We start from the raw sequence: 54,994 nt of genomic DNA on the forward strand, positions 1-54,994 counted from the left end.
AAAGCCCCGGTTCAGGGGCTTTTCTTTAATAAATAGCAGTAATCACTTAGTCGGCAGTTTAATATCTTTAAACATCGCTTCGATATCTTCATTTGAGCGCAAGGCAACTGCTTTATCTACTACATCGCGCGTCAAGTGAGGCGCAAAACGTAAAATAAAGTCATACATATAACTGCGCAGGAAGGTACTACGGCGGAAACCAATTTTAGTGGTGCTGTAAGTAAAGATATCACGCGCATCCACGGTCACCAGATCAGGATCTTGAATCGGATCAACCGCCATGCTGGCGATAACGCCGACACCCAGCCCTAATCTCACATACGTTTTAATCACATCCGCATCGGTGGCGGTAAAGACAATACGCGGAGTCAAACCCGCACGGTTAAACGCGGTATCCAGTTCAGAGCGGCCGGTAAAACCAAAGGTGTAGGTCACAATAGGATAAGCGGCTAATTCTTCAATGCTGACATGGGCTTTCCCCGCCAATGGGTGATCGGGCTTCACTACCACCGCGCGATTCCAGTGGTAGCACGGCAACATAATCAGATCGTCATACAAATGTAGCGCTTCTGTCGCAATAGCAAAGTCAGCACTGCCCTTGGAAACCGCTTCTGCTATTTGTGTCGGCGAACCTTGGTGCATATGCAGTGACACGCGAGGATAGCGCTCAATAAAGCCCTTAATCACATTCGGCAATGCATAACGCGCTTGAGTATGGGTCGTCGCCACATACAAAGACCCTTTATCGGGATAAGTATGTTCACCAGCAACCGCTTTAATGGCATCAACTTTTGATAATACTTCACGGGCAATACGGATGATTTCCAGCCCTGCGGGGGTCACCTGCGTGAGATGTTTACCACTGCGAGCAAAAATCTGGATACCCAGCTCATCTTCCAACATGCGGACCTGTTTACTGATCCCAGGTTGCGAGGTGTACAGGCCTTCAGCGGTGGACGATACGTTAAGGTTATGATTAACCACCTCAACAATATAACGGAGCTGCTGCAATTTCATATCTATACCATCCTAGGTTAAACACTGTGGGAGACCCACAGTTTGGTATATCGGAATCACCCGGTATGCCGAGAAGTTATTAACTGAAACCCATAACTGCATGATGCCAAAGTGGTCAATATCGATCTTATAATAACATTAGGTGATAAAAAAACATTTTATATAACTATCATATCATTTCATTGGCAGCTATATGTAGCATAAAAATAAACGTAATTTTGGTGAATGCAGACAGTCGCTAAAGATTGATAACTTCAACTGATTACCTGAGACTATAAAACACTCAGATAAATTAGCCCAATAAAAAACCAGCCATAAAGGCTGGTTTAAGCTGGTTTCTTAACTATCTACCCCAGTGCATCCACTATTTTTTAGCTTCAACCCATTTGCCATCAATATAAAAAGCAGACCAACCGGTCGCTTTGCCCTCTTTCTCTGAGGAAACATATTGTTGCTTGGTTTTGCGGCTAAAGCGAACCAGAGTCTTATTACCTTCATTATCCGTCACTGGCGCATCAGCCAGGTAACGTAATTTTTCCGGTAAACGATCCTTGAAACGCACCAACTCTTCGACCAAAGGCGCACGTGTTTCACGCGATTTCGGGAATGTATTGGCCGCCAGGAAAACACCAGCAGCGCCATCGCGTAACACGAAATAGGCGTCTGACTTTTCACAAGGCAATTCTGGCAACGGTACCGGATCCTCTTTCGGCGGTGCAACTTCACCACTACGCAAGATTTTACGCGTATTTTTGCACTCATCATTGGTACAGCCCATGTACTTACCAAAACGCCCCATTTTCAGATGCATTTCAGAACCACATTTCTCGCACTCAACAATTGGGCCTTCATACCCTTTGATGCGGAACTCGCCTTCTTCAATCTCATAACCATCACATGCCGGGTTATTACCACAAACATGTAACTTACGTTGGTTATCAATTAGATAACTATCCATTGCCGTGCCACACTTCTGACAACGACGTTTGGCGCGTAATGCATTAGTTTCTGCATCATCGCCTTCCAGGATATTAAGGATTTCAGCTTCCGGCACCAGATTGATGGTGGTTTTGCAGCGCTCTTTCGGCGGCAATGCATAGCCAGAACAACCGAGGAATACCCCAGTACTTGCAGTACGAATCCCCATCTGACGACCACAGGTTGGGCAATCGATGCTGGTCATGACCATTTGATTCGGGCGCATACCGCCCTCTTCAGGATCTTTTTCAGCCTTTTCAAGCTGCTCACTGAACTCAGCAAAGAAGCCGTCCAGCACAGCCTTCCACTCAGCCTGATCATTAGCAACCTGGTCCAGGCCACTTTCCATACGCGCGGTAAAGTCGTAATTCATCAACTCGCGGAAGTTTTCCTCCAGACGGTCAGTGACGATCTCACCCATTTTCTCGGCATAGAAACGGCGGTTCTCTACCCGGACATAACCACGATCCTGGATAGTCGAGATAATCGACGCATAGGTAGACGGGCGGCCAATTCCCCGTTTTTCCAGCTCTTTTACCAATGACGCTTCGCTGTAACGCGCCGGCGGTTTGGTGAAGTGCTGGCTTGGGATCAGTTTTTGCAAATCCAACTCACTACCCACTTCGATCACTGGCAAGGTTCTGTCTTCATCGCCTTTGCGCAATGCTGGCATCACCTTGGTCCAACCATCAAAGCGCAAAGTACGACCTTTAGCTCGCAGTTGGAAATCGCCAGCCTGTACCGTCAGCGTGGTAGAGTCATACTTGGCCGGCGTCATCTGGCAAGCCACAAACTGACGCCAAATCAGCTGATAAAGCTTCTGGGCGTCAGCTTCCATATCTTTTAGCTGCTCAGCCAGAACATTCACATCAGACGGACGAATGGCTTCATGCGCTTCTTGTGAATTCTCTTTGCTGCTGTATTGATTCGGTGCAGATGGCAAGTATTTATCGCCAAAATTATCACCAATATAACCGCGCACCATAGTCAGAGCATCCTGACTTAAGTTGGTGGAGTCAGTACGCATATAGGTGATATGCCCAGCTTCATACAAGCGCTGTGCCATCATCATGGTTTTCTTCACACCAAAGCTCAGGCGGGTACTGGCAGCCTGCTGCAAGGTGGAAGTAATAAATGGTGCGCCGGGCTTGCTGCTGGTCGGTTTATCTTCGCGATCCAGCACTTTATAACGGGCGTTTTCCAGCAGTTTAAGCGCGGCGTGGGTCTGCTCACGATTGACGGGTTTAAACGGCTTATTGTGGGCATGGGTGACTTCCATTTGAATAGGAACTTCACCTTTTGCCAGCAAATCGGCATGTAATTCCCAATACTCTTCAGGAACGAATGCTTTAATATCCCGCTCACGTTCAACCACTAAACGTACCGCGACCGATTGTACGCGCCCAGCGGACAGGCCACGTGCAATCTTTTTCCACAATAGTGGAGAAACCATATAACCCACAACCCGGTCCATAAAGCGACGGGCTTGCTGGGCATTCACCCGGTTGATATTCAATTCACCCGGTTGATTAAATGCCTGTTGGATAGCATTTTTCGTGATTTCGTTAAACACCACTCGACTAAAACGCTTATCGTCACCACCAATTACTTCCCGCAAATGCCAGGCAATTGCCTCTCCTTCGCGGTCAAGGTCGGTTGCGAGATAGATGTGATCAGCGTTTTCGGCTAATGCTTTCAGCTCGGCAACCACTTTTTCTTTACCGGGCAAAATTTCATACTGCGCTTTCCAGCCATGATAAGGATCGACGCCCATGCGATTAACTAATGCAACCTTTTCATCTTTCTTTACTTTAGTTTTGGGCTTGTCGGCTTTCTTGGCTTTATCTTCAGTTGAGTTAGCGCTCTTCTTACTGGCTGAGCCACTGGTCGGCAAATCACGAATGTGACCGACGCTGGACTTAACCACGTAGTTATTCCCTAAGTATTTATTAATAGTTTTGGCTTTTGCCGGGGACTCAACTATTACGAGAGCTTTACCCATAATTACCTTTACCTAAATTATTTCTTCTAAAAGAAGGTTTTTATCTTGCCGTACCGCGGCATTCTGAATCTCTTTTTTATATTGCGGTACTTTTTCAGGAGATCAACCTGTTTTTTTGATCGGAGCCATAAAAGCGCTTTTCGAAACTCAGTTGACGATCTGTCAAAATCTTTGTCTGCGCCCAGTGTAACAGCAGCGAATTCTGCCTCATGGCGTCAACAAAACCTTCCACCTAATAGTATAAAATCCCACACTGTACCTGATAAAAAGCGACACGCAACCTAATTAGCTCGGAATCTGAATTTATCCAATTGTGATGACAAACCCATCAGTAGCTCGAATAAACCTTAGTCGGTTTGCGAACAAATGCTAACCCGCAGTAGAATAGGTAAGAGAAATTACCTTGTTCTGAGGAAATATGATTGTTGTGAGGAGATATAATGTTTGGAAACACAGCACCGATTGAACGTAATAAATTATTGGCAGAGGCCAATGAGATTATTCGTCAACATGAAGATTATCTGCACGGAATGGAAGCGACTGAAGTTGAGCAAAAAGGGGCTGTTTTGGTATTTCGCGGGGAATTTTTCCTTGATGAAGAAGGCTTGCCTACAGCAAAAACCACTGCCGTATTTAATATGTTTAAACATCTCGCGCATGTTTTATCGGCTAAATATCATTTAATCGATTAATTGCAGATGACGCCTTTTGCTGCTTCCTCCTTAGCCGCTGAACCAAAATAACAGGGGGCCAAGCCCCCTGCTTTTATCTCACCGAATCCACTTCACGTCAGGTTATAACAGTGGTTTTTCACCACGTTGCCACCAACGTAATAATAGACGATCTACACTTTCCGCTGCACTGCCTGTAAAGCGATCCATCAGACGTTTACGACGGGAATAACGCACACCAATAACTTCATGATTATCCATCTCAGCTATCAGTAAGTCATCGCTAGTACCAATGGCATCCACCAGCCCTTTCTCTTTAGCTTGAGTGCCAAACCAATGTTCGCCAGTGGCAACAGCATCGATATCCAAAGACGGCCGCTGTTGATGGACGAACTGTTTGAACAGCAGGTGCGTTTCATTGAGGTCTTCGCGGAATTTTTCGCGACCTTGCTCGGTATTTTCGCCAAACAAGGTAAGGGTTCGCTTAAATTCACCTGCGGTATGCAGTTCTACGTCAATATCGTTCTTTTTAAGTAAACGATGGAAGTTGGGTATTTGGGCCACAACACCAATAGAACCAATAATAGCAAAAGGTGCACTAATGATACGGTCTGCCACACAAGCCATCATGTACCCGCCACTGGCTGCGACTTTATCCACAGCAACAGTCAGACGTATACCTTTATGACGCAAACGTTCCAATTGCGACGCCGCCAAACCATAACCGTGAACAACGCCACCTGGACTTTCCAGGCGAAGTAGCACTTCATCTTGTGCAGTTGCCACTGCCAGCACCGCAGAAATCTCTTCGCGTAATGAAGCCACTTCATGGGCATCAATACTGCCTTTGAAGTCAATGACATATAAACAGGGTTTTACTGCCGCCACCGCACCAGATTTGGCGCGCTGTTTCTTCAGTTTTTCGTCAGCCTTTTGCTGCTTTTTGAATTCTTTACTCCAGGCTTTTTGCTCCGCATGACTCATGCGCGCCAGGCGCATTTCACGCTGCATTTCCTTATATTGCTCACCGAGGGGGACCAAATTGAGTTCTCCCCGTAACCCTTGTTTCCTCATTCCTTGGCTGACAACCAATAATACAACCGCGCCAATGGCGACCACGATGGTCACTACTTTAGCGAGAAACAGTCCGTACAGAGAAAATAACTCCACAAATACCGCCTTTATTCATCTGCTATTAAAGAGATACCTGCATTCTAGCGAACCCGTAGGCCGACGTCTTGCGCAAATGAAAAATTGCATTGGTTTCGCTTAAATATAAGAATGTAAGAGATATCGCGGCGCGCAAAAAACAAATTTACGCCGCTTGCAAGAGGAATAATTATGCATTACCAACCTAAACACGACCTACTCGATAATCGCACTATTTTAGTGACGGGTGCAGGTGATGGCATTGGCCGCGAAGCGGCTTTGACTTATGCTCATTTTGGTGCGCGCTTGATTCTCGTCGGCCGAACCCTACACAAACTTGTTGCGGTGCAGCAACAGATTGCCAAGGCCACGGGTCAGAAGGCTATTGTTTGGGAACTGGATTTGCTACATGCAACAGCGCAAGATTGCCAACAACTGGCGGATGCGCTCAGTCAGCAAATTTCGCATCTGGATGGTGTATTGCATAATGCCGGTTTATTGGGTGAGATTGTGCCGATGGCAGAGCAAGATATCACCGTCTGGCAGGATGTGATGCAAGTGAATGTCAATGCAACTTTTATGCTAACTCAAGCATTATTGCCATTGCTGCTGAAGTCACCGAGTGCCTCTTTGGTATTCACCAGTTCCAGCGTTGGCCGTCAGGGGCGCTCAGGATGGGGGGCTTATGCCGTGTCAAAATTTGCCACCGAAGGCATGATGCAGGTACTTGCTGAAGAATATAAGCAGAGTAATCTGAGGGTTAATTGTATCAACCCTGGGGGCACGCGGACTCAGATGCGCGCCAGTGCTTTCCCGGATGAAGATGCCAACAAGTTAAAAACACCGGCCGATATTATGCCGCTTTATCTCTACCTGATGGGCGACGATAGCCGCAGAAAGACCGGTATCAGCTTCGATGCACAACCTGGCCGTAAACCCGGCCCCGCAGAATAAAGGAATGTTTCATGTCTGAAGAACGCCACCAGCAGCGCCAACAAAAAATAAAAGAAAAGGTTGAATCACGGGTTGCAGCAGCGCAAGAAACTCGCGGTATCTTGATTGTTTTTACCGGCAATGGCAAAGGCAAAACTACCGCTGCATTTGGTACTGTAACCCGCGCTGTTGGCCACGGACTGAAAGCGGGGGTGATACAGTTCATTAAAGGTGAATGGCCGAACGGCGAGAAAAATCTGTTGCAACAACATGGTGTTGAGTTTCAGGTTATGGCAACTGGCTTCACCTGGAATACACAAAATAGAGAAACAGATACCGCTGCCTGTCAGGGTGTTTGGCAACATGCGCGGCGTATGTTAGCTGACCCGACCTTAGATTTAGTGGTGTTAGATGAACTGACTTATATGGTCGCTTATGACTACTTATCACTGGATGAGGTTGTTGACGCGCTAAGACAGCGCCCTGCCCATCAAACGGTGATAATTACTGGCCGTGGTTGCCATCGGGATCTATTGGAGATGGCAGATACTGTCAGTGAATTACGCCCGGTTAAACATGCTTTTGATGCCGGTATTAAGGCACAACAAGGTATCGACTGGTAATTTTCAGCCCTATCTTTGACCAATAACATGCCGCAGAGGTAAAGTCTGCGGCATTAGCGCCTTCTATATAAAGCAATCAACGCCAAACATAATTCGCCAATATCGGCTAATTCGATTTTTTAAACTACTTTTCAAGCGGGATCATCGGAATGTTTGACGGAGTCAATGTCCCAATGGCGGGGGTTAGAGTCCCCATCCCCGGTATGACTTGAACCACTGATTGAGAGTGAGTACCGCCACAAGCATAAGTCACAGTGGAAAACCCGGTTCCGACAACAAATAAAACAGCCATGCTGGTAGCTAACAGAGATCTTTTCATGTTAATGCTCCTTAGATTTCAAATCCGATGGGGAGTATCCCCAAGAGCACTTTAGCCACTTAAAATAGCTTGAGACCAGAGGTAACTCACTGTGGTTGACAGTTTGTATATGCTAAAAAATCAATTCTTATAGAATATTTATACTATAAAAAGAAATTACGGCAGTTTTTTATACTTTGAAGTAAAATACGAAATATCTGAAGAAGAGGAAATGGGATTGGGATTGGGAATTCTTAGAGTGAATAATGGGAAGAAAATGATTTCTTCCCATAAATAACCTGGCTTATCCGCGCTTATTAGATCCACGACGCCCAGTAGCAGCTGCCGGAGCTGCGTTACCTACGTTTTGGCGGGTAGAACCTTTACGGGCTGAGCCTTGACGTCCAGCAACCTGTCGGCCAGCAACTTCAGTATGGCGCTTAACCGCACGACGAATCTGATTAGCTTTGACCCGACGTCGGTCTTTCTCAACGGGCAATTTACTGACAGTTTCAGAATCCAACTCCACGAGTTCACGTAAGTAGTTGGTCGCTTTCAGATCTAATTCAGTCCAACCGCCACGAGGCAAGCCTTTTGGCAGATTGATGTCACCATAGCGAACACGAATCAGGCGGCTAACTTGCACACCAACAGCTTCCCACAAGCGGCGAACTTCGCGGTTACGCCCTTCGGTCAACGTGACGTTATACCACTGGTTAATCCCTTCCCCGCCCTGGAAACTAATGGTGCGGAATGCCGCTGGGCCATCTTCCAGTTGAACACCGCGGCTCAGTTGTTTGATTTTTTCGTCATCAATTTGACCAAACACACGCACCGCATATTCGCGTTCAACTTCACGGCTAGGGTGCATCAGGCGGTTAGCCAATTCACCATCAGTGGTGAACAACAATAAACCTGAGGTATTAACGTCCAGGCGGCCGACCGCAACCCAACGTGAACCGCGCAGTTTTGGCAGACGGTCAAATACCGTTGGGCGGCCTTCAGGGTCATTACGGGTACAGAGCTCACCTTCCGGCTTGTAATACGCCAAAACACGACACACCGCTTCTTCAGATTCTTTAATCGAAAGAAGATGGCCGTCCAGACGAATTTTAGTCGCCTGAGTCACCTCAACACGATCACCTAGCTTTGATATTTTACCATCAACGCTGACACGGCCCTGCTGAATGATGGCTTCGATTTCCCGACGAGAGCCATGACCCGCTCGTGCCAAGATTTTCTGTAATTTCTCACCCACAACTTTATCGCCCTGTGGTTTAGGGCTTTGTGGCTTTGAGTTTGGTAAATTTTGGTCTTCTGACTTCTCGCTCATTGAGCAACCTCTAATGTCGCCTTCACAGGCGTCGCGTTATATATTGTAATCAATAAGTTAAGCTCACAATCAAGCGGAACTCACTGATTGTAATACATTTTAGAACACAGCGTGGCGCGTAAAAAGTGACGCAAACGCCTCAACACGCTGGTTCGTGACCGGACATATTACACTATTTTCACAGTCAGGGATTCAAAAAGACTCGGATGTCACTAACAATGACTTATCGCCAATCCATTTAACGGAATGGCGTTGCATCCCCTGCACCTTCACGGATAACTTCCGGGGAGGAATCAGTCAGGTCAATAACCGTAGTCGGCTGTTGGCCCAGTGAGCCGCCGTGAATAATTAAATCCACTTGTTTGCCCAAGTGCTCTTTGATCTCTTCTGGATCCGACTCAGCAAAATCATTGCCCGGCAACATCAATGTGGTCGACATCAGCGGCTCGCCTAATACATCCAACAGCGCCAGCGCAATAGGATTAGACGGTACACGCAAACCAATCGTTTTACGTTTGTCATTCATCAAACGCCGCGGCACTTCTTTGGTCGCTTTCAATATAAAGGTGTAGTTGCCGGGAGTGTTGTTCTTGATAAGTCGAAACGCCGGATTATCAACATAGGCGTAAGTTGATAGTTCTGATAGATCACGGCAGACCAATGTGAAGTTATGATTACCATCCAACTGGCGAATACGACAAATACGTTCCATTGCCGTTTTATCTTCTAAGCGGCAACCAAGGGCATAACCCGAATCTGTCGGATAGACAACCACCCCTCCCTTACGTAAAACATCCACACTTTGGTTGATTAACCGTGGCTGAGGGTTTTCTGGGTGAATATAGAAAAATTGACTCATGACTCTACCTAATCATTAAATGTATGAATTAGCTGGACTGACTCTCTATCGGCCAATCGCGCCATACCGGTTCCACCCCAGCGGGCAACCACAATTTGCGGCCCAACTCAATCCAGGAGCAAGGTTGATGGAAATCAGACCCTTGGGATGCAAGTAAATTATAGTCGCGCGCATACTGGGCAAGTTGTGCCCGTTCATGGGGGGCTTGCTGGCACTGGGCAACTTCCATGGCATCACCACCATGCTCAGCGAAATGTGCTAATAACCGCTTTAACCATTTCGCCGTTAAATCATAACGCCCAGGGTGCGCCAGCACGGCTTGCCCACCTGATTGCTTAATAGCATCAATAGCTTGTTCTATTGTACACCATTGAGCGGGAACATAACCGGTCTTGCCTTTGGCCAAATACTTTTTGAAAACCTGGCCGACGTTACTGGCTAGCCCTAACTCCACCAGATAACGGGCAAAATGGCCTCGCGTCACCTGGCCACCTTCTGCCAACCGATTAGCCCCTTCCCAGGCATCAGGAATACGTGCTTTCGCCAGTCGGGCACTGATTTCTTGCGCCCGGCTATAACGATGCTCGGACTGTTGGCTTAATAACTGGCAGATGCTGGGATGTTGGATATCCATGCCCAATCCGACAATATGGATTTCATGGTTTTCCCATAATGTGGAAATCTCGACACCGGGAATAAGCCGGATTGGCAGCTGCTGCTGCTCAATAGTCGCAGCGGCTTCAGCTAACCCTGCGGTGGTATCGTGATCAGTAATCGCTAACACACCTACGCGCATTTGCGCCGCCCTGATCACCAACGCCGCGGGGCTCAGCGAACCATCCGACGCGGTGGTATGACTATGTAGGTCATAGAGAGTAAAGGCCGTTGATGTCACAACATCAGTTAAATCAGCCGAGTTAGGTGATGTGGTGTTATCAGACAACACGGATTTATTAGACAAAACTGATTTATTAGACAAAATAAAAGTCCGGAAAAAGCGTGGCTAACTATCATACTCGCTAATGTGACATTAACGTTAATCAATCTTGTTTGGCGTCCAACTCATTCAGGAAAATGTTACGGCTAAAAGAGTTGGTTAAAAACAATCATTCAGGGGTTGACATTCACCCCACGAACCAGTTAACTAGTACACAAGTTCACGAGATACCAAGATGCTGCTCAGGAACGTCGGGCAACACCGTTTGTGAAGTAACACCATGAAAGCAATCATAGAGAGTGACTGATAATGAAAACTTCCCTAATTTCCTTACTGCGTTGGTGGCACATCTCCCTCTCTCGGGCGGTGTAATCGCGCATATCAGTCATCAGACAGTGCAGATTGCTTCAGCCCGCTTATAGCGGGCTTTTTTATGGATAGATTTCGGCATATACCTTTTTTCAGGAACCACAAACGATGCAAACCTCGCGCCCCACTTTACAGTTACTGACCACCACGGCGTGTTACCGTGATGACCCAACCGCGCTGTTCCATCAGCTTTGCGGCGCGCGACCAGCAACATTACTGCTTGAGTCAGCGGAAGTGACCAGCAAGCAGAACCTGAAAAGTCTGCTCATTATCGACAGTGCGCTGCGTATCACCGCTCTGGGGCAGAAGGTGACAATTGAAGCACTGACACGCAATGGTGCGGCGTTATTACCCTTGCTGGACGCAGCATTGCCAGCGCAAGTTGAGATCCAAGTCCGTCCTAATGGCCGCGAGCTAGCATTTCCCATAATTACTGATGTGCAGGATGAAGACTCCCGCTTACAAGCGCTATCCGTTTTCGATGCTTTGCGTCTGTTGCTGAAACTGGTCGATACCCCGCAGGCAGAGCGAGAAGCGATGTTTTTGGGTGGCTTGTTTGCCTACGATTTAGTCGCCGGTTTTGAAAACTTGCCGCAGTTGCGCCAAGACCAACGTTGCCCTGACTTCTGCTTCTATTTAGCTGAAACCTTGTTGGTGTTAGATCATCAACATCGCTCAACAACATTACAAGCCAGCCTGTTCACCCCGGATAATAGCGAGCACCAGCGCTTGACGGCGCGTTTAGAACAGCTAGCCCACCAATTGCAACAAGCGCCGCAGGCCATTCCTGCCAAGTCAGTACCAGAGATGGCGTTACAGTGTAACCAATCAGATGAAGAATACGGTGCCGTTGTCAGCGAGTTACAGCAGGCAATCCGCGAAGGTGAGATTTTCCAGGTCGTCCCTTCTCGCCGTTTCTCACTGCCTTGCCCGTCGCCACTGGCGGCGTATCAAACACTGAAAGACAGCAATCCAAGCCCGTATATGTTTTTCATGCAGGATAACGAATTCTCTTTGTTCGGTGCCTCACCTGAAAGCGCACTGAAATATGATGCGACCAATCGTCAAATTGAAATTTACCCGATTGCCGGGACTCGCCCACGCGGCCGCCGCGCTAGTGGAGAACTGGACCGCGATTTGGACAGTCGCATTGAACTGGAAATGCGTACCGACCATAAAGAATTGGCGGAACACTTGATGCTGGTGGATTTGGCCCGTAATGACCTGGCGCGTATCTGTGAACCGGGTAGCCGTTATGTGGCTGATTTAACCAAAGTCGACCGTTATTCCTTTGTTATGCATCTGGTTTCTCGCGTAGTGGGCACGTTGCGCCACGATTTGGATGTGCTGCATGCCTATCAGGCCTGCATGAACATGGGGACATTAAGCGGTGCGCCAAAAGTTCGGGCGATGCAATTAATCGCCGCCAGTGAGGGGGCGCGTCGCGGCAGTTACGGCGGTGCTGTCGGCTATTTTACCGCTCATGGTGATTTGGATACCTGCATTGTTATTCGCTCGGCTTATGTCGAGGACGGCATCGCCACAGTACAAGCCGGTGCCGGTGTGGTGCTGGATTCAGTCCCACAGGCGGAAGCCGATGAAACCCGCAATAAAGCCCGCGCGGTGTTACGCGCCATCGCCACCGCACACCACGCCAGGGAGGTGTTTTAATGGAAAATAATCTAATGGCCGATATCTTGCTGCTCGATAATATCGACTCCTTTACCTACAACCTGGTTGATCAACTGCGCTCCAGTGGCCATCGCGTAGTGATATACCGCAACCAAATTGCGGCTGACACCATTATTGAGCGTTTGCAACAATTCGAACAACCGGTGTTGATGCTATCACCTGGCCCCGGCACCCCAGCGCAGGCTGGCTGTATGCCTGAGTTGTTACAGCGTTTACGCGGCCAGCTACCGATTATCGGCATTTGCCTTGGCCATCAAGCCATTGTCGAAACCTATGGCGGCCATGTTGGTCAGGCTGGCGAAATATTACATGGTAAAGCTTCTGCCATTGAACACGACGGACACGGCATGTTTGCAGGAATGCCTAATCCTTTACCGGTTGCCCGCTACCACTCATTGGTCGGCAGTAATATCCCAACAGAACTCACTGTTAACGCCCGTTTTGGCGAGATGGTCATGGCGGTTCGTCATGATGTCCATCGGGTTTGTGGCTACCAATTCCACCCAGAATCGATTTTAACCACCCAGGGTGCTCGTTTGCTTGAGCAAACCTTAGCCTGGGCGCTATCCCCTTCGCGCGTATAACCGCAACAGTTTTAGCTGTGACTCCAGGCTATTTGGGGATGAAAATTTAAGGAATTGATGATGCACAATCTATTACCAAAAGAATTGTTATTAGAAAAACTGTTTCGGGCCGAGTCGATGACTCAGGCAGAAAGCCAACTGCTATTTGCCGCGATTGTCCGGGGTGAACTGGAAGCCAGCCAATTGGCTGCGGCATTGATCAGCATGAAAGTACGCGGCGAAACACCCGCCGAGATTGCCGGCGCAGCACAAGCCTTATTAGCTGATGCTCAACCCTTCCCGCGCCCCGATTACCTGTTTGCCGATATTGTCGGCACCGGTGGCGACGGCACCAACAGCATTAACATCTCCACGGCCAGCGCGTTTGTTGCCGCCAGTTGTGGCGTGAAAGTGGCCAAACACGGTAATCGCAGTGTGTCCAGCCGTTCCGGCTCGTCAGACTTGCTAGCCGCCTTTGGCATTCGTCTGGACATGAGCGCCGAGCAGTCACGTCTGGCATTGGATGAGTTAGGTGTTTGTTTCTTGTTTGCGCCGCAGTATCACACCGGTTTTCGCCATGCGATGCCTGTTCGCCAACAACTCAAAACCCGTACTTTGTTTAATGTGTTAGGGCCATTGATTAACCCTGCCCGCCCACCCTTAGCGCTGATTGGTGTTTATAGCCCTGAATTGGTGTTGCCGATTGCTAAAACTCTTAAAGTACTGGGTTATCAACGCGCGGCGGTGGTGCATGGCGGCGGAATGGACGAAGTGGCGATCCATGCGCCAACTCAGGTCGCAGAACTGAATAACGGCAGTATCGAAAGCTACGAATTAGCACCGGAAGATTTTGGCTTAAACCGCTTTGAGCTTGGCTCGTTACAGGGCGGCGCACCTGAAGAAAACCGTGACATTTTAGCACGGTTGTTACAAGGTAAGGGTGAGGCAGCGCATGCCGCAGCAGTCGCGGCTAATGTCGCATTATTGCTGAAATTACATGGGCAGGAAAACCTGCGCCATAACGCACAACAAGCATTGGAAATGATTCACAGCGGTCAGCCTTTTGAACGTGTTACCGCTCTGGCAGCAAGAGGATAAATCATGCAGGAAACCGTACTTCACCAAATAGTGCGCGATAAGGAAATCTGGGTTGCCGCGCGGAAATTACAACAGCCTCTGGCCAGTTTCCAAAATGACATTACCTTGAGTCAGCGCGACTTTTATCAGGCGCTACAGGGCAACAAAACGGTGTTTATTCTGGAGTGCAAGAAAGCATCGCCGTCCAAAGGCGTTATTCGCGATAATTTTAATCCAGCAGAGATTGCTGCTGTTTATAAGAATTATGCCTCGGCTATCTCGGTACTGACGGATGAAAAATACTTTCAGGGCAATTTTGACTTTTTGCCACAAGTCAGCGCGGCGGTAACTCAACCCGTATTGTGTAAAGATTTTATTATTGATGCTTACCAAATTCAGCTGGCGCGTTTTTATCAGGCTGACGCTATTTTGCTGATGCTATCTGTGCTTGATGATGAGACTTACCGCCAACTGGCCGCCGTGGCTCATAGCCTGAACATGGGGGTGTTGACCGAGGCAAGCAACGCCGAGGAACTGGATCGCGCTATTGCATTAGAGGCAAAAGTCGTTGGTATCAATAACCGTGACTTACGTGATTTGTCTATCGACCTTAATCGCACTCGCGAACTGGCACCGCGCCTGCCCGAGGGCGTGACGGTTATCAGCGAATCAGGTATCAATAACTACCGGCAGGTACGCGAACTCAGCCACTTTGCCAACGGTTTCCTCATTGGCAGCGCATTGATGTCTGAGGCTGACCTGAATGCTGCGGTGCGCCGCGTGCTATTGGGTGAAAATAAGGTATGCGGTCTGACCCGCGCCCAAGATGCCGCTGCCGCTTACCAGGCCGGGGCAGTCTATGGTGGTTTGATTTTTGTCGGCAACTCGCCACGTTATGTGGATATTGCGCAGGCCCGCACCGTTATCAGTGGTGCACCGCTGAAATATGTTGGCGTATTCCGTGATGCAAAAGTCGAAACCATACAACAAACTGCTGAACGGCTGTCGCTAAGCGCCGTGCAGTTACATGGGCATGAAGATCAAAGCTATATCAACCAACTGCGCGAAGTATTGCCTGCCAGTTGCCAAATTTGGAAGGCATTGAGTGTCACTGACACCGTGCCAGCTCGTCGCCTACAGCATGTTGAACGCTATGTTTTGGATAATGGCAACGGCGGCACCGGCCAGAGTTTTGACTGGTCATTATTAGCCAGTCAGCCATTGGATAATGTCCTGCTGGCAGGTGGGCTTGGGGCTGATAACTGTAGTGCTGCGGCCCAACTGGGTTGCGCGGGTCTGGATCTCAATTCCGGTGTCGAAAGCACCCCCGGAGTGAAAGATCCCCAAAAGATTGCCGCCGTGTTCCAGACATTACGCGCTTATTAAATCAACGACTAACGGATAGAAAAATGACCACATTGAATCCCTATTTTGGCGAATTCGGGGGAATGTATGTCCCCCAGATTCTGATGCCAGCATTGAAACAACTGGAAGAAGCTTTTGTTAGTGCACAACTGGATCCTGAATTTCAGGCGCAATTTCAGGATTTGTTAAAGAACTATGCCGGGCGTCCAACCGCCCTGACCTTGTGTCAAAATCTGACCGAGGGAACTAAAACCAAGTTATATCTGAAACGAGAAGACCTGTTACACGGTGGCGCGCACAAAACTAATCAGGTTTTAGGCCAGGCTTTATTAGCCAAACGCATGGGTAAAACAGAAATCATTGCTGAAACTGGTGCGGGTCAGCATGGTGTAGCTTCAGCATTAGCCTGTGCCTTATTGGGCTTAAAATGTCGCATCTATATGGGTGCCAAAGACATTGAGCGCCAGTCGCCAAACGTTTTCCGTATGCGCCTGATGGGGGCTGAAGTTATCCCAGTTCACAGCGGTTCATCAACGCTGAAAGATGCGTGTAATGAAGCACTGCGTGACTGGTCTGGCAGCTACGAAACCGCCCACTATATGCTGGGAACTGCCGCAGGCCCGCACCCTTACCCCACTATTGTGCGTGAATTCCAGCGTATGATTGGCGAAGAAACCAAAGCGCAACTGTTGGCCCGAGAAGGCCGCCTGCCCGATGCGGTACTGGCATGCATCGGTGGCGGTTCTAACGCCATTGGCATGTTTGCTGATTTTATCGATGAGCCGGGTGTAGGGCTGATTGGCGTGGAACCGGCTGGGTTGGGTATCGAAACCGGTCAACATGGTGCTCCGCTGAAACACGGTAAAGTCGGCATCTACTTCGGTATGAAATCACCGATGATGCAAACCAGTGATGGTCAAATTGAAGAATCTTACTCAATTTCTGCCGGTTTAGACTTCCCATCTGTCGGGCCACAACATGCTTATTTGAATAGCATCGGGCGCGCTGATTATGTGTCAGTGACTGATGACGAAGCTCTAGATGCGTTTAAAGCGCTGTCATGCAAAGAAGGGATTATCCCGGCGTTGGAGTCTTCCCATGCCTTGGCCCATGCCCTGAAAATGATTAAAGCAGAGCCGGAAAAAGAACAGATATTAGTGGTGAATTTGTCCGGGCGGGGTGATAAAGATATTTTCACCGTTCACGATATTCTGAAAGCGCGGGGAGAAATTTAATGGAGCGTTATCAACAGCTTTTCAAACAGTTGGCTACCAAAAAAGAAGGCGCATTTGTTCCTTTCGTGCAACTCGGCGACCCGACACCGGCTCTCTCCTTAGAAATTATCGACACCTTGATTGCCGCAGGTGCAGATGCCTTGGAGTTGGGCATTCCTTTCTCTGATCCATTGGCTGATGGCCCGACGATTCAAAACGCCGCGCTACGTGCTTTCGCCGCCGGGGTTACCCCAGGTATCTGTTTTGAGATGCTGGCAGAAATCCGTAAAAAGCACCCTACCATTCCCATTGGGTTGCTGATGTATGCGAATCTGGTATTCCATAACGGAATAGATACTTTCTACCAGCGCTGCGCTGATGTCGGTGTTGACTCGGTGCTGATTGCTGATGTGCCATTTGAAGAGTCACTGCCGTTCCGCACTGCGGCCTTGCGCCACGGAATTGCGCCGATCTTTATCTGCCCGCCTAATGCCGATGATGATTTATTACGAGAAATAGCCTCTCATGGCCGTGGCTATACCTACCTGCTCTCTCGTGCGGGTGTGACGGGGGCTGAGAATCACGGACAACTGCCATTGAATCATTTGATAGATAAACTGCGTGAATACAATGCGGCTCCAGCTCTACAAGGTTTTGGTATCTCAGAACCTGAGCAGGTAAAAATCAGTCTGGCGGCTGGGGCAGCAGGTGCCATTTCAGGTTCTGCTATTGTAAAAATCATTGAAAACAATGTCTCACAGCCCGCAGAAATGCTCGCGCAATTGGCCAACTTCGTGACCAATATGAAAGCAGCCACCCGCAGCTAGTTTCCCCAGTGCGCCTGATGACACATCAGATTCAGGCGCTATCTTCCTTATTTTCAATACCTTTTTCCCGATCTATCTGCTGAAAATTTGAATTAAAGCCACTATTCAGTAGCAAGTTGAAGATACATTTCAGTAGGTTAAGACCATAGATGATGTGAAAAATCGGAATATCCGTTTTATTTCTAGCCTTATTATTTTATATTATTAAATATAAACTACTGAATCAGTAGTATCAAAATAGTAAGCCTTTTACTTTAAATAACTCGGTAATAGTATTATCTTTACCAATAAAATTCTTATGACTACTAGACATCTGTTTAACTGTCGCATTGAATCTACCTAATAGAGAACTAAGCGAGTTACCCTTAATATTATCCATTGCCATATCACGATCATAAAAATTCACACCATCTTTCCTGGCAACACCATTATGTCTACACATATTAAATTCATCTGTGTTTTTAATAATCGATTTTAATTCATTAACTAATTCTTTCAATTCAAAGTTAGCTATTTCAATATTGTTGATAAAATTATAAAAGTAATACTCTCGCTCATGCGATGGATGCAACCCATAGGTTTTAGTTTTGAATAGAAGTTTACTTACCTCTATATAAACTGAATTTGCATTTTCTGACATGCTACTGCACTCACTTAAAATGCTTTTTAAAGTAAACATTTCTTTTCCAGATACACTTTCTTGTTCAATAACCTTATTAACTATAGTTAATGCCGTATTACATAACGGAACTACCGTTTTTAATCCTTCATGTTTAGGAAAAACATCATTAACCAACTCAATAGCTATCTTGTAACCTTCCTGTGCCGTAAACTGTGCTACGTAGTTTTTAGCCACTAATACTGCAACTACTGTAGCCCCAGCCATTATGATATTACAAAAAGCAGATATCCAATCCGTATAACTACCAGGTTCAAAAGTATTATTGTAGATAGTATAAATGAACTGACCAACTAACACAGCAAACATAACGATAGATAAAGCAATCAATCCTTTCTTTTTCATCTTTTTGTTTTCATAAGATAATTTTGATTTTGCATACTATCCTACCACTACCGAAACGTGCAAGGACATTAGCTTTTAAGCCCCTGTAAGCCCCGTATAGCCACGATTGATTGAAACCTGATAATCACATGGCTACATTATTAACACGCTTAGAATCGTTCCTGCTGTATTTTAGAAGGAAATAGTTATCTTCTGGAATTGGAAAATCGCAGTATCCACTACTATCTATAGTGTAGTTAGCATTAAATCCTTTCTTTTGGATTTTATTCTTAATGTTTGAAGTAGTAGTTACCACTGTCAAAACGCCTATTCTTAGTTGTTCCCTAAATGATTCCATAGTAATATCCTCCGTAATATAAACTCTGGTAAAGTCCTAATAAGAATGAAAAAATTAAAATTTTATCTTTCTCATATACTGTTCTTTTTCTTTGGTGTAATGGTAACAGTAGTTTTGCTATGGGTTCTCTATAAAGATCCAACAAGAATAACTGCACCAGCTTTAGCGGCATTAACTGCTATGTGTACTTTCTTACTTGCTTTATGGTCAGCATTTAAAGTTAATAAATGGTTAAACTCTAAAGTTAATGAAAAAGCATTTAAACGAACAGAAGAATTTTTAGATGAAATGATACATTACAACCTATCTATAGCTAAAATTTACTATATCTGTGACTTATTGAGAAAAGCAAAATTTGAAGAATTCAACGATGATATACATCTCAATAAAGAATTAAATGAATATATAAATGAGTATTTTAATGTAAGCCTTTCAATAAAGGTTTATGAGAATACATTTAAGCATTGGGGTATCAATTTAATCTGTAGGAATCATTTCAATGCAATTGAAAAAAAGATGGATTCAATAGCTCCAAGAATAAGAAGGATAATAATCCTATCTAGCAACATCACTAATAGCAAACATAAAAAAGAAGATTTTCTAATCATACAATTAAGATCTAAAGAAGTAATGTCTTATATAGATAGTTCGTCATTTTTATTAGATAGTTTTACTAAATTAACATACGATCAGATTTTTAATCATGACAAAAAACCTACACCACTCTCAAAAAAGGTTTAGTAGTAATAGCTATCTCTTCTTCAAAAATCCGCATCATTTCACTTAACTGATCTGGTGCGGCTGTTTCTGTGTATCCATCATTCATTTCAGCTTTAGTTAAAAACCTACTGCTAACTCCTACTTAATACGTTCTTCTATACGTACTACTAAGTAATACGCCATATTACCTGTAGATTTAATTATGCCAATAGTAACGTATAAGCCATTATGCCGTATTAGATTTAATATCTGAGAGATAGGTATATCTATAGTATGGATCCTCGTAGTGGCTCTCCTATGCAATATTTATGGATATAAAAAAATCGGATTAATGCCCGAACATATCTATCGATGAAGCGTGATATAATTACTCTGCATATATAAGGATGATGGTGCAATGACGATACAAGGACAATTCGTAGTTAATAATGCCGATTATAGCCCTCTGTCGATTTTTGGCGTAGGAACATTCATGGCATATAGTGGCAAGGCAGATTATCGTAACCATACTGGTTGTGTTGATGTTCCAAATGTTGGCCCTATACCGCAAGGGCGATATCACATTGTTAGCCGCCCAACAGGTGGCTGGAAAGGGGTTATCAGAACAGACCTTCATGATTTCTACTCATGGTTTACGCCAACCCCTGTTTTAAAGGCTGAGTGGTTTGCTCTGTTTCGTGATGATGGCAATGTTAACGATACGACATGGATCAATAGTGTTGAACGTGGAAATTTCCGTTTGCACCCTGCTGGCCCAATGGGGATTTCGTTAGGCTGTATAACATTGCAACACCGATCTGATTTCCTAACAATCCGTCAGGCTTTGCTTTCCACTCGCAAGGAAACATTAGCTAATGGGCTGGTGACATATGGACATATCGAGGTGATTTTAAATGGAACGAAGAAGTGTCCCATTGGGAATTAGAATTTTAATTACAATAGCTTTGTTTGTTTTGTCTTTCATAGTATTAAGACCCTCAACACCAGTTACGCAACGAGAGTATGACTTTTGGAATGCGGCTGCTAACTTTTTTGGCGAATATGATGTTGAAGGTTTTGTTGGTGTCGCACTGCTTATTAGTTGCACTATCATTAGCTTTGTTTGCTACAAAATAGTCATTAGGGTAGCAGAACGTCGAATGAATCGTTGCAGATAATAAAAAAGTGGCTCACTAATGTGAGTCCCTTTTTTGTTTGGGGTGTGTAATTTATAATGTCACGTTGCTCTCCCGCGCGGGGGTGACGGGGGCTGAGAATCACGGACAACTGCCATTGAATCATTTGATAGATAAACTGCGTGAATACAATGCGGCTCCAGCTCTACAAGGTTTTGGTATCTCAGAACCTGAGCAGGTAAAAATCAGTCTGGCGGCTGGGGCAGCAGGTGCCATTTCAGGTTCTGCTATTGTAAAAATCATTGAAAACAATGTCTCACAGCCCGCAGAAATGCTCGCGCAATTGGCCAACTTCGTGACCAATATGAAAGCAGCCACCCGCAGCTAGTTTCCCCAGTGCGCCTGATGACACATCAGATTCAGGCGCTATCTTCCTTATTTTCAATACCTTTCTCCCGATCTATCTGCTGAAAATTTGAATTAAAGCCATTCATAACCAATACTAATAATGTGTAACACACTAAGCATTTCTTTACATTTAGGATGCGGTAGGTGTCAGCGCACCTAAGTGAAATATGCGTTAATAGCACTTTGAACTATTGGTTTATCCAATACGCCCTATAGCATTGATAAACATGGAGAGTCATTTATGAAGATTTTCAAAACCATTTCAGCTTTATGCGTTGCAGTGATTATGGCGATGGCAATATCCGCCTGCGCTCCTACAGCAAAATCAGAAGGAACCGGGGGTTATCTGGATGACACTGTGGTCACGACTAAAGTGAAATCAGCGCTGTTAGGTGAGAAGAATCTAAAATCGACTGAAATCAGTGTTGAGACCTTCAAAGGGCGGGTTCAGTTGAGTGGTTTTGTTAGCTCACGTCAGGATGCTAACCGTGCAGTACAGATTACCCGAAGCGTACCTGGGGTAAAATCTGTGAGTGATCAAATGCTAATTCGGTAATTTTATGCTCGGAGGCGCATTTCTGCGCCTCCTTTGCAGGCCCCCCTGCAATTAAGATATTAGCCAAAGTCATTGGTGTGACAGCAAGGCAGCCAGCAAACGCATCCCGATGAGCTGACTCCAGTCAGTGATTCCGGTAAGTGAGAGCAGCTAACACCGCTGTAACGCCAAGGACGAAGGATAATTAGAAACGATAACCGGCGCCAAACATAAACACCCAAGGATCAAGGCGGGTATGAATACTTTGCTCCTGGCCATTGGCTTTGAATTTCACGTCAGTTTCGATATTCATCCACCAGACAGACATATTCACCATCCAGTTTTCGCTAACCATGTAATCCAGCCCCGCCTGACCCGCCACACCCCAAGAATCTTTTACACTTAAATCCGTCAATCCGGCAGAAGCACCGGTGTTGTTGAATTTCTCATCAAAGAAAGTGGTGTAGTTCAGGCCAATCCCCAAATACGGGCGCAGTTTGTCTTGTTTATCGCGGAAATAATATTGCGCCATCAATGTCGGAGGCAGCTGCTTAACTTCAGCGATGTCACCGGTCGGCCCAAGGCCTATTTTATGACGGAAAGGCGTAGCTGCCAGCAATTCCACCCCAATATTATCGGTAACCAGATAACTGAAAGTCAGGCCCAACTGAGTATTGTTATCTGCTTTGAAGGAACCATAACCTAATACATCATCAGACCCGGCATTGGGTCTGACCGTTGCCGTCCCTGCCCGGAAAATATAATCGCCTGCTTGATGCGCACTTACCGCAGTCGATGCCAGAGTTGCTACGGCTAATATTGCCAAAGTGACTTTTTTCATTATCCATTCCATTTGTAGGTACATTCGCGGACAGAATATACCCACAAATGAGTATTCATGATCCAATCGAGATCACATCTTTAGTAACAATTTAAATAAATCCTAATTTAAGTAGGGTTATTTAATTCCTTAATAATATTGAAATTGATCTGGATCATAAATGGCCGTTTACACCAAATAGTGCTTACGGCCATTGCTGAAAAAGACAACAGTTGTCATGCTGCTATGCTTGGATGTTGTATGTGTGAAATCGTGATCGGTTGGCTGTTTACTTTGTAAGGAGCAGTAGATTCAAGATGAGCGCTGAAATTAATCCGTGTGTCAGTTGTGGTGCCTGCTGTGCCTATTTTCGAGTCTCATTTTATTGGTCGGAGGCCAAAGATGGCGGCGGTACAGTTCCCTCTGCCATGACCGAGCAGGTCACCCCGTTTATTAGCTGCATGTCCGGCACTAATGGCAAATCTTCCCGCTGCATTGCCCTCCAGGGCGAGGTCGGCCAGTCTGTTTCTTGTTCAATCTACGACGACCGCCCACCTCCCTGTCATGAATTTGAGCAGTCAGGAGAAGCTGGTATTCACAATCCCTATTGTGACCGCGCCCGCGCCCATTACGGCTTGCCACCGTTACCTGTTGATAACATCGAGGTAATTAGATTAGAAGAAATCAGCCGTTGGCCAATGACGGGATCCCACAGTGCACCATAACAAGGTATAATCATCGGCTAAGCGCTATTTTTTCGATCCCAAGGAGCTTTCATGCCTATCACGGCTAACACTTTATACCGTGACAGTTTTAACTTTTTACGTAATCAACTGGCCGCCATTCTGTTACTGGCACTACTGACTGCGTTCATTACCGTCATGCTGAATCAGGCCTTTATCCCTGATACTGAACAACTGAGTATTTTAAGTTCCACAGAAAGTGATTTTGCGTCGTCAGGGAATCTCAGCATTACAGAGTTGGTGGCACAACTCACACCTGAGCAACAGATTATTCTGCTCAAAGTGTCTGCGGCGGCCACCTTCTCCGCATTAGTGGGTAATGTTTTATTAGTCGGTGGCATGCTGACACTGATTTCTATGGTTTCTCAAGGCCGTCGTGTTAGCGCGTTGCAGGCAATTGGTATTTCACTGCCTATTTTACCCCGCTTACTGCTGCTGATGTTCATTGGTACGCTGTTAATTCAGTTGGGAATAACCCTGTTTATCGTGCCGGGTATCATTATTGCTGTGGCACTTTCGCTGTCACCGATTATCGTGAGCACGGAAAAGATGGGGGTTTTCGCCGCAATGAAAACCAGTGTTAAGTTGGCCTTTGCCAATGTTCGGTTGATTATTCCAGCGATGATGTTGTGGATAGCAGCCAAACTGATTTTGTTATATTTGGTCAATCACCTGAGCGCATTGCCGACACCTATTGCCAGTGTGGTTTTAAGCGCGCTGAGTAATCTCGTTTCTGCATTATTGCTGGTGTATCTGTTCCGCTTATATATGTTATTGCGCCCAACCGACGTTACTGCGTAAACGTCGGTACCGATAAAACAACCAAGGGCCATTACGGCCCTTTTTGTTATTCAGGATTCAATACATTTGCTGTTGTACTGATTTCCGGCTCAACTTCCGACTCTTGTCTCTCTGCCACTCGCTGTTTACTCTGAATCAGCTTGAGGGCTAAATAGAGATCGGGCACCAAAACCAGATCATCATCATGGCTTTTCAACTTATTAATCCGGAACCAGCGCGTCAATTCAGTGCGTCGCCCGGCTAATATCAGCTTAATATTACGCTGCTTCAGATCGCGCTTAAGCTCATCAATCGCCGCCAACACACTGATATCCGCATAGGTAAAACTGGCAACCGCATCAATCACCACCCAATTAGCCGGATGTGGCGTACTGTCGACCAAATTCAGAATGCGCCGTTTAAAATAGGCGACGTTGAAATACGTCAGTGGCGAGTTAAAACGGTAAATCATCACGCCGGGTACAGGTTTGATGCCATTACCACTGCGCATTGAATGGATCATGCCATCGGCATTCACCCCCAATAACTGCTCTGTCGGGCGGAAAACGGTGCGCAAGAATTGTAATAACCCCAACAATACCGCCAAACCAATGCCACTAATCACGCCGACCAATACCACGCTGACGAAAGTAAAAGTCGCCAGATAGAAAGCCTGCGTATTACGTTTACGTAACTGCCATAAACTTCTGAATCCGAGCAAAGACCAGGCGGCATAAATCAGCACCACACCCAGCGCGGCGATGGGGATAAATTGCAGCGGGCGAGTTAAAAATAGCAACACCATCGCAATAACCAACGCGGCAATAATCGATACCAGTTGGCTCTTACCATTATTGGCATCATTCACTGCGGTTCGGGTACTCGCCCCACTGATAGCAAAACCCTGCGAGAGCGCGGAGACAATATTGGTGATACCGAGCGCGCGCAGCTCAACATCTGCATCCACTTCGTAACCATTCTTGGCGGCAAAACTGCGGGCGGTAAGCATCATACTGACAAAACTGACCACCGCCAGGTTGAGTGCCGGGATCACCATGTCACGCAACAAGCCCGGTTGGAAATCAGGCCAATGCACCATCGGCAAACCACCGTCAAATCCGCCAACCACCGCGACACCAAACTGCTGCATATTGGCAGACCAAGAGACAAAGGTCGCGATGACAATGGCTAACAATGGCGCAGGCCAGTTGGGCCGTAACCACTTAACACCGTACAACACGACAAAAGTCAGTAATGAAATGGCAACCGTGGGTAAATGACTATTAATTAAATTATGTGGCAGAGCCAGCACTCGCTCAATCAATTGAGGTGGGCGGGTCATAAAACCAAATACTTTACCCAACTGATCCACAATAATGGTGATCGCCACCCCGTTAAGTAGGCCGGTGAGTATAGGTCGCGATAATAAATCAGCTAATGCCCCGAGCTTAAAGCGGCTGGCCACCAGACACCATGTCCCCATCATCAGTGTCATCATGATTGTCAGTTGCCAGTGAACCTCGCTGTTCCCCGCTGCCAACGGCGCAACCACCGCAGCGATAACCGCACAGGTCGCCGCATCAGGCCCGACAATCAGTTGCCGTGAGGAGCCAAAAAATGCGTAGGCAATCATCGGCAAAATACACGAATACAATCCGACCGCAGCGCTGACGCCAGTCAATTCCGCATAGGCGATAGCAATGGGCAATGCCACTGCGGCCACCGATAACCCAGCTCTCACATCTGGCTTGAGCCAGTCACGTTCATAAGCCATTAATTGGGTCAAACCCGGCATCCAATACCGGAGTGATTTTCTCTGCATACTAACTCCACCAAGCTTTAACCCAATATCTGTTACTTATCATGCTGGCTTAATCCCGAACTGGCAATATACAGACAAAATCTGTTACTTGTTTATCGTAAGTTTCTGCAAATTCCACTGGCAGAGCGCGCATTCCCGCAGATAATTAAGGATAATAGTGTTTTACCGTAGGTACCCTCACCGCACTGAATCCGGTATAGTCGGGCGGTGTACAAATGATGGATTGATTCATGAAGCAACTTTTAGATTTTCTCCCTTTGGTCGTATTTTTCGTTTTCTACAAGATGTATGACATTTTTGTCGCATCCGGGGCGTTGATTGTCGCAACCTTGCTGGCGCTGGCCTTTACCTGGTTCAAATACCGCAAGGTAGAAAAAATGACCCTGGTCACCGCCATTATGGTGCTGGTGTTCGGTACCTTAACGCTGGCATTCCACAGCGACTTGTTTATTAAGTGGAAAGTGACGGTGCTGTATGTACTGTTCGCTGTCGCGTTATTAGTCAGTCAGTGGTTTATGAAAAAACCATTGATTCAGCGCATGTTGGGTAAGGAACTAACATTACCCGATACCGTCTGGTCAACACTGAATATGTCTTGGGCAGTGTTTTTCCTGGTCTGCGGTTTGCTGAACATCTATGTGGCTTTCTGGTTACCGCAAGACATTTGGGTCAATTTCAAAGTCTTTGGCTTAACCGCCCTGACGCTGGTATTCACACTTATCAGTGGCGTTTATATTTACCGACACATGCCGGAAGAACAGAAAAAGTCATAATTTAAAATAGTAGGCAGAGATGACCCAGGAACAAATATCACCTAGCGGTGAACAAGTATTACCCAATGGTGAGCTGGTACTTCGTACCCTTGCGATGCCCGCCGATACCAATGCCAACGGGGATATTTTCGGTGGCTGGTTGATGTCACAAATGGATATTGGCGGTGCTATTCAAGCTAAAGAGATAGCCCACGGGCGAGTGGTCACTGTGCGTGTTGATGGCATGACCTTCCTCAAACCTGTTGCGGTGGGTGACGTGGTTTGCTGTTATGCCGGCTGCATTAAGACCGGCCGCAGCTCTATTACCATCAATATTGAAGTATGGGTGAAAAAGGTCTCTTCCGAACCTATTGGCCAGCGTTACAAAGCGACTGAAGCGGTATTCACCTATGTGGCGGTTGATGACATCGGCAAAGCTCGCGCCTTGCCTGAAGGTAGCCGAAACTTTGAGGTGGGCGCAACGCAATAGTTGCGATTTGGTTGATGTCAAATGTCAGATGTCAAAAGGGTCGTTCTAGCAGCGACCCTTTTTATTGCAACGTGGATATTGCCGAACAGCAATATCACTGCCTTAGTCCATTTCCGTCGTGCCGCCAATTTTGAACACCACGGTGGTGACATAATCCTTGGCCGCAACTGCTTCAAAACGCCACTTGCGCATCACCTGTTTCACTTCACGCTCAAAGGTATTACGCGGTGTTGCTTCCAGAATTCGCACATTAGTGACTCGACCATTTTCGTCAATGTCATATTGCACTTTAACCTGCCCTTCAACCCCTAACGCCAAGGCTCTGGCGGGATAAGTCGGCTTCGCCTTACTCAGGGCTTTTGGCCCAGTAGATGTTGACACGCCCGGCACCGATGCTTTTGGTGCTGATTTAACCGGTGCATTAGTAGAAACCAGTGCTGGCTCCTCTGATTTAAAAGGTTTGTCATCCGGTGGTGCAACTGTCTTTTTAACATCCGGCTTTTTCACTTCCGGCTTTTTGACTTCTTTTTTCACCGGTTTAGGTTTTGGTTTCACCGGTTCAGGGATAGGTACAGGCACCGGTTCTGGCAGCACTTCAGGTTCTGGTGGCGCTTCTTCGATGGGCTCAGGTTCAGGTTCAGCCTGCGGCTCTGCCGCTGCTGGCTGTGGTGCCGCGAAGGTATCTATATTAACCATCGTGACCGCGATCGGCGCATCCTCTATCTCTGGTTGTATTCTCATTTGCTCTACAGATACATACAGCAATGCTGCAATTACGCTGCCATGTATACCAACTGAAAATGCGAGTGGCCACGTAAGCCGTCGACCCAAGAAAAATTTATTTAGCTGCATAATAATTCAGTGTCCTCTAATGCAGCTAAGTTTAAATGCAAATAGCAATCATATTCAATACGCAGTTGCAAACTATCTTAGCGATAGGTCTTAAATGATGCTTTAAACGGCAATATCAACCAAATAACACTTTCTATTTACGCCTGGTTATCATTTTATTTCATTATAAATTACCGGTGTATTCGCCGGTAAATTGCAGATATCCCTCTTCTCACTGATTATTGAATTTATGGGTGGAACATGATGTTATGGAACACCGAACACCGAACACAAATCAAATCGCCATATTTCTGTATGACGAATAGGTGAAATATGCTGTATGTAATCTTTGCGACCGATATTCCTGATTCACTTGAGAAGCGCTTGTCCGTGCGCCCTGCCCATCTGGCTCGCTTACAAGTATTGCAGGATCAAGGCCGTTTATTGACTGCGGGTCCTAACCCCGCCATCGACAGTGCAGATCCCGGTGCTGCCGGATTCACCGGTTCTACCGTGATAGCTGAGTTTACTTCGCAGCAAGAGGCCGAGTCTTGGGCAGAACAAGACCCTTATGTTGCCGCAGGGGTGTATCACTCAGTCATTGTAAAACCCTACAAGCGCATATTTTGAGTCAACGCGATTATATCTGAACGTAAAAGCATTCAGATTGATGATTGTCCGAACTGTTGCGGTGTTTGGTTTAATCGTGGGGGAGATTGATAAAATCATTGAAAAATCAGTTGAGTGTGTGCTGGATAAATACGCGGATTCCGATGAAAATCATACGCCTGCCATCAGGCGTATTTATTTTAAAGTACCTTCGCCCGACCCACTAGACTTTGTAGTGTTTCAGCCAATGCTCTTCACAGGCTTCTACCGCTTTGTCCAACATATGCGCAGGTGATCTCAAGATCATATGGTCTTTTCTTACCCAAACAGGGTAAGTATGTTTGCCGGCAGCAATGACTTGTTCAGCATAAATAGCAGCGTGATATATCAGCTCAGATTCTTCACAATAAATCTCATATTTATGCAACGCCGGGCTGGTTTTCAAATCCCCGAAGAATACTGTTTTAGCTAATTTATATTGAGACATTAACTATAGCCTTTGCTGGAATAGGGATTATATCATCCGCTGAACAGCATCATATAACTGTGATACTCACTGCAAAAGCCTCCCTAAGTTGATGTCCTGTCTAAACTAATGTCCTGGCGACAAAATTTGAATTTCCTCACGCACCACAACGACTACGCTCGCTGAATATCATCACCTAATATTAAAACGGTCATATTGCAGTGGAAGATGACTCACTTCCTCTAATGGGCAAGAACTGAATAAGTAACCTTGCATGGCATCAACACCCATATCAACCAGTTGGCAATACTGCAAATGAGTTTCGACCCCCTCAACAACAACATTCTGACAATGTTCACGTAAACGCGTCACCAGGTTATCGAAGGTGACACTACCCGCCCACTGCCAGTAAAAATGTTTATCAATCTTCACACACTCAAAGAAGCCACTGCCTGCCGCAGCAAGATGAGCATTACCACTACCGAAGTCGTCCAACCATAACGAATATCGTTTAGCCAGCTTACTTAATAATGCGTTCTCAGCACCACCACCGAGGTTAGGGAAGCTCTCCATTATTTCCAGTCGGATAAAAGGCATTGAATCCAATAGTGATATGACATCATCATCATTCAATACTGCATTTGTCATATCAAAATCTATATTTATTGAGAGTATTATTTGGTGTTCAATAAACCATTTCTGCTGATTTTTGACTTCACATAATTGAGCGTGCAGCAACTTAGCCTTCGTCTGAGCATTAAGTTGATGTAAGAAGCGTTCAGTATAAATAGGAGATTTAAAAGAGGTTGTCGTAAACCGACTCAATAACTCTACTGCAAGTAACTTACCGTTATGTTGGTAAACAGGTTCACAGATAAAAGCGCAATCAACCGCAATGTTTAGTCTGCTATCCACAGTAAAATCCTTTTATTTGATTAGAACAGCAGTATTGATCAATTGATAAAATTGATCAATTTTTTATTATTGATCACTAAAAACGATAAATGATATTGACATGAAAAAATGAAATTTAAAACAACTCATTGATAGTTATGAAAGTATCAGATAAACATGATGGTTATCATGTTTATTATTCAATAATCATTTATTTCGTTAGGGAATGGTCGCTCCGAACAACCCCACAGTAACACCCCTGAAACTGAACGATTAGAACGAAGCGACCTAATATATAGGGTAGCGTGATCTCATTCTGATGTGAAATAAACTGCCAAAGGTCTATTTTGCCCAGTTTATTATTAATATGAACATCAGAATCATCGCATTTTGCTAATTTAGGATAGGCGTGATTTTTCTGCGCGGAAATGTGAAATTTAAAGTGGAAAATATTATTTCCAGATTTCTAATCAATATCACTTTTTTAGCAATGTTAGGTCAAGCTTCCAGGAGAGAGAATGTATTGCGCAAGATATTTGTAGGTAAAAATTGAATAATGGGTATCTCCTTGCCGGGGTAAAAACAAAAACAGCCTCATAAAGAGACTGTTTTTACAACCCTCACAGCGAATCACCACTCATAAGCTACAGTGAACAATAGCGACCTACGATGCTGATGCTCGTGAAGTTGCCGGACACAATAGATATGGCGATAACGCCGCGATTGACCTTCAAGCCAGCGATTTTTTCGACGCTGGTTTTGCCGCAACATACGCCAACGGCCTACCTCATTCTTACTCCGTCTCATGAAGCTATTCTTCCAAAGCTGAGAACCGGACTATTATAAACTTTTCATCTGTTGCGCCAAGTCGCCACAGGGAAAAAACGCATGTTTAGCCTTAAATCATCTAACCTTACACTGTGGTAAAAACAAAAAACGCCAACTATATATAGATATCGACTAAGGTATTCGCTTTGCAAGTCCTTTAGCTTAAAAGACTTTATCCAGCAATATATCCGATTAAAGGTTTCGCCTTTGCCATACTGTGCGTACACTCTTTAGTGACCGTTTGTGAACAGGATTTCCGCCCTTATGACAACATTTTATACCGTAATCAGTTGGCTCTCAGTTTTTGGCTATTGGTTGCTTATTGCCGGGGTCACGTTGCGTATTCTCATGAAACGCAGAGCCGTTCCTTCGGCCATGGCATGGCTGCTTGTTATCTATATCCTGCCGTTGGTGGGAATAATCGCTTATCTCTCATTCGGTGAGCTTCATCTCGGTAAACGTCGAGCTGAACGTGCCAAGGCCATGTGGCCATCTACCGCGCGCTGGCTCAGTGAACTGAAAGATTGCCAACATATTTTTGCCAGTTCGAACAGCGAGGTGGCAACCCCATTATTCCAACTGTGCGAACGTCGCCAGGGCATCAGCGGCGTTAAAGGCAATCAATTACAGTTGTTAACCACCACCGATGACACACTAAAAGCCTTAGTCCGTGATATCGAGTTGGCTCGGCATAATATAGAAATGGTGTTTTATATCTGGCAGCCGGGCGGCTTGGTTGATCAGGTCGCTGAATCTCTTATGGCGGCGGCGCGGCGCGGCGTCCATTGCCGGCTGATGCTGGATTCTGCCGGTAGCCAACAATTCTTCCGCACCCCCTATCCTGCCATGATGCGCAACGCCGGAATTGAAGTTGTCGAAGCACTTAAAGTGAATGTCTTCCGGGTATTTTTGCGACGTATGGATTTGCGCCAGCATCGTAAAGTCGTATTGATTGATAATTATGTTGCCTACACCGGCAGCATGAATATGGTCGATCCGCGCTTCTTCAAACAAGACGCCGGAGTCGGCCAATGGATTGATATGATGGCGCGAATGGAAGGCCCGGTGGCGACAACCATTGGTATCGTCTATGCCTGTGACTGGGAGATTGAGACCGGCAAACGTATTCTGCCGCCGCCACCCGATACCCATATCATGCCGTTCGAAGAAGAGAGCGGCCATACTATTCAGGTGATTGCCTCTGGCCCGGGCTTCCCTGAAGAGATGATCCACCAGGCATTATTAACCGCCGTGTATGCCGCTCGTAAGCAGTTGATCATGACTACGCCGTACCTCGTGCCAAGTGATGATTTGCTGCATGCCATCTGTACTGCGGCGCAACGTGGTGTTGACGTCAGCATTATCGTTCCGCGCGATAACGACTCAATGATGGTGCGTTGGGCCAGCCGTGCCTTCTTCTCTGAGCTACTTGATGCCGGGGTTAAAATTTACCAGTTTGAAGGCGGGTTGCTGCACAGCAAGAGTGTTCTGGTCGATGGCCAATTAAGTTTGGTGGGAACAGTAAACCTGGATATGCGTAGCTTATGGTTGAATTTTGAAATCACGCTGGTGATTGATGATGATGGTTTTGGTGCAGATTTAGCACAAGTCCAGGATGATTATATTGCTCGCTCGGTATTATTAGACGGCGAACAGTGGAATAAGCGTCCACTTTGGCATCGCGTAACTGAAAGATTATTCTACTTTTTCAGCCCATTCCTGTGATCAATGGGAAAGCTAACAATTGCCTAATTGTAGATTCTCTGAGTTATTCGCTTTCAATAGCATAATAATTGTAAAAGCAGCATAGAGAGTGTTTTAATGAGCGCAATCTGTAAATGACAAATGGGAATCTGCAAATGGACCTTAATAATCGCCTGACTGAAGATGAAACACTGGAACAGGCTTACGATATTTTTCTGGAACTGGCAGGTGATAACCTCGATCCAGCAGATATTTTACTGTTTAACCTTCAGTTTGAAGAGCGCGGCGGTGCTGAGTTATTTGATCCCGCCGAAGATTGGCAAGAACATGTCGATTTTGATGTAAATCCGGACTTTTTCGCCGAAGTTGTCATTGGTCTGGCTGATAGCGATGGTGAAGAGATAAACGATGTGTTTGCTCGTGTTCTACTGTGCCGAGAAAAAGATCATAAACTTTGCCATATCTTGTGGAAAGAGTAACCAGCGCCCCACCCGCTGCTTAGCTTAGGCAGCAGCTTGATCAAGCTGATGTTTGTCGCTCGTGTACTATACCCAATAAAAAATCTACCCAATAAAAAATCCCCGCTGATTTATCTGGCGGGGATTTTTGCTATCAGACTATTAATATCTGAATAAGGGCATCAAAGCGGGTCTACCTTCAGGCAAGAAACCGCATGGCGGAAGCTCCCCTCCAATAATGGGCGGGTTTTTGCGCACTCTGGCCCAGCAATTGGGCAGCGAGTACGAAAAACGCAGCCAGATGGCGGATTAATGGGAGACGGTAACTCCCCCTCCAGCAACTGGATCACTTTCGCCCTTTCTTTATCTGGGTCAGGGATAGGTACGGCCGACATCAATGCTTTGGTGTAGGGATGCTGAGGATTATGGTAAACCTCATCATAAGTACCAAGCTCTACCGCATGGCCCAGATACATCACTAACACCCGGTCAGAAATATGTTTTACCACCGCCAGATCATGTGCGATGAAAATCAGTGACAGCCCCATTTCACGTTGTAATTGCTGTAACAGGTTTACCACTTGCGCCTGAATTGATACATCAAGTGCTGATACCGGCTCATCGCAAATGACCAGTTTCGGTTCAAGGATCAATGCGCGAGCAATCCCAATACGTTGGCACTGACCACCCGAGAATTCATGAGGGTAACGGTTGATTAAGTTAGGCAGTAAACCCACCTTCAGCATCATGGCTTTGACTTTATCTTTAACTTCCTGACGTGGCATTTTAGGATGATAAGTCCGCAGTGGTTCAGCAATGATTTCACCGATAGTCATTCGCGGATTTAATGATGCCAGTGGGTCCTGGAATATCATCTGGATATCGCTGCGCGTCTCACGCCACTGCGCATCACTCATGTTAAGTAAATCTTTACCTAACCACGCCACACTACCACTAGTCGCTTTCACCAAACCAATAATAGCGCGGGCAAAAGTTGATTTACCGCAACCAGACTCACCCACTACACCTAAGGTCTCACCTTCGTACAAACGCAAGGTGACGCCATCGACAGCTTTGAGGGTTTTTGATGGCTGCCAGAACCACTGTTTACCATCCTGAATATCAAAATGGACTTTCAGGTCAGCCACTTCTAACAATACTTTTTTATCTGTCATGGCATTCATACTAATTCCCCTACTGGCTTGTAGCAGGCACGTAAACGGCCATCACCAAAATGCTCTAATGCTGGAGCGGTGCTACAGCTCTCCATTGCATACTGGCAACGAGGCTGGAATGGGCACCCTTTCGGCAAGCGCAGTAAATTGGGTGGATTACCCGGAATAGTCATGAGAGATTCGCCTTCAGCATCAAGGCGAGGTACTGCATTCAGTAGACCAATAGAATAAGGGTGACTTGGGTGATAAAACACATCCCGCGCCTGACCATATTCCATAGTTCGGCCCGCATACATCACCAGGACTTTATTACAAATACCGGCAACCACCCCAAGGTCATGGGTAATCATAATGATCGCCGTATTGAACTCATTCTTAAGTTCATTCAGCAACGTCATGATTTGAGCCTGAACAGTCACATCCAGTGCTGTTGTCGGTTCATCCGCAATCAACAGCTTAGGACGGCACAGCAACGCCATAGCTATCATCACGCGCTGACGCATTCCCCCTGAAAATTCATGCGGATACATACGCATACGCTTACGCGCTTCAGGCATTTTTACCGCATCAAGCATGCGAATTGACTCTTCAAAGGCCTCACTCTTACTCATCTTTTTATGCAATTGCAGCACTTCCATTAGCTGCTCACCCACGCGCATATAAGGATTCAGGGAGGTCATTGGGTCTTGGAAGATCATTGAGATCTCTTCTGCCCGTAAACGGTTCAACTGCTTTTCGGGTAAATTGAGGATCTCACGGCCATTAAACTTCGCCGAACCTCCTATCCGACCATTACTGGCCAGCAGCCCCATCAATGCAAATGCTGTTTGGGATTTACCTGAACCGGACTCGCCCACAATACCCAGCGTTTCACCGGCGCGCAGGTCAAAATTAAGCGCGTTTACCGCAGTGACATCACCGTCGGGTGTGCCAAATGTAACGGTCAAGTCTTTGACATCCAACAGAACGTTTTGCTGAACAGCAGACTGATTATCAATAGTCGTCATAGTGCTACTCCTCAGCGATCTTTCGGGTCGAGGGCATCACGTAAGCCATCGCCGATAAAGTTGAAACAAAACAGTGTGACCACCAAGAAACCGGCAGGAAACATCAATAACCAAGGAGAAACTTCCATCGAGTTGGCACCATCACTGAGTAATGCGCCCCAACTACTCAGCGGCTCTTGCGTCCCTAACCCTAAGAAGCTCAGGAATGATTCAAACAAAATCATGCTAGGAACCAGCAACGAGGCGTATACCACCACCACGCCCAACACGTTTGGTACGATATGGCGCAACACAATATTACGCGTGGAAACACCGCCCACCAACGCAGCTTCGATGAACTCTTTGCGTTTCAGACTTAATGTCTGCCCGCGCACAATACGTGCCATATCCAGCCAGGACACCATACCGATCGCGACAAATATCAGTAAAATATTCTGACCAAAAAAAGTCACCAGCAAAATGACGAAGAACATGAAGGGGAATGAGTTAAGAATTTCCAGCAAACGCATCATCAGTGAGTCGACTTTCCCACCCAGATAGCCTGATAACGATCCATATAAGGTGCCAACCACCACGGCAACCAAGGCCGCAGCAACACCCACCATCAATGAGATGCGTCCACCAATCGCTACGCGTACCAATAAATCGCGACCAGATGAATCTGTACCAAAGTAGTGTCCAGATTCAATATCGGGTGCAGCTGACATCATGCCCCAGTCAGTATCAGCATACGAAAACTGGGCTAACATCGGGGCAAAAATGACAAATAAAGTAATTAACATCAGGATCACCAAACTGGTGATCGCCGCGCGGTTATGAACAAAGCGACGGCGGGCATCCTGCCAAAGGCTACGCCCTTCAACTTCCAGTTTTTCACTGAAAACTTCCAGAGCTTCGCTATTTTTCTTGCTCAACATAATTGGCGTGCTCCAGTGCTAGTAACGGATTTTCGGATCGATAACGGCATATAACACGTCAACAATCGCATTGAATAAAATGGTTAATGCGCCTACCAAAATGGTCAGACTCAGGACCAGTGAGTAATCGCGGTTTAACGCTCCGTTGACAAACAACTGACCAATACCCGGCAAACCAAAAATGGTTTCAATGACCATTGAGCCGGTGATAATGCCAACAAATGCTGGCCCCATATAGGATAAGACAGGTAACAACGCAGGCTTTAACGCATGACGTAATACAATCGTTCGCAGTGGCAAACCCTTGGCCCGCGCAGTACGAATAAAGTTGGAATGCAGAACTTCAATCATTGAGCCACGGGTAATACGCGCGATACTGGCGATATAAGCCAATGACAGCGCCACCATCGGCAAAATAATAAATTTCGGTGCACCGCCGTTCCAACCGCCACCGGGTAGCCATTTTAATATAATGGCAAAAACCAGGACTAACAGAGGAGCAACGACGAAACTCGGAATAACCACTCCGGTCATGGCAAACCCCATGACGGTATAATCCCACTTGGTATTTTGGTTCAGCGCAGCAATAACTCCGGCACTGACACCTAAAATTACCGCCAGTAGGAATGCCGCAAGCCCCAGTTTTGCTGAAACTGGAAACGAAGCTGAGACCAACTCATTGACGGTGTAGTCTTTGTATTTAAATGAAGGCCCAAGATCACCTTGCGCCAGTTGACCCAAGTAATTGAAATACTGTTTATAAACTGGGTCATTGAGGTGATATTTCGCCTCAATATTCGCCATCACTTCGGGTGGAAGATTACGTTCGCCAGTGAATGGGCTACCTGGGGCGAGACGCATCATGAAGAATGAGATGGTAATCAAAATAAAAAGTGTCGGAATTGCTTCCAGACAGCGGCGTAGAATAAATTTTAACATTGCCTGTACCTTTAGCCTCTTACTGCGACTTTATATTTCAAAGCAAAAAAGGGCAGCCCATGACTTATCGGCTGCCCTTATAATATTAGTGCTTGATAATATAAAGATCTTTAACGTGCATATTATCCAGTGGATCCTTACCGGTATAACCACCGACATAAGGTTTCACTAAACGGGCATTCACGTAATAGAACAGCGGTACAATTGCAGAGTCTTTATCCAACAGGACTTCAGCTTGTTGGTACAAGCCAGCACGCTCTTTCTCGGTTTGAACTTTCAGCGTGTCGCCAATCAACTTATCAAACGCCGGGCTCTTATAATGCACGGTGTTGTTGCTGCTGTCAGATAGCATCATATTCAGGAATGAAGAAGGTTCGTTATAGTCAGCACACCAGCCAGCACGAGCGACATCGAAAGTCCCTTGATGGCGGGTATCAAGGAAGGTTTTCCACTCTTGATTTTCTAACTTCACGTCAACACCCAGGTTTTTCTTCCAGATAGATGCCGCCGCGATGGCCAGTTTCTTATGCAGATCAGAGGTGTTATATAACAGATTGAATGTCAGTGGTTTATCTTTAGTGTAACCGGCTTCAGCCAGCAACTTTTTAGCCACTTCATTGCGTTTTTCTTGTGTCCAGCTGAACCATTCTGGCGGTGTCAACTCGGCACCACTGGTATATGGTGGAGTGAAACCATAAGCCGGTAAGTCACCCTGGTTTTTCACTTTGTTGACAATGATATCGCGATCCATACCCAGTTTCAGGGCTTCACGGACACGGGCATCTGTGAATGGTGCTTTTTGGTTGTTGATTTCGTAGTAATAGGTGCACAGATAGGGGTCAACATGCACTTCTTGTGGGATCTCTTTTTTCAGTTTCTGGAATAATTCAATCGGCATGTTGTTATAAGTCATGTCGATTTCGCCGCTGCGATAGCGGTTAACGTCAGTCACTTCAGAAGAGATTGGCAGGTAGGTAACCTGATTAATAACGGTCTTCGCGTTATCCCAATAAGTTGGGCTGCGCTCTAACACGATACGTTCGTTAACGACCCAATCTTTCAACTTATAGGCACCGTTACCGACAAAGTTTTGTGGCTGCGTCCACTTGTCGCCAAACTTCTCAATAACTGTTTTGTTCACCGGAGACATAGAAGGATGAGCTAACAATTTTTCCAAATAAGGAACCGGCTCACTCAGTGTCACTTCTAAAGTATGATCATCCAGAGCTTTTACACCCAAGGTATCAGGGGATTTTTTACCGGTGATAATATCGTCGATATTAGCGATATGTGCATATTGCACATAGCTTGCATACGGAGAAACAGTTTTAGGATCAGACAGGCGCTGCCAGCTATAAACAAAATCTTGTGCCGTTACAGGGTCACCATTTGACCATTTAGCATCTTTACGCAGATGGAACGTCCACACTTTAAAGTCTTTATTGTCCCAGCTTTCCGCTGCACCGGGCAGGATCTTGCCGTTAGGATCATTAATAACCAACCCTTCTAACAGATCACGAGAGATATTTGATTCAGGTACACCTTCGATTTTATGTGGGTCTAATGACTGAGGCTCGGAACCATTATTGCGGACTAAAACTTGCTTCTCCGCCAGCTGTACACCTGCAGGTACATTGGCTGCAAAAGTATTTCCTACAACCGTCATACCCAAAGCAGCCACAATGCCTGCGGCCAGGAGACTTTTTTTCGTGATGTTGGTCATGCTTATATTCACTCCAGTTTTTATTATTGCATCGCCCTATAGTCAGGCGAGCTTCACCTTTAAAAGGCATTTATCAATTACATCGCACGGGGAACGAATCCGGCCATGTAATACCCTATATGTATTAACATCAGACGATAATTCGTACTGTGTTATACATCCCTAATACCCTGTTTGTTTTCCTAAATACTTTATGACACGACTTCTTACTGCAAACTCTATTTCTGGCTACTGTACCTGACGAATATAAAGATTTTTTAAATCAATTAAATCTTGCGGATCTTTACCGCTGTATCCACCCACCGTCGGCCTAATAAGCCGCACGCTGACACGGTAATATACCGGCACCATCGCCGAATCCTTGTCCAACAAATTCTCTGCTTGCTGGTACAAAGCGGTACGGGCTTTAACATCAGGTGCTGCCAACGTTTTGGCTAATAATGCATCAAACTCTGGGTTTTTATAGAAGAAGGTATTATTACTGCTGTCTGATAGCAGCATATTGAGGAATGCAGTTGGTTCGTTGTAATCGCCACACCAGGTTGCTCTGGCAACATCAAACTGGCCCTGATGGCGACTTTCTAACGATGTTTTCCATTCCTGATTCTGTAAGGTAACAGTAGCACCGAGATTCTTTTGCCACATGGATGCTGCAGCAATAGCTTGTTGTTTATTTTGATCTGAGGTGTTGTAGAGCAAATTAAACTTTAATGGGTTTTCAGCATTAAAACCGGCTTCTGCAAGTAGCTTCTTCGCCTCGGCATTACGTTTTTCCTGTGGCCAACTTGCCCATTCAGGTAAAACAAAATTTGCGCCCTCGGTAAATGTTGGGGTAAAGCCATAAGCAGGGATCTGCCCTTGCCCCATAATTTTGGTGGCAATAATGTCGCGATCGAGTGTTAACTTAATCGCTGTTCTGACCCTTGCGTCAGTGAACGGCGCTTTTTCATTATTAATTTCGTAATAAAAAGTACAAAGATACGGGCTGACATGAACCTGTGCTGGCAGGTCTTTTTTCATTTTGGCAAACAGATTGGGAGGAATGGCGCTGTTGGTAATATCAATCTCACCACTACGGTAGCGATTGATATCACTCACTTCAGAACTGATCGGTAAGAAAGTCGCTCTATTGATGACAGTTTCTTTATTATTCCAATAAGTCGGACTGCGTTCGAGCACAATACGCTCATTAACCACCCAGTCTTTTAATTTAAAGGCTCCATTACCGACAAAATTTTGTGGCAGCGTCCATTTATCGCCATATTTCTCAACAATATCACGCTTAACCGGCTTCATTGAGGTGTGTGACAACATGCTAATAAAGTAAGGGACAGGTTCGGTTAACGTAACTTGCAAGGTTTTGGCATCTAATGCTTTTACCCCTAATTCATCCGGTTTTTTGACACCTTTTAGCACCGCATCAACATTCTCAATTTGGGCATACTGTAAATAACTGGCGTACGGAGAGCCTATTTTAGGATTAGCCAAACGCTGCCAGCTATAAACAAAGTCCTGCGCTGTGACGGGTGTGCCATCACTCCACACCGCGTCATCCCGTAAATGGAAAGTCCATACTTTATAACCGTCATTATCCCAATGACTTGCTACGGCAGGAATGATATGACCATTCGCATCATTACTCACCAGCCCTTCCAGCAGATTCATAATAATATTGGTTTCAGGATTTCCCTCAACCTTATGTGGGTCTAAAGAGGCAACTTCGGAACCATTATTAATAGTAATACTCTGATCTAGCGCTAATTCTACGCCCGGAGGAACCGCTACTGCCATTGATCCAGCCGAAAAAGATAAACCCAAAATAGTGCCAATTATTGCCAGTGGTCGCTGTTTAAACTTTATTTGCATTTCTAACCGCCCTTTTATGAGACTTGTGATGTTTTTCTCAAGGTTTTGCGTCAATCTGCCGCCAACAACGACTAGCAATAACTATTCCAAAAATAAAAATTACGCGTCAGTTTCATTGAAAAAACAAGAAATCTCTCGCTATGGAGTTGTCCGAAAGCTAACAGAAGCCGAAATCTGACGCCAATAATTTTTACAGAAATGTTAAGCAATTCTCTTTTTCAATCGGGTACTAACGATAGTAACTCATTGTGTAAGCATTCAAGTCAAGACGTAATGCTTTGAATTTATTAGTTATATATAATAACGATTTTAACTTCACATCAAAAATTATGTTTAAAAACAGTGATAAGAAACATAAAGTTAACATTTTTACTATTGCCAGAATAAACACCTACTCATTGCAATGTAATCACTAATAACATCTAGATAAATTCAGCACAAGCCCTACAGAATGATGTGAGCATTTTAACAACAAATAGCGTATTTAATTTAATCGGAAGGTTGATCAGCGAGTTATTAAAGGTGAACAAATAAGCCTTAAGCCAAATTATTTGTACCGGGCAACTATTAATGCAGCATTTGAGTGCAATAGATTAAAGTTCATTCATTATTTGCACCAAAATAATGCCTGGGGACTTCAATATCATACTAATGACAAGAAAAAGGCCACCGGTAATAAACTGGTAGCCTCTCAACAGTGATGAATGGGGAACTATTGATTAATTGTCTTGATGCGGGTTAAAGCAAACCAGGGAAAATAGCTTTGATGCCGGTTACTATGAATTCGATACCCAATGCCATCAGCAGTAAACCCATAATACGTGTAATAACGTTAATACCCGTTTGACCGAGTAATCGAACCAATAATGGTGCAGCCCGGAACAATAACCAACAACAGAATGCAAAGAGTGCAATCGCGACAGTTAACCCCATTAAGTTCTGCCAACTGTGATAGCGAGAACTCCAAACGATAGTTGAACTGATCGCACCCGGCCCTGCCATCAATGGTAATGCCAATGGGACGACGCCAATACTTTCACGCACCGCAGTTTCTGTTTTTTCCTGCTTGTTCTGTTTATCTTCACCAAGCTTACCGCTGATCATTGACATGGCAATACTCACCACCAAGATCCCACCAGCAATACGAAATGAATCAATAGAAATACCAAATATTTTTAGAATGGCATCGCCAAGAAACAGAGAGATCCATAAAATAATTGCCACCGACAGGTTGGCAGTTAGGTTGGTTTTATCCCGCCCTGCTGCTGCCTGATAGCTGGTCATACTGATAAATACCGGCAAAATACCCACCGGGTTCACCAGCGCAAATAAGCCAACAAAAAACTTGATGTAACCTGAAAGGTCCAACAGAGATTGACTCACACATCACTCCGCGAAATTGCTCGTAAATACATCACAGATATCAGGCCATTATACCGAATGCCCCGAGACAACACATCTTACGGCTAAACTGGGTAAATTTGCAGTGCAAATAATGATGTCACCCGTGCAGCGACAGATCTTTACCGCCCAAATAGCTAACAATAGTTCTTTTCACTGAAAATCACGCTTAGGACATTATCCAAGTAGATGTGCGCGCTAATGTAATAGAATTAGTCACAGGAATCTATGGAATAAACCGGCATTTATGCTTGATAAATGGGTGTCAGCTAAAATGGCATTTATTGTTAATATTCCGTGGCGTTAATGCTGATTTAACGTCATGAATTATCACTTTATTTGCTCAAATGATAATTACTCTCAACTAATAATTGCTGAATGGTGTCAGCTTGACGATTTTGTGATTTAAATCACGAAAAACAGTCCTAGGAATAGTTAAGCTCAGAGCCGTGGTAGAGAGTAACTCGGTTAAGGAATAGAGTATAAGGGTTGAAAATAGTTTTTTCCCCCTCATATTATTCCTAGTGGACTTAAAGCTCTTTCAGTAAATCAGCGGTAAGCAATGAGAAAGTAGGATATAAAAACTATCTCTATTTGACAGTACGGCATGGATAAGCCTGTCTATACTAGTTGCTTCAACAGCTCATTTACTAAAAGAGTTTAACATTATCAGGAGAGCATTATGGCTGTAACGAATGTCGCTGAACTTAACGAGCTAGTAGCACGCGTCAAGAAAGCCCAGCGCGAGTATGCCAACTTCACTCAAGAGCAGGTTGATAAAATCTTCCGCGCCGCAGCTCTTGCTGCTGCAGATGCCCGTATCCCTCTGGCTAAATTAGCTGTAGAAGAATCAGGCATGGGTATTGTGGAAGACAAAGTGATCAAAAACCACTTTGCTTCTGAATACATTTACAATGCTTACAAAGATGAAAAGACTTGTGGCATTCTGGAAGAAGATAAAACCTTTGGTACTATCACCATCGCTGAACCTATCGGTTTGATTTGCGGTATCGTGCCAACGACCAACCCAACCTCTACTGCTATCTTCAAGGCGTTAATTAGCCTGAAGACCCGTAACGGTATCGTATTCTCTCCACATCCTCGTGCAAAAGACGCAACCAATAAAGCCGCAGATATCGTGCTTCAAGCCGCTATCGCAGCAGGTGCGCCAGCCGATATCATTGGTTGGATTGATGCCCCTACCGTCGAGTTGTCTAACCAACTGATGCATCACCCAGACATTAACCTGATTCTGGCGACCGGTGGTCCAGGCATGGTTAAAGCAGCTTACAGTTCTGGTAAGCCAGCTATCGGTGTTGGTGCAGGTAACACACCAGTTGTTGTTGATGAAACAGCAGATATCAAACGTGTAGTCGCCTCTATTCTGATGTCTAAAACCTTTGATAACGGCGTAATCTGTGCGTCAGAGCAGTCGATCATCGTCGTTGACTCAGTTTATGATGCTGTTCGTGAGCGCTTCGCTTCACACGGTGGCTACCTGTTACAAGGCAAAGAACTGAAAGCTGTTCAGGATATCATCCTGAAAAATGGTGGCCTGAACGCCGCTATCGTGGGTCAGCCAGCAACTAAAATTGCTGAAATGGCCGGCATCAAAGTTCCTGCTAATACCAAGATTCTTATCGGCGAAGTTAAAGTTGTTGATGAATCAGAGCCATTCGCTCACGAAAAACTGTCTCCTACTTTGGCGATGTATCGTGCGAAGAGCTTCGAAGACGCAGTTGAAAAAGCAGAAAAACTGGTGGAAATGGGCGGTATCGGCCATACATCTTGCCTGTATACAGACCAAGATAATCAGCCAGCGCGCGTTAAGTATTTCGGCGATAAAATGAAAACTGCCCGAATCTTGATCAACACGCCTGCCTCTCATGGTGGTATCGGTGACCTGTATAACTTCAAAGTAGCGCCGTCTCTGACGCTGGGTTGCGGTTCTTGGGGTGGTAACTCCATCTCTGAAAACGTCGGTCCGAAACACTTGATCAACAAGAAAACTGTGGCTAAGCGAGCAGAAAACATGTTGTGGCATAAACTCCCGAAATCTATTTACTTCCGCCGTGGCTCTCTGCCTATCGCGTTGGAAGAAGTGGCAACTGACGGTGCAAAACGTGCCTTCATCGTGACTGACCGCTACCTGTTCAACAACGGTTATGCCGATCAAATCACCAGCGTACTGAAATCTCACGGTATCGAAACTGAAGTCTTCTTCGAAGTAGAAGCAGACCCTACCCTGAGCATCGTACGTAAAGGTGCAGAGCAGATGAACTCCTTTAAACCAGACGTGATCATCGCGCTGGGTGGTGGTTCACCGATGGATGCTGCCAAAATCATGTGGGTGATGTACGAACATCCTGAAACTCACTTCGAAGAACTGGCATTGCGCTTTATGGATATCCGTAAACGTATTTACAAGTTCCCGAAAATGGGCGTGAAAGCGAAAATGATCGCCGTCACTACCACATCAGGTACTGGTTCAGAAGTCACACCATTCGCCGTAGTGACCGACGATGCGACAGGTCAGAAATATCCATTGGCTGACTATGCATTGACACCAGATATGGCAATCGTTGATGCCAACCTGGTTATGAATATGCCTAAGTCTCTGTGTGCCTTCGGTGGTCTGGACGCAGTAACGCATGCTCTGGAAGCGTATGTTTCTGTATTGGCAAACGAATATTCTGACGGTCAGGCTCTGCAAGCGCTGAAACTGCTGAAAGAATTCCTGCCAGCCAGTTATCACGAAGGGGCAAAAAATCCGGTTGCACGTGAACGCGTTCACAACGCCGCGACCATTGCCGGTATCGCTTTTGCTAACGCCTTCTTGGGTGTCTGTCACTCAATGGCCCATAAACTGGGTTCTGAGTTCCATATCCCACACGGTCTGGCAAACGCCATGTTGATTTCTAACGTTATCCGCTATAACGCGAATGACAACCCAACCAAACAGACTGCTTTCAGCCAGTATGACCGCCCACAAGCGCGTCGTCGCTATGCTGAAATTGCAGACCATTTGGGTCTGAGTGCTCCGGGCGACCGTACCGCACAGAAAATCCAGAAATTGCTGGCTTGGTTAGATGAAATCAAAGCTGATTTGGGCATCCCAGCATCAATTCGTGAAGCTGGCGTTCAGGAAGCAGACTTCCTGGCTAAAGTAGACAAATTGTCTGAAGATGCATTCGATGACCAGTGTACAGGTGCTAACCCACGCTACCCACTGATCTCCGAGCTGAAACAGATCCTGATGGATACTTACTACGGCCGTGAATTTAGCGAAGAGCTTGACCGTGAAGAAGTTGCAGTAGCAGCTCCGGCACCAAAAGCTGAGAAAAAAGCTAAAAAGTAATCACTATCTTGATGAGTAACCTTATCTGCGGATGAGGTTATTAACAAAAGATATAACCCCCGACAATCGTTGGGGGTTTCTTTTTATGGCTATCACTTTATGGCTATCACTCAAATAAATGTCCCCTTCTCGACTCACCTTTATGCATGGCCTCTCAATGTGCCATAGCTGCGATTTATCTCTACCCTTACCCAATCCATACCTCTCATGAGATAAATTCGCTTTGCCCCGCCAATGGCGATTTAAATTGGGATATAACGGGCTAATAAGGAATGAGTACAATCTCATCTGCACAAGGGCGGTGAACAACGCGCCGCAGCGGGCACCTAACTTAAGTGTTCAGTCAAAAAACACAACGTTTGGAGATCTCTTCAACATAGATAAGCGCTACGAATGGGGCTGTATGGTTCTATTTGGCATTAATATCGCAAAAGACAAAACTACCCCACAGTATGAATAAAACAGCCAGTGAGGTGTTTTGCTGCTAATTAGGGGGTATTTAAGGATATTGCTGGAGACAAGCCGCTTTAATAGCTTCTTTATAATGGCGGCGACAAACCGAAACGTAGCTTTCATTCCCACCAATGACGACTTGTTCACCATCGTGCACTGCTCGCCCCTGTGCATCCAAACGTAACACCATGTTTGCTTTGCGCCCACAATGACAAATCGTCTTTAATTCGACTAATTTGTCGGCCCATGACAACAAGTATTTACTCCCAGGGAATAACTCACCGAGGAAATCAGTGCGCAGGCCGTAACACAACACAGGGATATGCAATTCATCTACTACCTGGCACAATTCCTGAACCTGATCTTTGGTCAGAAACTGACACTCATCAAGTAAAATACAATGAACTGGTTTCTCCTGATGCTCTGTGGTGATAATAGATAATAATGATGTGCCGCTATTGTAAAGCAGTGCTTGTGAAGACAGGCCAATACGCGAACTGACCGTTCCGACCCCAAAGCGATTATCAATCTCCGCGGTAAAAACCAGCGTGCGCATGCCACGCTCTTGGTAGTTATAAGAAGACTGCAATAGTGCGGTGGATTTGCCTGCATTCATTGCTGAATAATAAAAATAAAGTTGAGCCATGGGCCCGTAACTCCAATAGTCTAATAAATGGTCACATTGACAATGTGAGCGCAGTTTATCACAAATTCACGGTTTTCGCGGGGGATACCACTTCACGTATATTACTGTTTTCTATATTAAGTCATGATATCGCTAATGATACTGATAGAATGTTCATGTTAAATGCTTCTCTATTATTAGGCACATTACATGACTCATTTCACAATATTGATACACTAAAAAGATTACTGCTTGAACATTAACCAGGTAAGAGCGATATGAAAGCAATAGTGTTTGATATGTAGGCCGCACGATTGGTTCATTAATGATATGTGTAATGTGCTTTCACCATTAATTCGTAAAATAGTGATAACAAATATTGCCCAATCTGACAAAGCCTGGAAAGCCTCTTTTTTTTACGCAATATGTCATTGCTGCTATATCAATATCGCGATGCGCTTGTATGATCAGTTATTGCGCATCCCAACATGAGAAGTAACGTATTTTTGCTTTATTGATATAAAGCAAACTTATAACTTAGTGAGAGAATCATGTTCACGAGTAGGCTCATTAGCGAGTAAAACGAAGATTGATGTTAAAAACAGCTCAGATAATAACAAGAGGCGTGCGTTTATTAGTAGGAAGCAGCAACTTTTCGCTAATAAAATACGTAAATTCGAGTATGCTAATCAAATTGGCTATTGCAGAAATTAAAATAGCACTCTATTATTATCCAGACGCCCCCCCACCAATTATAATTTGAGACCAGGACAATGAGCGAAGCGTTAAAGATTCTTAACAACATCCGTACTCTGCGTGCACAAGCGCGTGAATGCACTCTTGAAACATTAGAAGAAATGCTCGAGAAACTTGAAGTGGTCGTTAACGAGCGCCGCGAAGAAGATTCCCAGGCACAAGCAGAAATTGAAGAACGCACACGTAAATTACAGCAATACCGTGAAATGCTGATTGCAGATGGTATTGATCCAAATGAACTGTTGAATGCTATGGCAGTTACTAAAGCCGCTGCTACTAAATCAAAACGTGCTGCACGCCCTGCTAAATATAAGTACATTGATGAGAATGGCGAAACTAAAACCTGGACCGGCCAAGGCCGTACTCCAGCAGTGATCAAGAAAGCCATTGAAGAGCAAGGTAAATCACTGGATGATTTCCTGCTGTAATCGTGATAGTTAATTAGCTATTGTGATAAAAATACCCTCCTATTATATGGGGGGTATTTTTTTGCTCTCTTCCTAAGAGTTAAATTTCGACGCATCCCAATGAATTACCCTCCCCCTCCCAATTGATAAGCAACAGTCAATCTGAACATATGATTTCCAATAAATAACGCACTGTTACCACTATCACAAAGTGTCGATAAGAATGCTCTGCTAATTTATAACAATACAATAATCGATATAACAACCAAATCGACACCATCGTTTTGCGATATAAGAGAAACTCAGTGGTAAACCACGGTGCCTGAATCCTATGGGGATTAGGTTGGCTACAAAACAAAAACTAATTTAATTTTGTACCCAACACATAAAACCATCTTTATCACTTAATGCGCACGTTTAATCGAAGCACCACGACCAATCCCGTAATAAGTAAAACCTCGGCTATTTAAGCGTTCGGGATCGTACAAATTACGCCCATCAAAAATAACCGGCTGCTTGAGGCGAGCCTTGATCATATCAAAATCAGGTGCTCTAAAATTCTGCCATTCAGTACAAATAATTAAAGCATCAGCACCTTGTAATGCTGACTCCTTTGTACCCATTAATCTTAAATCATCCCTGGCACCATAAATTCGCTGTGCTTCATCCATCGCCTCTGGATCATAAGCTTGAATAGTTACCCCTGCCTTCCACAACGCCTCCATTAAAATACGGCTTGGTGCCTCTCGCATATCATCCGTGTTGGGTTTAAATGCTAATCCCCAAAGAGCCAATGTTTTCCCAGCCAGTTGTGAGTCAAAATGCTGCTGAATAAATTCGACCAACTTAAACTTCTGCTGATGATTGATTTGCTCAACAGCCTGCAACAGTTGAGGCTGATAGCCACAACCTTCAGCTGTACGAATTAACGCCTGAATATCTTTGGGGAAACAAGAACCGCCATAACCACAACCGGAATAAATAAAATGGTAGCCAATGCGAGAATCAGAACCAATGCCTTGCCGCACTTTTTCGATATCCGCACCAACGCCTTCAGCGATATTAGCAATCTCATTCATAAAGCTGATTTTAGTTGCCAACATGCCATTTGCTGCATATTTAGTCAGCTCAGCACTACGAATATCCATAATTAACAACCGGTCATGATTTCGATTAAATGGCTCGTATAGCTCACTAATTAAATCGATAACGCTGTTATCATTAGTATCAATACCTATAACAATACGTTCAGGCCGTTTACAGTCCGCGACAGCAGCGCCCTCTTTTAAAAACTCTGGGTTTGAAACTACATTGAAGGTTATTTGCTTCCCACGTTGCTGTAGAAGAGCTTGTACTCTTTGTTGCACTTTTTCCGCAGTCCCTACAGGTACGGTTGATTTATCGATAATGACTTTCGGGGTATCCATATATTTAGCAATGGTACTGGCAACCTCAAGAACATATTGCAAATCTGCGGCACCGTCCTCATCGGGCGGAGTGCCAACGGCAATAAATTGAATAGTCGCATGTGCCACGCCTGCTGCCGCATCTGTAGAAAATCGAAGTCTACCCTCATCATAATTTTCTTTTACCAACGGAGCTAATCCAGGTTCGAAAATAGCGATACGGCCGTTCTGTAGGTCAGCAACTTTGTTCTCATCAATATCTATGCACAGGACATCATGGCCAACTTCAGCCAATACCGCGGCCTGAACTAACCCTACATAACCAATGCCAAAAACCGTAACTTTCATTCGATCTGTCCTCGAGTTTATATTCAATAAGGAGCGCACAACTGACCATTATCAGGAACTAACCTTAATTTAGCCTGAGGCGACACACCTTATTGCCTGCGAACAATAAAGCAGGTTGAAAAATTTCAAAGAAAAGTAAGGAAGAAAGTATATCAACCGATAATTCGGACATCTCGGCTGCACACATCGATTGAAACAAATTAGGCTTATTTCACAGATTCGTTATAGAACCATTTATATTAGGATGGATATTTCAAATAACAAATGCGGCAATAGATTAGTTAAGCAAATACTTATTCTGCCATCAACTCACAGTAAGGCCTATTCATCAGTTGAAAGCATCAAACGTAAACGACTACCTCCCCCCCAAACCTGGCACTGCCATGCATCACAACGCTGACTAATTTGGTTTAGATGAGTTGTTTTTAAAGTACCTAAAGGCACACCATTACTGAGTTGAATCTGATTTTTGCCCGCGTTGACATTGGCATGCAAACCAGCAGAAACTAGTATCAGATTCTGATATTCCACATGGTAATAACCCACCAACAAAGGAAACTGTCCATCCAAATGGGTACGTCTTAAGAGTTGGTTCAACTGTTCGAGCAAAGATGACATCTGTGGCAAACGATGTTGTTGATGCGCCAAATGCTCCTGAAGAATCCCGTTGAATAGCACTCTTAACAGCAAGGCCGCCAAAATGCCGTTATCTCCCGCCCGCGTGACATCCAGACAATAAAAAGCTAAATCCTTATCTGACAGTGCGGCAATATCCAATACCAGCCCTGGTTTCTCAACCATAGTTAATTGACGATAATTTATGCGGCAGCGCGCAAGAGTCTGCTGAGCGGGTGGTTGTAGCTGTTTCAATAACTGAGCGGCATCATAGGGATTCTTACGCAGCGCCTCCCAATCTTGAATAAGTTCATTTTCTTCAATGGCATGTGAGGTGAACAATGCAGGGTAAAGACAAGCAAGTACTGCTTCACGTAAGCGATTTAAATCCACAATCGGCTTCAGCAAAACATCTTTTACCCCCAAGCGTAAGACTTGAGCAATATCCGTCATTTTATCGGTGGCAGATATGACTAAAATAGGAACCTTCATCCCTTGAATCAGTAAGCGCTCGACAAACTCAATCCCCCCCATCACCGGCATTGCCAGATCGCAAAGTATTAAGTCAGGAACCTGAATTTTTAGCTGTTCCAGGGCCACCAGTCCATTTTCCGCTTGGTGAATTGTCGCGCCGAGTGAGCTTAAGAATCCCGCAATAACTGAGCGAAAAACGGTTTCATCCTCAACGACTAAAATATTTTTACCTGCTAATGGTTTTTCCATGCACTGCTTCTCTTACTAACCTTAATGGTAATAGTGGCTCAAAATGATTGTTTGTGCTTGTCAGAAATTGTTATGTGCGGTGTTACAAACATCAACTTGTGCTATCGGTGCCTTATCAGGTGATATAATTGTTCCTCGCACTTCTCCACGGCTAACTGCCCCGCAGCAATGGCTTCATCCGCGCGGTGAAAATCCAGCATTGATATTTGTGGGCAATAAGGTTGAATGAGAACATCAGGAGGATCGCCAGCCATGCGATTACGTTTCAATCGGTTTTCTAATACTTGAATCGATGTCGACATTATTTCCATGGCACTGGGCGCATTCTTCGTCGAGTTAGAGGATAAGTTCGTTATTCGTGCCCGTAAACGCCCGCGCCAACTATCCGATATATCGGCAGACTTGTCCTCAACAGGCACTTGAGCGGAAAGGATCTCTTGCTGAATAAGATGTGCATCATGCTGCAAATCAACCGCAATAACCCTATCTGCTCCCATGGCTCTGGCCAAAGAAATTGGAACCGGATTAACTACTGCACCATCAACCAGCCAATACCCCCCGAACCATACCGGTGAGAATAAACCCGGCATACTGCACGATGCCCTGATCGCTTGCTTAATATCGCCCTCAGTAAGCCATAACTCCCGCCCGGTAGTTAAATTTGTCACCACAGACCCGAAAGGTAATACGCAATCGGCAATGTCCTGTACTTCGATTATTTCATTTACAGCATTAAAAACTCGTTCTCCACGTAATAACCCACTGCGTCGCCACGAAAAATCCATCAAACGGATAACATCCCAGTATTTAAATGAGCGTACCCAGCGCTCCATTGCATCCAGATGATCGCTCGCGTAGGCGGCACCGACCAATGAGCCGACTGAACATCCGGCGACAACATCAATCTTGATACCCATTTTTTTCAGCGCATTAATGACACCAATGTGAGCCCATCCTTTTGCAGCGCCTGCTCCTAGTGCCAGTCCAATTTTACTTTGTCTCATTGTATTTCATCCCTATCTAACCGGTTTGGCACTGTTTCTCATCTGCACAAATCAAATAAACCTAACGTCACATACTGATAGTTAATACAGCTCACATCAATCTGGCTGTGGCTGAGAAATAAAGCATCTGTTTGTTCTTTTACTTTGCAGCCTTACAGATGAAACTATAGTGAATATTTGTCCTTCTGGTATTTTGATACAAATACTTTACATTTCCTGACTAAGATATAGCCTTCGGCCCAAATGGGGTACTATGAATATTGAAATATGCCAAGCCGACCTATTTATTCCTGGACTTCTTACATTAATGAATCAATTAGATGCGTACCAATCTGCATTATACCCCTACGAAAACAATTACGTGGAATCTCTCGATAGTTTGGCTCAGATAGAAACATTCGTTTATGTTGTTAAATATGAAGAAGGTATAGTTGGATGCGCTATTCTGGCACGGCCCAAGACACCGTACTCTGAAATTAAGCGTGTTTTTGTCAGCCCAGATTATCGAGGCCAGGGAGTTGCTCAACGGTTAATAACCGCGTTGCTCCATCAAGCTAATGCGTTAATTTCAAAGGAAATTCATCTTGAAACGGGAGTTTATCAACCTGAAGCGATAAAATTATATCAACGATTAGGTTTTGAATTAACATCTCAATTTGGCCGCTATGAATATGACCCATTAAGTGTGTATATGATGCAATCGCTAGCTTCTGGCCGCAGAGCAAACCATGAGTAACATGCATAATATACATGCGTCTAATTCATGAAATATTTCATTTGAGTTTCACTATTTTTAAAATAGATGAAATGCAAAATAGCCGCCCTGATGGCAGCTATTTAGAATAAATATCCGAGATTACACAAATCAAAATACGAGATATTGTCTAATAATAGCAAAAGTCGGAAACAGATAATTACATATTATGCTGTTATTTTACATTCTGCTTTTGATGAATTTAGAACCATCATCCGCAAACAGAATTCTATCCAGAATATTGTGAAGACTTACGGATTAATGATGAAATAATTAACCGTTAAAAGTACCAAATGAGACGCTCATTTTTTCGAACATTGCGATAATTTTGTTAATCAGTTTCATGGGTTGCTCCTGTAAATATCTTTATTTTTATGTGATACACATCACAGTTACAAAGTTAATCCAAAATGAAACGCCGGTCAAGTATTTTTGTGACACTCATCACAATTCTTTTTAACTACCGCGCTTCTCTTCTGAGACTATCCGCTTTGAACCTCAACACATGATTAGGTAAGATAGCCCTCATATTCACAACAGTTCGATTTTCCCGACTCTGATTTACTGCTTACGGGCAACGAGTGGCTATCACTGCATATTGATTATTTGGAGAAATTTTGTCAGAACAGTGTCCTTGCGGCAGTACACTTGAATATCAAAGGTGTTGTGAACCTTATATTCTGGGTACCGAAGTTGCGGCTAAACCGTCTATATTGATGCGTTCCCGTTATAGTGCCTACGTGAAAAAGAATGTGGATTATCTCATTGCAACCTGGCATCCCGACTGCAATGCCGAACAATGGCGCGATGGAATCATTCAAAGTTTCAGCAATACCACATGGCAGGGGTTAGCCGTTATTGCTGAAATGGCTGGGGATCAAGATAATGAGGCTTTTGTTGAATTCATTGCCCGTTTTAAAGATGCCAATAGTACTCAGGTTAGTGCGATGCATGAACGTTCCCGCTTTCTTCGCATAAAAGAACACTGGTACTATATTGACGGAATCCGACCATCTGTGGGTAGAAATGATACCTGCCCATGTGGTTCTGGAAAAAAATATAAGAAATGCTGCGGGCGCTAACAGTAAAATCGTTCTTTTACTGGTCGTACCATCGAACATTTACATAACATCAAGTCATGCTAAGACAGGATTTACCACCTTATGCCACACCAGAATATACAAAAAAAAGTGCTCCGCACTATTTGCCCTGACGCCAAAGGCTTAATCGCAAAAATTACCAATATCTGCTACAAGCACCAACTGAATATCGTGCAAAATAATGAATTCGTCGATCATCTGACCGGCCGTTTCTTCATGCGCACAGAGCTTGAGGGTATTTTTAACGATACCACGCTATTGGCTGATCTGGATGATGCGTTGCCTGAAGGGACTAACCGCGAATTGCATACTGCCGGGCGTCGTCGCATTGTTATTATGGTAACGAAAGAAGCGCATTGCCTTGGCGACTTATTGATGAAAAGCGCCTACGGCGGTCTGGATGTAGAAATCGCAGCCGTCATCGGCAACCACAATGAACTACAAAATTTAGTCGAGCGCTTTGATATACCGTTCCATCTTATTAGTCATGAAGGTTTGACCCGTGACCAACATGATCAGCGCCTGATTGAACAAATTGAACAATACCAACCAGACTATGTTGTGTTGGCAAAATATATGCGCGTATTGACGCCAGCCTTTGTGCAACGCTTCCCATACCAGATTATTAATATCCACCACTCATTCTTACCAGCATTTATCGGCGCGCGCCCATATCACCAAGCTTATGAACGTGGGGTGAAAATCATTGGCGCTACTGCGCATTATGTCAATGACAGCCTGGATGAAGGCCCAATCATCATGCAGGATGTCATTCATGTTGATCATTCATATACCGCCGAAGATATGATGCGTGCCGGGCGAGACGTAGAAAAAAATGTACTGAGCCGTGCGCTGTATCGAGTATTAGCACAGCGCGTTTTTGTTTACGGTAACCGTACAGTTATTCTGTAAGCACGCAATAAATCGATATTTTTTGTCGATATAACCATCGCCACGGACAAAAAAACACCGAACGAATTATTTTTTTCATTTCAAGTCTTTACAGGGGCGCTTCATTTGATATGATGCGCCCCGCTTACCAAGACTGTGTTGTAGAACAATGTTGTTAAGTCATGTTGTAGAATAAATAGGCCAGTGGTGGGGTTCCCGAGCGGCCAAAGGGAGCAGACTGTAAATCTGCCGTCATCGACTTCGAAGGTTCGAATCCTTCCCC

50 protein-coding genes, 2 pseudogenes and 1 other annotated feature are annotated in these 54,994 nt (G+C 45.1%); of the genes and pseudogenes, 27 read left to right on the forward strand and 25 right to left on the reverse strand.

The window, feature by feature from the left end:
* Positions 1-42: 42 nt before the first annotated feature.
* Both cysB and topA read right to left on the reverse strand, forming a co-directional pair.
* Positions 43-1,017: an HTH-type transcriptional regulator CysB gene (gene cysB / locus QSV56_RS08290; RefSeq protein ID WP_005165856.1), complete on the reverse strand. Its 975-nt coding sequence runs from the start codon at positions 1,015-1,017 to the stop codon at positions 43-45.
* Between the two features lie 364 nt (positions 1,018-1,381).
* A complete protein-coding gene (gene topA, locus QSV56_RS08295) occupies positions 1,382-3,997 on the reverse strand; it encodes a type I DNA topoisomerase (protein ID WP_019079493.1) in 2,616 nt (871 codons plus the stop codon).
* A 440-nt stretch (positions 3,998-4,437) separates the two neighbouring features.
* On the opposite strand from topA, the gene QSV56_RS08300 reads away from it, so the two are divergent.
* On the forward strand, positions 4,438-4,689 hold the full coding sequence (locus tag QSV56_RS08300) for a YciN family protein (RefSeq protein ID WP_005165861.1): 252 nt from the start codon (positions 4,438-4,440) through the stop codon (positions 4,687-4,689).
* A gap of 102 nt (positions 4,690-4,791) precedes the next feature.
* Here the strand turns inward: QSV56_RS08300 and sohB are convergent, their stop codons facing one another.
* Positions 4,792-5,838 (reverse strand): protease SohB, encoded by a 1,047-nt coding sequence (gene sohB, locus QSV56_RS08305; protein ID WP_019079494.1) that lies wholly within the window; start codon positions 5,836-5,838, stop codon positions 4,792-4,794.
* Between the two features lie 171 nt (positions 5,839-6,009).
* Between sohB and QSV56_RS08310 the strand changes: the two genes are divergently transcribed.
* A complete protein-coding gene (locus tag QSV56_RS08310; protein WP_050321990.1) occupies positions 6,010-6,771 on the forward strand; it encodes a YciK family oxidoreductase in 762 nt (253 codons plus the stop codon).
* A gap of 11 nt (positions 6,772-6,782) precedes the next feature.
* Positions 6,783-7,373: a cob(I)yrinic acid a,c-diamide adenosyltransferase gene (gene cobO, locus QSV56_RS08315; RefSeq protein WP_050131633.1), complete on the forward strand. Its 591-nt coding sequence runs from the start codon at positions 6,783-6,785 to the stop codon at positions 7,371-7,373.
* A gap of 124 nt (positions 7,374-7,497) precedes the next feature.
* On the opposite strand, the gene QSV56_RS08320 is transcribed toward cobO, so the two are convergent.
* The 4 genes from QSV56_RS08320 to QSV56_RS08335 all read right to left on the reverse strand — a co-directional run bounded on the left by QSV56_RS08320 (position 7,498) and on the right by QSV56_RS08335 (position 10,806).
* On the reverse strand, positions 7,498-7,692 hold the full coding sequence (locus tag QSV56_RS08320) for a hypothetical protein (RefSeq protein WP_046694956.1): 195 nt from the start codon (positions 7,690-7,692) through the stop codon (positions 7,498-7,500).
* Between the two features lie 283 nt (positions 7,693-7,975).
* Positions 7,976-9,004 carry a 23S rRNA pseudouridine(2605) synthase RluB gene (gene rluB / locus QSV56_RS08325; RefSeq protein WP_046050888.1) on the reverse strand — a complete coding sequence of 343 codons (1,029 nt, stop codon included), beginning with the start codon at positions 9,002-9,004 and terminating at the stop codon, positions 7,976-7,978.
* Between the two features lie 238 nt (positions 9,005-9,242).
* Positions 9,243-9,863, reverse strand: coding sequence for an L-threonylcarbamoyladenylate synthase (locus tag QSV56_RS08330; protein ID WP_019079498.1), 621 nt, complete (start codon positions 9,861-9,863; stop codon positions 9,243-9,245).
* Positions 9,864-9,891: 28 nt separating this feature from the next.
* Complete coding sequence (locus QSV56_RS08335) at positions 9,892-10,806, reverse strand: PHP domain-containing protein (RefSeq protein ID WP_098057497.1); 915 nt, start codon at positions 10,804-10,806, stop codon at positions 9,892-9,894.
* Between the two features lie 303 nt (positions 10,807-11,109).
* Here QSV56_RS08335 and trpL point away from each other — a divergent pair, with 303 nt between their 5' ends.
* From trpL to trpA, 7 genes are all read left to right on the forward strand, one after another.
* Entirely contained in the window at positions 11,110-11,172 is a 63-nt protein-coding gene (trpL, locus tag QSV56_RS08340; protein ID WP_061512357.1) for a trp operon leader peptide, read from the forward strand.
* Positions 11,134-11,235 (forward strand) — a sequence feature (Trp leader region). It overlaps the preceding gene by 39 nt.
* A gap of 42 nt (positions 11,236-11,277) precedes the next feature.
* On the forward strand, positions 11,278-12,840 hold the full coding sequence (locus QSV56_RS08345; protein WP_050131639.1) for an anthranilate synthase component 1: 1,563 nt from the start codon (positions 11,278-11,280) through the stop codon (positions 12,838-12,840).
* Positions 12,841-12,854: 14 nt separating this feature from the next.
* Positions 12,855-13,445, forward strand: a complete 591-nt coding sequence (locus QSV56_RS08350) for a gamma-glutamyl-gamma-aminobutyrate hydrolase family protein (RefSeq protein ID WP_301211954.1) — start codon at positions 12,855-12,857, stop codon at positions 13,443-13,445.
* A 60-nt stretch (positions 13,446-13,505) separates the two neighbouring features.
* The gene (gene trpD / locus QSV56_RS08355) at positions 13,506-14,522 is read left to right on the forward strand and encodes an anthranilate phosphoribosyltransferase (protein WP_019083172.1); all 1,017 of its coding nucleotides are present in this window, start codon (positions 13,506-13,508) and stop codon (positions 14,520-14,522) included.
* 3 nt (positions 14,523-14,525) lie between these two features.
* Positions 14,526-15,887, forward strand: a complete 1,362-nt coding sequence (gene trpCF, locus QSV56_RS08360; protein WP_050164538.1) for a bifunctional indole-3-glycerol-phosphate synthase TrpC/phosphoribosylanthranilate isomerase TrpF — start codon at positions 14,526-14,528, stop codon at positions 15,885-15,887.
* 23 nt (positions 15,888-15,910) lie between these two features.
* Positions 15,911-17,101, forward strand: a complete 1,191-nt coding sequence (gene trpB, locus QSV56_RS08365) for a tryptophan synthase subunit beta (protein ID WP_019083174.1) — start codon at positions 15,911-15,913, stop codon at positions 17,099-17,101.
* Complete coding sequence (trpA, locus tag QSV56_RS08370; protein WP_046050885.1) at positions 17,101-17,907, forward strand: tryptophan synthase subunit alpha; 807 nt, start codon at positions 17,101-17,103, stop codon at positions 17,905-17,907. The genes trpB and trpA overlap by 1 nt, the downstream gene beginning before the upstream one ends.
* Before the next feature lie 232 nt (positions 17,908-18,139).
* Here the strand turns inward: trpA and QSV56_RS08375 are convergent, their stop codons facing one another.
* The gene (locus tag QSV56_RS08375) at positions 18,140-18,931 is read right to left on the reverse strand and encodes a hypothetical protein (protein WP_046050884.1); all 792 of its coding nucleotides are present in this window, start codon (positions 18,929-18,931) and stop codon (positions 18,140-18,142) included.
* A 382-nt stretch (positions 18,932-19,313) separates the two neighbouring features.
* On the opposite strand from QSV56_RS08375, the gene QSV56_RS08380 reads away from it, so the two are divergent.
* From QSV56_RS08380 to QSV56_RS08395, 4 genes and pseudogenes are all read left to right on the forward strand, one after another.
* On the forward strand, positions 19,314-20,009 hold the full coding sequence (locus tag QSV56_RS08380) for a hypothetical protein (protein WP_050158843.1): 696 nt from the start codon (positions 19,314-19,316) through the stop codon (positions 20,007-20,009).
* 376 nt (positions 20,010-20,385) lie between these two features.
* The gene (locus tag QSV56_RS08385; protein ID WP_050132371.1) at positions 20,386-20,913 is read left to right on the forward strand and encodes a DUF2778 domain-containing protein; all 528 of its coding nucleotides are present in this window, start codon (positions 20,386-20,388) and stop codon (positions 20,911-20,913) included.
* Positions 20,914-21,209: 296 nt separating this feature from the next.
* Positions 21,210-21,491 (forward strand): annotated as a pseudogene (locus QSV56_RS08390) (tryptophan synthase subunit alpha); the annotation flags it as partial.
* 261 nt (positions 21,492-21,752) lie between these two features.
* On the forward strand, positions 21,753-22,067 hold the full coding sequence (locus QSV56_RS08395) for a BON domain-containing protein (RefSeq protein WP_005169331.1): 315 nt from the start codon (positions 21,753-21,755) through the stop codon (positions 22,065-22,067).
* Positions 22,068-22,251: 184 nt separating this feature from the next.
* On the opposite strand, the gene ompW is transcribed toward QSV56_RS08395, so the two are convergent.
* Positions 22,252-22,887 (reverse strand): outer membrane protein OmpW, encoded by a 636-nt coding sequence (gene ompW / locus QSV56_RS08400; RefSeq protein ID WP_005164191.1) that lies wholly within the window; start codon positions 22,885-22,887, stop codon positions 22,252-22,254.
* 296 nt (positions 22,888-23,183) lie between these two features.
* Here ompW and QSV56_RS08405 point away from each other — a divergent pair, with 296 nt between their 5' ends.
* Entirely contained in the window at positions 23,184-23,591 is a 408-nt protein-coding gene (locus QSV56_RS08405) for a YkgJ family cysteine cluster protein (protein ID WP_019079506.1), read from the forward strand.
* 51 nt (positions 23,592-23,642) lie between these two features.
* Positions 23,643-24,410, forward strand: coding sequence for a YciC family protein (locus QSV56_RS08410; RefSeq protein WP_050123099.1), 768 nt, complete (start codon positions 23,643-23,645; stop codon positions 24,408-24,410).
* A gap of 46 nt (positions 24,411-24,456) precedes the next feature.
* On the opposite strand, the gene QSV56_RS08415 is transcribed toward QSV56_RS08410, so the two are convergent.
* On the reverse strand, positions 24,457-26,211 hold the full coding sequence (locus QSV56_RS08415) for a SulP family inorganic anion transporter (protein WP_301211922.1): 1,755 nt from the start codon (positions 26,209-26,211) through the stop codon (positions 24,457-24,459).
* 230 nt (positions 26,212-26,441) lie between these two features.
* Between QSV56_RS08415 and QSV56_RS08420 the strand changes: the two genes are divergently transcribed.
* The gene (locus QSV56_RS08420) at positions 26,442-26,984 is read left to right on the forward strand and encodes a septation protein A (RefSeq protein WP_005164183.1); all 543 of its coding nucleotides are present in this window, start codon (positions 26,442-26,444) and stop codon (positions 26,982-26,984) included.
* 19 nt (positions 26,985-27,003) lie between these two features.
* The gene (yciA, locus tag QSV56_RS08425; RefSeq protein WP_019079509.1) at positions 27,004-27,453 is read left to right on the forward strand and encodes an acyl-CoA thioester hydrolase YciA; all 450 of its coding nucleotides are present in this window, start codon (positions 27,004-27,006) and stop codon (positions 27,451-27,453) included.
* 102 nt (positions 27,454-27,555) lie between these two features.
* Here the strand turns inward: yciA and tonB are convergent, their stop codons facing one another.
* The gene (tonB, locus tag QSV56_RS08430; RefSeq protein WP_019079510.1) at positions 27,556-28,305 is read right to left on the reverse strand and encodes a TonB system transport protein TonB; all 750 of its coding nucleotides are present in this window, start codon (positions 28,303-28,305) and stop codon (positions 27,556-27,558) included.
* 312 nt (positions 28,306-28,617) lie between these two features.
* Between tonB and QSV56_RS08435 the strand changes: the two genes are divergently transcribed.
* The gene (locus tag QSV56_RS08435; protein ID WP_050157790.1) at positions 28,618-28,914 is read left to right on the forward strand and encodes a YciI family protein; all 297 of its coding nucleotides are present in this window, start codon (positions 28,618-28,620) and stop codon (positions 28,912-28,914) included.
* A gap of 12 nt (positions 28,915-28,926) precedes the next feature.
* Positions 28,927-29,188, forward strand: a pseudogene (locus QSV56_RS08440) (zf-TFIIB domain-containing protein).
* Here the strand turns inward: QSV56_RS08440 and QSV56_RS08445 are convergent.
* From QSV56_RS08445 to QSV56_RS08455, 3 genes are all read right to left on the reverse strand, one after another.
* On the reverse strand, positions 29,117-29,380 hold the full coding sequence (locus QSV56_RS08445) for a hypothetical protein (protein ID WP_019079512.1): 264 nt from the start codon (positions 29,378-29,380) through the stop codon (positions 29,117-29,119). The pseudogene QSV56_RS08440 and the gene QSV56_RS08445 overlap by 72 nt on opposite strands.
* Before the next feature lie 171 nt (positions 29,381-29,551).
* A complete protein-coding gene (locus tag QSV56_RS08450) occupies positions 29,552-30,274 on the reverse strand; it encodes an EAL domain-containing protein (RefSeq protein WP_242365473.1) in 723 nt (240 codons plus the stop codon).
* 609 nt (positions 30,275-30,883) lie between these two features.
* Positions 30,884-31,060: a YciY family protein gene (locus tag QSV56_RS08455; protein ID WP_050110477.1), complete on the reverse strand. Its 177-nt coding sequence runs from the start codon at positions 31,058-31,060 to the stop codon at positions 30,884-30,886.
* Between the two features lie 285 nt (positions 31,061-31,345).
* On the opposite strand from QSV56_RS08455, the gene cls reads away from it, so the two are divergent.
* Together cls and QSV56_RS08465 are read left to right on the forward strand one after the other, a co-directional pair.
* Entirely contained in the window at positions 31,346-32,806 is a 1,461-nt protein-coding gene (gene cls, locus QSV56_RS08460) for a cardiolipin synthase (protein ID WP_011816416.1), read from the forward strand.
* Positions 32,807-32,934: 128 nt separating this feature from the next.
* Entirely contained in the window at positions 32,935-33,264 is a 330-nt protein-coding gene (locus QSV56_RS08465) for an HI1450 family dsDNA-mimic protein (RefSeq protein ID WP_026017848.1), read from the forward strand.
* Positions 33,265-33,425: 161 nt separating this feature from the next.
* Here QSV56_RS08465 and oppF read toward each other — a convergent pair whose 3' ends face one another.
* From oppF to QSV56_RS08500, 7 genes are all read right to left on the reverse strand, one after another.
* A complete protein-coding gene (gene oppF / locus QSV56_RS08470) occupies positions 33,426-34,427 on the reverse strand; it encodes a murein tripeptide/oligopeptide ABC transporter ATP binding protein OppF (protein ID WP_019079514.1) in 1,002 nt (333 codons plus the stop codon).
* On the reverse strand, positions 34,424-35,425 hold the full coding sequence (locus tag QSV56_RS08475) for an ABC transporter ATP-binding protein (protein ID WP_005164169.1): 1,002 nt from the start codon (positions 35,423-35,425) through the stop codon (positions 34,424-34,426). The genes oppF and QSV56_RS08475 overlap by 4 nt, the downstream gene beginning before the upstream one ends.
* An 11-nt stretch (positions 35,426-35,436) precedes the next feature.
* Entirely contained in the window at positions 35,437-36,345 is a 909-nt protein-coding gene (gene oppC, locus QSV56_RS08480; RefSeq protein ID WP_026017849.1) for an oligopeptide ABC transporter permease OppC, read from the reverse strand.
* Positions 36,346-36,360: 15 nt separating this feature from the next.
* Positions 36,361-37,281, reverse strand: a complete 921-nt coding sequence (gene oppB, locus QSV56_RS08485; RefSeq protein ID WP_005164166.1) for an oligopeptide ABC transporter permease OppB — start codon at positions 37,279-37,281, stop codon at positions 36,361-36,363.
* Positions 37,282-37,366: 85 nt separating this feature from the next.
* Positions 37,367-39,004: an oligopeptide ABC transporter substrate-binding protein OppA gene (gene oppA / locus QSV56_RS08490; RefSeq protein WP_046050876.1), complete on the reverse strand. Its 1,638-nt coding sequence runs from the start codon at positions 39,002-39,004 to the stop codon at positions 37,367-37,369.
* Between the two features lie 228 nt (positions 39,005-39,232).
* On the reverse strand, positions 39,233-40,870 hold the full coding sequence (locus QSV56_RS08495; protein WP_019079516.1) for an ABC transporter substrate-binding protein: 1,638 nt from the start codon (positions 40,868-40,870) through the stop codon (positions 39,233-39,235).
* Positions 40,871-41,608: 738 nt separating this feature from the next.
* On the reverse strand, positions 41,609-42,253 hold the full coding sequence (locus QSV56_RS08500) for a YchE family NAAT transporter (RefSeq protein ID WP_005164160.1): 645 nt from the start codon (positions 42,251-42,253) through the stop codon (positions 41,609-41,611).
* A gap of 700 nt (positions 42,254-42,953) precedes the next feature.
* Between QSV56_RS08500 and adhE the strand changes: the two genes are divergently transcribed.
* Positions 42,954-45,629 carry a bifunctional acetaldehyde-CoA/alcohol dehydrogenase gene (gene adhE, locus QSV56_RS08505; protein ID WP_019079517.1) on the forward strand — a complete coding sequence of 892 codons (2,676 nt, stop codon included), beginning with the start codon at positions 42,954-42,956 and terminating at the stop codon, positions 45,627-45,629.
* 499 nt (positions 45,630-46,128) lie between these two features.
* Here adhE and QSV56_RS08510 read toward each other — a convergent pair whose 3' ends face one another.
* Positions 46,129-46,728 carry a thymidine kinase gene (locus QSV56_RS08510; protein WP_005169307.1) on the reverse strand — a complete coding sequence of 200 codons (600 nt, stop codon included), beginning with the start codon at positions 46,726-46,728 and terminating at the stop codon, positions 46,129-46,131.
* Between the two features lie 752 nt (positions 46,729-47,480).
* Here QSV56_RS08510 and hns point away from each other — a divergent pair.
* Positions 47,481-47,891: a histone-like nucleoid-structuring protein H-NS gene (gene hns / locus QSV56_RS08515; protein ID WP_005169306.1), complete on the forward strand. Its 411-nt coding sequence runs from the start codon at positions 47,481-47,483 to the stop codon at positions 47,889-47,891.
* A gap of 383 nt (positions 47,892-48,274) precedes the next feature.
* On the opposite strand, the gene QSV56_RS08520 is transcribed toward hns, so the two are convergent.
* The 3 genes from QSV56_RS08520 to rssA form a co-directional block, all read right to left on the reverse strand.
* Entirely contained in the window at positions 48,275-49,624 is a 1,350-nt protein-coding gene (locus QSV56_RS08520; protein ID WP_019079519.1) for a UDP-glucose/GDP-mannose dehydrogenase family protein, read from the reverse strand.
* A 321-nt stretch (positions 49,625-49,945) separates the two neighbouring features.
* Entirely contained in the window at positions 49,946-50,962 is a 1,017-nt protein-coding gene (gene rssB / locus QSV56_RS08525; protein WP_046050874.1) for a two-component system response regulator RssB, read from the reverse strand.
* 101 nt (positions 50,963-51,063) lie between these two features.
* Positions 51,064-51,966 carry a patatin-like phospholipase RssA gene (rssA, locus tag QSV56_RS08530; RefSeq protein ID WP_050123112.1) on the reverse strand — a complete coding sequence of 301 codons (903 nt, stop codon included), beginning with the start codon at positions 51,964-51,966 and terminating at the stop codon, positions 51,064-51,066.
* A 253-nt stretch (positions 51,967-52,219) separates the two neighbouring features.
* Here rssA and QSV56_RS08535 point away from each other — a divergent pair, with 253 nt between their 5' ends.
* The 3 genes from QSV56_RS08535 to purU all read left to right on the forward strand — a co-directional run bounded on the left by QSV56_RS08535 (position 52,220) and on the right by purU (position 54,732).
* Positions 52,220-52,702, forward strand: a complete 483-nt coding sequence (locus QSV56_RS08535) for a GNAT family N-acetyltransferase (RefSeq protein ID WP_227747446.1) — start codon at positions 52,220-52,222, stop codon at positions 52,700-52,702.
* 635 nt (positions 52,703-53,337) lie between these two features.
* A complete protein-coding gene (locus tag QSV56_RS08540) occupies positions 53,338-53,802 on the forward strand; it encodes a YchJ family protein (protein ID WP_019079523.1) in 465 nt (154 codons plus the stop codon).
* Between the two features lie 81 nt (positions 53,803-53,883).
* Entirely contained in the window at positions 53,884-54,732 is an 849-nt protein-coding gene (gene purU, locus QSV56_RS08545; RefSeq protein WP_005166151.1) for a formyltetrahydrofolate deformylase, read from the forward strand.
* The last annotated feature ends 262 nt before the right edge of the window (positions 54,733-54,994 follow it).

Source organism: Yersinia sp. 22-579, assembly GCF_030433455.1.
Taxonomy (GTDB): domain Bacteria; phylum Pseudomonadota; class Gammaproteobacteria; order Enterobacterales; family Enterobacteriaceae; genus Yersinia; species Yersinia enterocolitica.

Bases quoted from the DNA above. Each gene is read 5' to 3' on its own strand.
- cysB (WP_005165856.1), bottom strand. From the start codon at position 1,017: ATGAAATTGCAGCAGCTCCGTTATATTGTTGAGGTGGTTAATCATAAC.
- topA (WP_019079493.1), bottom strand. From the start codon at position 3,997: ATGGGTAAAGCTCTCGTAATAGTTGAGTCCCCGGCAAAAGCCAAAACT.
- QSV56_RS08300 (WP_005165861.1), top strand. From the start codon at position 4,438: ATGTTTGGAAACACAGCACCGATTGAACGTAATAAATTATTGGCAGAG.
- QSV56_RS08310 (WP_050321990.1), top strand. From the start codon at position 6,010: ATGCATTACCAACCTAAACACGACCTACTCGATAATCGCACTATTTTA.
- cobO (WP_050131633.1), top strand. From the start codon at position 6,783: ATGTCTGAAGAACGCCACCAGCAGCGCCAACAAAAAATAAAAGAAAAG.
- QSV56_RS08320 (WP_046694956.1), bottom strand. From the start codon at position 7,692: ATGAAAAGATCTCTGTTAGCTACCAGCATGGCTGTTTTATTTGTTGTC.
- rluB (WP_046050888.1), bottom strand. From the start codon at position 9,004: ATGAGCGAGAAGTCAGAAGACCAAAATTTACCAAACTCAAAGCCACAA.
- QSV56_RS08330 (WP_019079498.1), bottom strand. From the start codon at position 9,863: ATGAGTCAATTTTTCTATATTCACCCAGAAAACCCTCAGCCACGGTTA.
- QSV56_RS08345 (WP_050131639.1), top strand. From the start codon at position 11,278: ATGCAAACCTCGCGCCCCACTTTACAGTTACTGACCACCACGGCGTGT.
- QSV56_RS08350 (WP_301211954.1), top strand. From the start codon at position 12,855: ATGGCCGATATCTTGCTGCTCGATAATATCGACTCCTTTACCTACAAC.
- trpD (WP_019083172.1), top strand. From the start codon at position 13,506: ATGCACAATCTATTACCAAAAGAATTGTTATTAGAAAAACTGTTTCGG.
- trpCF (WP_050164538.1), top strand. From the start codon at position 14,526: ATGCAGGAAACCGTACTTCACCAAATAGTGCGCGATAAGGAAATCTGG.
- trpB (WP_019083174.1), top strand. From the start codon at position 15,911: ATGACCACATTGAATCCCTATTTTGGCGAATTCGGGGGAATGTATGTC.
- trpA (WP_046050885.1), top strand. From the start codon at position 17,101: ATGGAGCGTTATCAACAGCTTTTCAAACAGTTGGCTACCAAAAAAGAA.
- QSV56_RS08375 (WP_046050884.1), bottom strand. From the start codon at position 18,931: ATGAAAAAGAAAGGATTGATTGCTTTATCTATCGTTATGTTTGCTGTG.
- QSV56_RS08380 (WP_050158843.1), top strand. From the start codon at position 19,314: ATGAAAAAATTAAAATTTTATCTTTCTCATATACTGTTCTTTTTCTTT.
- QSV56_RS08385 (WP_050132371.1), top strand. From the start codon at position 20,386: ATGACGATACAAGGACAATTCGTAGTTAATAATGCCGATTATAGCCCT.
- QSV56_RS08395 (WP_005169331.1), top strand. From the start codon at position 21,753: ATGAAGATTTTCAAAACCATTTCAGCTTTATGCGTTGCAGTGATTATG.
- ompW (WP_005164191.1), bottom strand. From the start codon at position 22,887: ATGAAAAAAGTCACTTTGGCAATATTAGCCGTAGCAACTCTGGCATCG.
- QSV56_RS08405 (WP_019079506.1), top strand. From the start codon at position 23,184: ATGAGCGCTGAAATTAATCCGTGTGTCAGTTGTGGTGCCTGCTGTGCC.
- QSV56_RS08410 (WP_050123099.1), top strand. From the start codon at position 23,643: ATGCCTATCACGGCTAACACTTTATACCGTGACAGTTTTAACTTTTTA.
- QSV56_RS08415 (WP_301211922.1), bottom strand. From the start codon at position 26,211: ATGCAGAGAAAATCACTCCGGTATTGGATGCCGGGTTTGACCCAATTA.
- QSV56_RS08420 (WP_005164183.1), top strand. From the start codon at position 26,442: ATGAAGCAACTTTTAGATTTTCTCCCTTTGGTCGTATTTTTCGTTTTC.
- yciA (WP_019079509.1), top strand. From the start codon at position 27,004: ATGACCCAGGAACAAATATCACCTAGCGGTGAACAAGTATTACCCAAT.
- tonB (WP_019079510.1), bottom strand. From the start codon at position 28,305: ATGCAGCTAAATAAATTTTTCTTGGGTCGACGGCTTACGTGGCCACTC.
- QSV56_RS08435 (WP_050157790.1), top strand. From the start codon at position 28,618: ATGCTGTATGTAATCTTTGCGACCGATATTCCTGATTCACTTGAGAAG.
- QSV56_RS08445 (WP_019079512.1), bottom strand. From the start codon at position 29,380: ATGTCTCAATATAAATTAGCTAAAACAGTATTCTTCGGGGATTTGAAA.
- QSV56_RS08455 (WP_050110477.1), bottom strand. From the start codon at position 31,060: ATGAGACGGAGTAAGAATGAGGTAGGCCGTTGGCGTATGTTGCGGCAA.
- cls (WP_011816416.1), top strand. From the start codon at position 31,346: ATGACAACATTTTATACCGTAATCAGTTGGCTCTCAGTTTTTGGCTAT.
- oppF (WP_019079514.1), bottom strand. From the start codon at position 34,427: ATGAATGCCATGACAGATAAAAAAGTATTGTTAGAAGTGGCTGACCTG.
- QSV56_RS08475 (WP_005164169.1), bottom strand. From the start codon at position 35,425: ATGACGACTATTGATAATCAGTCTGCTGTTCAGCAAAACGTTCTGTTG.
- oppB (WP_005164166.1), bottom strand. From the start codon at position 37,281: ATGTTAAAATTTATTCTACGCCGCTGTCTGGAAGCAATTCCGACACTT.
- oppA (WP_046050876.1), bottom strand. From the start codon at position 39,004: ATGACCAACATCACGAAAAAAAGTCTCCTGGCCGCAGGCATTGTGGCT.
- QSV56_RS08495 (WP_019079516.1), bottom strand. From the start codon at position 40,870: ATGCAAATAAAGTTTAAACAGCGACCACTGGCAATAATTGGCACTATT.
- adhE (WP_019079517.1), top strand. From the start codon at position 42,954: ATGGCTGTAACGAATGTCGCTGAACTTAACGAGCTAGTAGCACGCGTC.
- QSV56_RS08510 (WP_005169307.1), bottom strand. From the start codon at position 46,728: ATGGCTCAACTTTATTTTTATTATTCAGCAATGAATGCAGGCAAATCC.
- hns (WP_005169306.1), top strand. From the start codon at position 47,481: ATGAGCGAAGCGTTAAAGATTCTTAACAACATCCGTACTCTGCGTGCA.
- QSV56_RS08520 (WP_019079519.1), bottom strand. From the start codon at position 49,624: ATGAAAGTTACGGTTTTTGGCATTGGTTATGTAGGGTTAGTTCAGGCC.
- rssB (WP_046050874.1), bottom strand. From the start codon at position 50,962: ATGGAAAAACCATTAGCAGGTAAAAATATTTTAGTCGTTGAGGATGAA.
- rssA (WP_050123112.1), bottom strand. From the start codon at position 51,966: ATGAGACAAAGTAAAATTGGACTGGCACTAGGAGCAGGCGCTGCAAAA.
- QSV56_RS08535 (WP_227747446.1), top strand. From the start codon at position 52,220: ATGAATATTGAAATATGCCAAGCCGACCTATTTATTCCTGGACTTCTT.
- purU (WP_005166151.1), top strand. From the start codon at position 53,884: ATGCCACACCAGAATATACAAAAAAAAGTGCTCCGCACTATTTGCCCT.